The 57,671-nt window shown below is 40.6% G+C and carries 54 protein-coding genes (2 of these 54 cut by a window edge); 32 read left to right on the top strand and 22 right to left on the bottom strand.

Translation table 11 applies throughout. The features are described 5' to 3' along the window. Positions 1 to 1,578, top strand: the 3' portion of a protein-coding gene (locus SFC47_RS08205; protein ID WP_411253786.1) for a molybdopterin oxidoreductase family protein. The gene continues 462 nt to the left of window position 1, outside the view; 1,578 of the gene's 2,040 nt are visible here — the last part of the coding sequence; its start codon lies off the left edge, out of view; the stop codon is at positions 1,576 to 1,578. Between the two features lie 38 nt (positions 1,579 to 1,616). On the opposite strand, the gene SFC47_RS08200 is transcribed toward SFC47_RS08205, so the two are convergent. The 5 genes from SFC47_RS08200 to SFC47_RS08180 form a co-directional block, all read right to left on the bottom strand. After that, positions 1,617 to 2,822 carry a hypothetical protein gene (locus SFC47_RS08200; protein ID WP_411253785.1) on the bottom strand — a complete coding sequence of 402 codons (1,206 nt, stop codon included), beginning with the start codon at positions 2,820 to 2,822 and terminating at the stop codon, positions 1,617 to 1,619. Further along, positions 2,822 to 3,280 (bottom strand): RNA polymerase sigma factor, encoded by a 459-nt coding sequence (locus tag SFC47_RS08195; RefSeq protein WP_411253783.1) that lies wholly within the window; start codon positions 3,278 to 3,280, stop codon positions 2,822 to 2,824. Before SFC47_RS08195 ends, SFC47_RS08200 begins: the two co-directional genes overlap by 1 nt. A 250-nt stretch (positions 3,281 to 3,530) precedes the next feature. Beyond that, a complete protein-coding gene (locus tag SFC47_RS08190; protein WP_411253782.1) occupies positions 3,531 to 4,505 on the bottom strand; it encodes a ring-cleaving dioxygenase in 975 nt (324 codons plus the stop codon). Between the two features lie 200 nt (positions 4,506 to 4,705). After that, on the bottom strand, positions 4,706 to 5,176 hold the full coding sequence (locus SFC47_RS08185) for a hypothetical protein (protein WP_411253781.1): 471 nt from the start codon (positions 5,174 to 5,176) through the stop codon (positions 4,706 to 4,708). Positions 5,177 to 5,364: 188 nt separating this feature from the next. Then, entirely contained in the window at positions 5,365 to 5,886 is a 522-nt protein-coding gene (locus SFC47_RS08180; RefSeq protein WP_411253780.1) for a DUF6241 domain-containing protein, read from the bottom strand. 153 nt (positions 5,887 to 6,039) lie between these two features. Here SFC47_RS08180 and SFC47_RS08175 point away from each other — a divergent pair, with 153 nt between their 5' ends. After that, the gene (locus tag SFC47_RS08175) at positions 6,040 to 6,705 is read left to right on the top strand and encodes a hypothetical protein (RefSeq protein ID WP_411253779.1); all 666 of its coding nucleotides are present in this window, start codon (positions 6,040 to 6,042) and stop codon (positions 6,703 to 6,705) included. Between the two features lie 114 nt (positions 6,706 to 6,819). On the opposite strand, the gene SFC47_RS08170 is transcribed toward SFC47_RS08175, so the two are convergent. Beyond that, positions 6,820 to 7,152 carry a DUF5658 family protein gene (locus SFC47_RS08170; RefSeq protein ID WP_411253778.1) on the bottom strand — a complete coding sequence of 111 codons (333 nt, stop codon included), beginning with the start codon at positions 7,150 to 7,152 and terminating at the stop codon, positions 6,820 to 6,822. Positions 7,153 to 7,418: 266 nt separating this feature from the next. Here SFC47_RS08170 and SFC47_RS08165 point away from each other — a divergent pair, with 266 nt between their 5' ends. Then, positions 7,419 to 7,847: an ester cyclase gene (locus tag SFC47_RS08165; protein WP_411253777.1), complete on the top strand. Its 429-nt coding sequence runs from the start codon at positions 7,419 to 7,421 to the stop codon at positions 7,845 to 7,847. Between the two features lie 139 nt (positions 7,848 to 7,986). Here SFC47_RS08165 and SFC47_RS08160 read toward each other — a convergent pair whose 3' ends face one another. The 3 genes from SFC47_RS08160 to SFC47_RS08150 all read right to left on the bottom strand — a co-directional run bounded on the left by SFC47_RS08160 (position 7,987) and on the right by SFC47_RS08150 (position 12,542). Continuing rightward, positions 7,987 to 11,034, bottom strand: coding sequence for an efflux RND transporter permease subunit (locus SFC47_RS08160; RefSeq protein WP_411253776.1), 3,048 nt, complete (start codon positions 11,032 to 11,034; stop codon positions 7,987 to 7,989). Between the two features lie 143 nt (positions 11,035 to 11,177). Then, positions 11,178 to 11,588: a hypothetical protein gene (locus tag SFC47_RS08155; RefSeq protein ID WP_411253775.1), complete on the bottom strand. Its 411-nt coding sequence runs from the start codon at positions 11,586 to 11,588 to the stop codon at positions 11,178 to 11,180. Between the two features lie 60 nt (positions 11,589 to 11,648). Beyond that, positions 11,649 to 12,542, bottom strand: coding sequence for a GNAT family N-acetyltransferase (locus SFC47_RS08150; protein WP_411253774.1), 894 nt, complete (start codon positions 12,540 to 12,542; stop codon positions 11,649 to 11,651). Between the two features lie 127 nt (positions 12,543 to 12,669). Here SFC47_RS08150 and SFC47_RS08145 point away from each other — a divergent pair, with 127 nt between their 5' ends. Continuing rightward, complete coding sequence (locus SFC47_RS08145) at positions 12,670 to 13,092, top strand: VanZ family protein (RefSeq protein WP_411253773.1); 423 nt, start codon at positions 12,670 to 12,672, stop codon at positions 13,090 to 13,092. Between the two features lie 151 nt (positions 13,093 to 13,243). On the opposite strand, the gene SFC47_RS08140 is transcribed toward SFC47_RS08145, so the two are convergent. Next, positions 13,244 to 13,870: a TcaA NTF2-like domain-containing protein gene (locus tag SFC47_RS08140; RefSeq protein WP_411253772.1), complete on the bottom strand. Its 627-nt coding sequence runs from the start codon at positions 13,868 to 13,870 to the stop codon at positions 13,244 to 13,246. Between the two features lie 290 nt (positions 13,871 to 14,160). Between SFC47_RS08140 and SFC47_RS08135 the strand changes: the two genes are divergently transcribed. From SFC47_RS08135 to SFC47_RS08110, 6 genes are all read left to right on the top strand, one after another. Further along, positions 14,161 to 14,664, top strand: a complete 504-nt coding sequence (locus SFC47_RS08135) for an Lrp/AsnC family transcriptional regulator (RefSeq protein ID WP_411253771.1) — start codon at positions 14,161 to 14,163, stop codon at positions 14,662 to 14,664. After that, positions 14,664 to 15,872 (top strand): aminotransferase, encoded by a 1,209-nt coding sequence (locus SFC47_RS08130; RefSeq protein WP_411254089.1) that lies wholly within the window; start codon positions 14,664 to 14,666, stop codon positions 15,870 to 15,872. The genes SFC47_RS08135 and SFC47_RS08130 overlap by 1 nt, the downstream gene beginning before the upstream one ends. 169 nt (positions 15,873 to 16,041) lie before the next feature. Then, positions 16,042 to 16,950, top strand: coding sequence for a DMT family transporter (locus SFC47_RS08125; protein ID WP_411253770.1), 909 nt, complete (start codon positions 16,042 to 16,044; stop codon positions 16,948 to 16,950). 113 nt (positions 16,951 to 17,063) lie between these two features. Next, a complete protein-coding gene (locus SFC47_RS08120; RefSeq protein WP_411253769.1) occupies positions 17,064 to 17,855 on the top strand; it encodes an SPOR domain-containing protein in 792 nt (263 codons plus the stop codon). A 167-nt stretch (positions 17,856 to 18,022) separates the two neighbouring features. Beyond that, a complete protein-coding gene (locus SFC47_RS08115; RefSeq protein WP_411253768.1) occupies positions 18,023 to 19,252 on the top strand; it encodes an ATP-binding protein in 1,230 nt (409 codons plus the stop codon). 88 nt (positions 19,253 to 19,340) lie between these two features. Further along, on the top strand, positions 19,341 to 19,991 hold the full coding sequence (locus tag SFC47_RS08110) for an MOSC domain-containing protein (protein ID WP_411253767.1): 651 nt from the start codon (positions 19,341 to 19,343) through the stop codon (positions 19,989 to 19,991). Between the two features lie 32 nt (positions 19,992 to 20,023). On the opposite strand, the gene msrA is transcribed toward SFC47_RS08110, so the two are convergent. Further along, positions 20,024 to 20,971 carry a peptide-methionine (S)-S-oxide reductase MsrA gene (gene msrA, locus SFC47_RS08105; RefSeq protein ID WP_411253766.1) on the bottom strand — a complete coding sequence of 316 codons (948 nt, stop codon included), beginning with the start codon at positions 20,969 to 20,971 and terminating at the stop codon, positions 20,024 to 20,026. 159 nt (positions 20,972 to 21,130) lie between these two features. Between msrA and SFC47_RS08100 the strand changes: the two genes are divergently transcribed. After that, entirely contained in the window at positions 21,131 to 21,427 is a 297-nt protein-coding gene (locus tag SFC47_RS08100; RefSeq protein WP_411253765.1) for a c-type cytochrome, read from the top strand. A gap of 148 nt (positions 21,428 to 21,575) precedes the next feature. On the opposite strand, the gene SFC47_RS08095 is transcribed toward SFC47_RS08100, so the two are convergent. The 3 genes from SFC47_RS08095 to SFC47_RS08085 form a co-directional block, all read right to left on the bottom strand. Next, positions 21,576 to 22,538, bottom strand: coding sequence for a 2-hydroxyacid dehydrogenase (locus tag SFC47_RS08095; RefSeq protein WP_411253764.1), 963 nt, complete (start codon positions 22,536 to 22,538; stop codon positions 21,576 to 21,578). Positions 22,539 to 22,609: 71 nt separating this feature from the next. Beyond that, on the bottom strand, positions 22,610 to 25,597 hold the full coding sequence (locus tag SFC47_RS08090; protein WP_411253763.1) for a cell wall-binding repeat-containing protein: 2,988 nt from the start codon (positions 25,595 to 25,597) through the stop codon (positions 22,610 to 22,612). Between the two features lie 205 nt (positions 25,598 to 25,802). Beyond that, on the bottom strand, positions 25,803 to 26,636 hold the full coding sequence (locus SFC47_RS08085) for a YitT family protein (protein WP_411253762.1): 834 nt from the start codon (positions 26,634 to 26,636) through the stop codon (positions 25,803 to 25,805). A 142-nt stretch (positions 26,637 to 26,778) separates the two neighbouring features. Here SFC47_RS08085 and SFC47_RS08080 point away from each other — a divergent pair, with 142 nt between their 5' ends. From SFC47_RS08080 to SFC47_RS08065, 4 genes are all read left to right on the top strand, one after another. Further along, complete coding sequence (locus tag SFC47_RS08080; protein ID WP_411253761.1) at positions 26,779 to 27,039, top strand: CGCGG family putative rSAM-modified RiPP protein; 261 nt, start codon at positions 26,779 to 26,781, stop codon at positions 27,037 to 27,039. Next, the gene (locus tag SFC47_RS08075; protein WP_411253760.1) at positions 27,024 to 27,299 is read left to right on the top strand and encodes a hypothetical protein; all 276 of its coding nucleotides are present in this window, start codon (positions 27,024 to 27,026) and stop codon (positions 27,297 to 27,299) included. Before SFC47_RS08080 ends, SFC47_RS08075 begins: the two co-directional genes overlap by 16 nt. 63 nt (positions 27,300 to 27,362) lie before the next feature. Next, positions 27,363 to 27,590, top strand: a complete 228-nt coding sequence (locus SFC47_RS08070; protein ID WP_411253759.1) for a hypothetical protein — start codon at positions 27,363 to 27,365, stop codon at positions 27,588 to 27,590. A 73-nt stretch (positions 27,591 to 27,663) separates the two neighbouring features. Next, the gene (locus SFC47_RS08065; RefSeq protein WP_411253758.1) at positions 27,664 to 28,653 is read left to right on the top strand and encodes a glycerophosphodiester phosphodiesterase family protein; all 990 of its coding nucleotides are present in this window, start codon (positions 27,664 to 27,666) and stop codon (positions 28,651 to 28,653) included. A gap of 15 nt (positions 28,654 to 28,668) precedes the next feature. Here the strand turns inward: SFC47_RS08065 and SFC47_RS08060 are convergent, their stop codons facing one another. Further along, the gene (locus tag SFC47_RS08060) at positions 28,669 to 29,727 is read right to left on the bottom strand and encodes an NAD(P)/FAD-dependent oxidoreductase (protein ID WP_411253757.1); all 1,059 of its coding nucleotides are present in this window, start codon (positions 29,725 to 29,727) and stop codon (positions 28,669 to 28,671) included. Between the two features lie 315 nt (positions 29,728 to 30,042). On the opposite strand from SFC47_RS08060, the gene SFC47_RS08055 reads away from it, so the two are divergent. The 4 genes from SFC47_RS08055 (at position 30,043) to SFC47_RS08040 (ending at position 33,845) form a co-directional block, all read left to right on the top strand. Further along, positions 30,043 to 30,888 (top strand): ABC transporter ATP-binding protein, encoded by an 846-nt coding sequence (locus SFC47_RS08055; protein WP_411253756.1) that lies wholly within the window; start codon positions 30,043 to 30,045, stop codon positions 30,886 to 30,888. Next, a complete protein-coding gene (locus SFC47_RS08050; RefSeq protein ID WP_411253755.1) occupies positions 30,839 to 31,762 on the top strand; it encodes an iron-hydroxamate ABC transporter substrate-binding protein in 924 nt (307 codons plus the stop codon). Before SFC47_RS08055 ends, SFC47_RS08050 begins: the two co-directional genes overlap by 50 nt. Positions 31,763 to 31,830: 68 nt before the next feature. Beyond that, positions 31,831 to 32,841, top strand: coding sequence for a FecCD family ABC transporter permease (locus SFC47_RS08045; protein ID WP_411253754.1), 1,011 nt, complete (start codon positions 31,831 to 31,833; stop codon positions 32,839 to 32,841). Then, positions 32,838 to 33,845 (top strand): FecCD family ABC transporter permease, encoded by a 1,008-nt coding sequence (locus tag SFC47_RS08040; protein WP_411253753.1) that lies wholly within the window; start codon positions 32,838 to 32,840, stop codon positions 33,843 to 33,845. The genes SFC47_RS08045 and SFC47_RS08040 overlap by 4 nt, the downstream gene beginning before the upstream one ends. Positions 33,846 to 33,879: 34 nt before the next feature. On the opposite strand, the gene SFC47_RS08035 is transcribed toward SFC47_RS08040, so the two are convergent. Together SFC47_RS08035 and SFC47_RS08030 are read right to left on the bottom strand one after the other, a co-directional pair. Continuing rightward, a complete protein-coding gene (locus SFC47_RS08035; protein WP_411253752.1) occupies positions 33,880 to 34,320 on the bottom strand; it encodes a cell wall hydrolase in 441 nt (146 codons plus the stop codon). A gap of 367 nt (positions 34,321 to 34,687) precedes the next feature. After that, positions 34,688 to 35,056 carry a winged helix-turn-helix transcriptional regulator gene (locus SFC47_RS08030; RefSeq protein WP_411253751.1) on the bottom strand — a complete coding sequence of 123 codons (369 nt, stop codon included), beginning with the start codon at positions 35,054 to 35,056 and terminating at the stop codon, positions 34,688 to 34,690. A 175-nt stretch (positions 35,057 to 35,231) separates the two neighbouring features. On the opposite strand from SFC47_RS08030, the gene SFC47_RS08025 reads away from it, so the two are divergent. After that, on the top strand, positions 35,232 to 36,470 hold the full coding sequence (locus SFC47_RS08025; protein WP_411253750.1) for an MFS transporter: 1,239 nt from the start codon (positions 35,232 to 35,234) through the stop codon (positions 36,468 to 36,470). Next, positions 36,467 to 37,309 carry an aldo/keto reductase gene (locus SFC47_RS08020; protein ID WP_411253749.1) on the top strand — a complete coding sequence of 281 codons (843 nt, stop codon included), beginning with the start codon at positions 36,467 to 36,469 and terminating at the stop codon, positions 37,307 to 37,309. The genes SFC47_RS08025 and SFC47_RS08020 overlap by 4 nt, the downstream gene beginning before the upstream one ends. 38 nt (positions 37,310 to 37,347) lie before the next feature. Here the strand turns inward: SFC47_RS08020 and SFC47_RS08015 are convergent, their stop codons facing one another. Then, positions 37,348 to 37,683: a zinc ribbon domain-containing protein YjdM gene (locus SFC47_RS08015; protein WP_411253748.1), complete on the bottom strand. Its 336-nt coding sequence runs from the start codon at positions 37,681 to 37,683 to the stop codon at positions 37,348 to 37,350. Positions 37,684 to 37,837: 154 nt separating this feature from the next. Here SFC47_RS08015 and SFC47_RS08010 point away from each other — a divergent pair, with 154 nt between their 5' ends. The 4 genes from SFC47_RS08010 to SFC47_RS07995 all read left to right on the top strand — a co-directional run bounded on the left by SFC47_RS08010 (position 37,838) and on the right by SFC47_RS07995 (position 44,848). Continuing rightward, positions 37,838 to 38,596 carry a hypothetical protein gene (locus tag SFC47_RS08010; RefSeq protein WP_411253747.1) on the top strand — a complete coding sequence of 253 codons (759 nt, stop codon included), beginning with the start codon at positions 37,838 to 37,840 and terminating at the stop codon, positions 38,594 to 38,596. A 14-nt stretch (positions 38,597 to 38,610) separates the two neighbouring features. Further along, positions 38,611 to 39,060 (top strand): hypothetical protein, encoded by a 450-nt coding sequence (locus SFC47_RS08005; protein ID WP_411253746.1) that lies wholly within the window; start codon positions 38,611 to 38,613, stop codon positions 39,058 to 39,060. Positions 39,061 to 39,304: 244 nt separating this feature from the next. Continuing rightward, positions 39,305 to 43,495, top strand: a complete 4,191-nt coding sequence (locus SFC47_RS08000) for a S8 family serine peptidase (RefSeq protein WP_411253745.1) — start codon at positions 39,305 to 39,307, stop codon at positions 43,493 to 43,495. Positions 43,496 to 43,600: 105 nt separating this feature from the next. Then, positions 43,601 to 44,848: a helix-turn-helix domain-containing protein gene (locus tag SFC47_RS07995; protein ID WP_411253744.1), complete on the top strand. Its 1,248-nt coding sequence runs from the start codon at positions 43,601 to 43,603 to the stop codon at positions 44,846 to 44,848. A gap of 45 nt (positions 44,849 to 44,893) precedes the next feature. On the opposite strand, the gene SFC47_RS07990 is transcribed toward SFC47_RS07995, so the two are convergent. The 3 genes from SFC47_RS07990 to SFC47_RS07980 all read right to left on the bottom strand — a co-directional run bounded on the left by SFC47_RS07990 (position 44,894) and on the right by SFC47_RS07980 (position 46,656). After that, entirely contained in the window at positions 44,894 to 45,502 is a 609-nt protein-coding gene (locus SFC47_RS07990; RefSeq protein ID WP_411253743.1) for a TasA family protein, read from the bottom strand. A gap of 73 nt (positions 45,503 to 45,575) precedes the next feature. Continuing rightward, the gene (sipW, locus tag SFC47_RS07985) at positions 45,576 to 46,124 is read right to left on the bottom strand and encodes a signal peptidase I SipW (protein WP_411253742.1); all 549 of its coding nucleotides are present in this window, start codon (positions 46,122 to 46,124) and stop codon (positions 45,576 to 45,578) included. A 19-nt stretch (positions 46,125 to 46,143) separates the two neighbouring features. Beyond that, on the bottom strand, positions 46,144 to 46,656 hold the full coding sequence (locus tag SFC47_RS07980) for a hypothetical protein (RefSeq protein WP_411253741.1): 513 nt from the start codon (positions 46,654 to 46,656) through the stop codon (positions 46,144 to 46,146). A gap of 261 nt (positions 46,657 to 46,917) precedes the next feature. On the opposite strand from SFC47_RS07980, the gene SFC47_RS07975 reads away from it, so the two are divergent. Further along, positions 46,918 to 48,594 (top strand): M4 family metallopeptidase, encoded by a 1,677-nt coding sequence (locus SFC47_RS07975; protein ID WP_411254088.1) that lies wholly within the window; start codon positions 46,918 to 46,920, stop codon positions 48,592 to 48,594. Positions 48,595 to 48,676: 82 nt separating this feature from the next. Here SFC47_RS07975 and SFC47_RS07970 read toward each other — a convergent pair whose 3' ends face one another. After that, positions 48,677 to 49,933 (bottom strand): helix-turn-helix domain-containing protein, encoded by a 1,257-nt coding sequence (locus SFC47_RS07970; RefSeq protein WP_411253740.1) that lies wholly within the window; start codon positions 49,931 to 49,933, stop codon positions 48,677 to 48,679. Between the two features lie 290 nt (positions 49,934 to 50,223). On the opposite strand from SFC47_RS07970, the gene SFC47_RS07965 reads away from it, so the two are divergent. From SFC47_RS07965 to SFC47_RS07940, 6 genes are all read left to right on the top strand, one after another. After that, entirely contained in the window at positions 50,224 to 50,826 is a 603-nt protein-coding gene (locus SFC47_RS07965) for an NADPH-dependent FMN reductase (RefSeq protein WP_411253739.1), read from the top strand. 261 nt (positions 50,827 to 51,087) lie between these two features. Beyond that, positions 51,088 to 52,158: a glycosyltransferase gene (locus SFC47_RS07960; RefSeq protein WP_411253738.1), complete on the top strand. Its 1,071-nt coding sequence runs from the start codon at positions 51,088 to 51,090 to the stop codon at positions 52,156 to 52,158. Further along, complete coding sequence (locus SFC47_RS07955; protein ID WP_411253737.1) at positions 52,158 to 53,651, top strand: hypothetical protein; 1,494 nt, start codon at positions 52,158 to 52,160, stop codon at positions 53,649 to 53,651. The genes SFC47_RS07960 and SFC47_RS07955 overlap by 1 nt, the downstream gene beginning before the upstream one ends. Further along, positions 53,648 to 54,643: an NAD-dependent epimerase gene (locus SFC47_RS07950; protein WP_411253736.1), complete on the top strand. Its 996-nt coding sequence runs from the start codon at positions 53,648 to 53,650 to the stop codon at positions 54,641 to 54,643. The genes SFC47_RS07955 and SFC47_RS07950 overlap by 4 nt, the downstream gene beginning before the upstream one ends. Positions 54,644 to 54,792: 149 nt before the next feature. Continuing rightward, a complete protein-coding gene (locus SFC47_RS07945; RefSeq protein WP_411253735.1) occupies positions 54,793 to 56,079 on the top strand; it encodes a helix-turn-helix domain-containing protein in 1,287 nt (428 codons plus the stop codon). A 255-nt stretch (positions 56,080 to 56,334) separates the two neighbouring features. Continuing rightward, on the top strand, positions 56,335 to 57,671 hold the 5' end (the start) of the coding sequence (locus SFC47_RS07940) for a S8 family serine peptidase (RefSeq protein ID WP_411253734.1). It continues 2,398 nt past the right edge of the window; only the first 1,337 of its 3,735 coding nucleotides appear in the window; the start codon lies at positions 56,335 to 56,337; the stop codon falls past the right edge of the window.

Raw genomic sequence — 57,671 nt, 5'->3', positions numbered from 1 at the left:
GGCAGTTTCGGGATTGATCCCGAGGATAGTATTCATTCCAAACTTATCATTTTTTGGGGAATAAACGCAGTTAGTACCAACATGCATCAGGTTGCATTAGCACAAAAAGCCCGTAAACAAAATGGCGCAAAGATTGTTGTCATTGACGTTCATAAAAATCAAACTGGCAGATTAGCAGATTGGTTTATTCCGATTTTACCAGGGACTGACAGCGCGCTTGCCCTTGGAATTATGCATATTTTATTTGCTGAAAATTTAGTCGACTCCTCCTTTTTACAGCAATATACCGTTGGGTATGAGGAGCTGCAAGAGCATGTGATTCAATATGATCCTTTGACAGTTTCAGAGATTACCGGGGTTCCTGTTGAGGATATTTACAAGCTTGCTAGAATGTATGGGCATACCTCACCTTCCTTTATACGAATTGGAAACGGACCACAGCATCATGATAATGGCGGGATGTTTGTCCGTACGGTTTCCTGTCTGCCGGCTTTGACAGGTCAATGGCTCAAGAAAGGCGGCGGTGCGATCAAGGGGAACTCAGGTTATCTAGCACTCAATACCATGAAACTGCAGCGTCCTCGTCTATTGAGTAATAAACAGACAAGGGTCATTAACATGAATCAGCTTGGTGATGCTTTGCTCAAGTTAGACCCTCCTGTAAAATCACTCTATGTTTATAGTTGTAACCCTGCTGTAGTGGCACCAGAAGGGGTTAAGGTTCGAAAGGGTCTTTGTCGTGAGGATTTATTCCTTGTGGTCCATGATTTATTTTTAACCGAAACCGCCAAATATGCTGATATTGTTCTGCCTGCAACATCTTCCTTTGAGAATACAGATGTTTACACCTCTTACTGGCATCATTTTATTCAAATACAGCAGCCAGTTATTGAGGCCTATGAAGAGTCAAAATCCAACGTCGAGCTCTTCCGTCTGCTGGCGAAAGGGATGGGGTTTGAGGATTCAGCCTTTGAGGAAAGTGAAGAAGAAATGATAGCAGAAGCACTAGATTTTAAGACTAATCCTTATTTGGAAGGTCTGGATTATGCAACTTTGGCCGAGAAGCAGTTTGTAAAAGCGAAAGTAAAACCATTGTTCCCGGGCAAATTACGGACACCGAGCGGGAAAATTGAGTTGTATTCAAAGCGGATGAAAGCAAATGGATATCCACCGCTGCCTACATATATCCCAATTGTAGTAGACGGGGATCATCCCTATCACTTTATTCCAGCACCTAATCATAATTTCTTAAACTCTACTTTTTCAAATAATCAAAAACATATCACTCTGGAAAAGGTGCCGCGCTTGCATATGAACTTGAAGGATGCTGCCGCTTCAGGCATTAAGGATGGAGATCAGGTGCGCGTCTGGAACCAGCGCGGGGAATGTCTCTTAAAGGCAAGTGTAGGCGAAAACGTCCTGCCAGGCGTAGTCGCCACCCTAGGACTCTGGTCAGATCTAGAAGGAACTATGCAACTCGTCAATACCCTGACACCCGACAGAATCGCCGACATGGGCGGCGGAGCAACCTTCTTCTCCGGGAGAGTCAGTGTTGAGAAAATATACAGTGATGTATAAATGGTGACAGGCACCGCCCAAGGGCGGTGCCTGTTGTATTAAAGTGAAAGTTCGCCGATGTTTTGTAGGGTGGCTTCTGCTTCTTCTTTGCCTTTTTCCTCTTCTACTGTTCCTGTATTCAGCCGGATGATGTTATGAAGGGTGCCTTTTAGTTTCTTTTCGCGGACGACTACATCACCTAGGACATCTAATGTTGCTATTTTTGAACGCAGCACTTCTTCGCTAACATCCTGATCAAGAGTGAGCTTGCCTTTGACAATAATGGAAACTGGCTGATCTAGAGCAAGGAATTGATCATTCGACCAAACCTCTTCTCCCTCAATGACAATAAAACCATTTTCATAAGGTAATACCTCTGTTTCCATAAGACTTAATCGCTCATAGACAAGATCTTCTACTTCCTCATGACAAATAATCACGGATGTAGAGTGAATTTTTTTGATTGCTTTCGTTAGCATATCCCTTGTAACGTCGTTCTCGATCATAACTGGTTTATTTGTAAACCAGTTTTTCTCCTGGAATCTCCGAATGGAACGGCCATTTAAGCGAAGCGGCTTTGTCAAAACTTCATAGCCATCAGGAATCACTTCAACGACACATGAAGTTAATGAAGCTGCTTTTTTATATAAAGACGATTCTTGATTCTCAAATAATGAGATTTTCCCATTCACTTCTAACTTGCTGATTTTCTCGTTAAACAGATCAGTATTAAGGTCCTGAGCAAATGAAAGAAGGCCATTCACCACTAAATATAAAGAGTTATCTATCGATTGTAAGAACGAATTCGTCAGCGTGAATTTACCATTTTCTAACCGAGGTGGTTCACCTTCATAAGTTTCCACCGCACCATTGCCTTTTGAAAGCATTCTGCCTGCAATACCCGTAAGATGGGACGGACAATATACCTTTCCATTCACCAGCATCGTTAATTGCCCCGCTTGAACTTGGTCTGCCTGAACATTTTTATCAATAATAACAATGCCGTTTACTAAGAGAAACACTGGCTCCATGATTCCTGACAGGTAGTTTTGATCCAGATGAAGAACTCCATTAAACAGGCGGGATCCAGTTGGTATTTCTAAACTCGCTCCGATATTTCCGATATTTAATTTTGTTAACAGATGCGCATTTTCCTTTCCATAAATCGCAAGCCCTACATTTTCAATTCGCTCAATTTCTTTGATACTTTCTTCTGTTGCATTCACCAAATTTAATAATCCTACATTTCCAATTCGTTGACTCATCACTTTTCCTCCTCCAATATCGTTCTTAATCGCTTGATAGCGAGATGAAGCTTGTAGCGTACTGTCGACGCGGGTATTTTTAGCTGCTCGCCAATTTCCTGACTTGAAAGACCTAACCAATATTTTTTAAAAATAAGATCACTTAATTCTTGCGGCAGGCGGGCAAGTAACTCCGTGACTTCCAAATGACTGACACCAGCCTCTTGAATAGAAAAATCAAAGTCTTCCTCCCACTGAGTTAAGCGCTGCTCTTTTCTCCTGTCATCAATCAGCCTGTTTTTCATTACCCGGAAAAACCATGCACGCTGCTTATATACTGGTAAACTAAGCAAATTTGGTTCGTTAAGCGACTTAACCATTGCATCCTGAATCAGGTCAAGGGCCTCCTGCTCATGCCTGGCAATGGATTTTGCAAAGCGTAACAAATCATCCTTTAACTTTTCATATAAATCACTCACTCCCGCATTCACATGGATCACTCACTTTTTTTCATTTTGTTTTTTGGGAAAAAATAAATTGCTCGCTTTGAGAATTCCCGTTACTTTTTGCCGCTTTCAGTAAGATAACGATTGAGGAAAGAAAAGTGTTGGAGAAATTTTAAAAAGTTTTAAAAAATTTTTTATAAGTGGATTTTTCTATAGATTAATATAGAAGAAGTGATTGTGCCAAGAGAAAAAGACAAGTCCCAAATTGGTCCTTGTCTCAATGTTATATTTGTTCTAAATCTAATGGCCGTAATTTTGCTTCAATATCTGTCCGGCGGGGTTCCAAGAATGGCGGAAGCGCAAGCTTTTCTCCTAATGTATCAATTGGCTCATCCACATCAAAGCCCGGGGTATCGGTTGATAATTCAAAGAGGATATGATTCGGTTCCCTAAAATAAAGGGCTTTAAAGTAATAACGTTCGACTTTACCTGAATTCATCAGTCCAGAATGTGCGATTTTCTTTGCCCAATATTCATATTCTTCTTCGTTCGGGACTCGAAAGGCGACATGATGGACACTGCCCCGCCCAGCTCGTGCCCTAGGCAAATCTGGTCTCGTTTCAAGGTGCACCTCAGCACCAGAGCCGCCCTCACCTGTTGAAAAAACTTGAATATCAGGGAAATTCCCTGCGAGCGATGGATAACTTCCACTTTGGTTAAAGCCCATCACATCGGTTAACACTTGGACCGTTTTCTCTGGATTGGCCACCGTCAAGGTTACAGGACCCAAACCAATTATGGCATGCTCAACAGGGACATCACTTTTATCCCAAGGAACACCAGGGCGAACCCCAGCTTCCCCATTATCCGCAACCAGAATTAACTTCGTTCCCTCAAAATCCTGAAAAGCCAATGAATCGCGATGGTTCCTTTTCTCAATTTGTCCATGCTGGATTCCAAACATTTTGAAACGCTCTTCCCAATAATGAAGTGCCGCAGTATCCTCGACTCGAAGTGAGGTTGAAGAAATGCTCCCAACCCCTGGATAGGTATGCCCCAGCCCTGGGATATCAAAGAAGGTAATTTCTGTGCCGGGACTTCCTTTCGCATCCCCATAAAATAAATGATAAGACTCTGTATTATCCTGATTCACCGTTTTCTTAACCAATCTCAAACCTAGTATCTTTGTATAAAATTGAAAGTTCCTCTCCGCCTTGCCCGTTAAGATTGAAACATGATGTAAACCTAACAGCTTCATAAAATGGCCTCCTAAGTGAACTTCATAATGTTATTAGTAATATCTCGAATTCAAGATAATTATAATCAAGCAAAGCTTCGCCGTCAACCTCCGGCACTTTGCTCGTCACACTGTCCATCCCACGTGGACAAAAAGGGTGATTTGTCCACGGGCGGTGACAGGCACCACTAACAGGCACCACCAACAACACCACAAGCACCCTACTGGTTATAGTCCCAGACAATTTTCCATTCATCTTTTTCTCTCACTGCGATGACTTCTTGTGCAAGGTTAAAGTTACCATATTTCCCCTTGTAGGTTTGGGTGACGAGGATTTTGTATATGTTTTTCATGGCAGGTCCAGTTTTGGACATTTTCCATTGGTCGATTTTTTCAGGTTCTCCAATGATAAAGTCAAATGTTTCAACACCAAAGTGGTTCATAAACACATGGGCACGATCCTGGATGTAGTCTCCTTTATTAAACTTTTCCTTCATGCTTGAATGAAAAAGCTCCCAAGATGAGGAGAATTCCCCTTCTTGCTCAAATAGATAAAATTCCTCCACCACAGCAGCTGCCTCTTTATCTGGTGAAAACCATGCACCCTTAATAAGCAGAAAAACAGTCATGATACAGACAAGCAGCACCATTCCCATTGCAAGACCTTTTACCCGCGCGGATTTTCTAGACATATGTCTCTCCTTTAGTACAGACTCTTCTACACTACAGACTATGTCCAAATCCATTCAAATATTATCCAAGTTACCCTGCTTACCAATATAGACGTAATATCTCAATCATCACTGTCCGCCTCAGGTGGACAGTGTCCACGAGCGGTGACAGGCACCACAATTGGCAGCACAATGGACACCACACTTCATCACCTAAACTCCTCCATTATGTATTCCAGCTCTTCTTGCGGGGTGAGGAGCCTGGTGGCTTTGCCGATGTTTCCTTTTTGGTAGGACCATATTTTGTTGTGAGCGCTTACAGCGTTGCTGAAGTCTTTTCTGGTCCAGGGTTCAAGGATGTCCAGGAGCATTTTTTTGTTTTTGCTTTTTTTAAAGTCTTTGGATTGTATTACTTCATAGATCTTCTGTACTTTATCACCGGTGATCTCTGAGGCCCCCCATTTTTTGTCTGCTTTTACCTTTTGATGAGTCATGTCGTGAACCTCTTGGATGAGCTCCTCTTCGGTCATCTTTTCATATTCTTCACTTACTTTGCTTGACACTGGTGCCTCAAAACCTTTTTCGATTTTTGTTTGTGCCTCTTTCGCTGTAACAGGATCATTTTTCTTCAAGTTGAATTTCATTCCACTGTCATAACCTAAATAAAAATAGACTCCTACCATACAGGCTAGTATCCCAATGATAGAACCCGTCACAGTTAATTTCTTCATGCAGCACACTCCCTATACTAAGTTTATTAATCTATTTTTTCAAAATTCTAATTTCTATTAATTATACAAAATTATGGCAATTACTTGTAGTTTATTTTTTCTGCAAGGATATCTATTAAAAAAATAGAATTATTACTAGAAGGAGGGAAACTGATGACAATCATATCCGTAGTTTGTGTTCCAGAGGGGATTGCGATGACTGCAGATAGTAGATTAATAGGGACCTATACGCGGGAAAATGGTGTGGTTGAGCGCTTTACTTTTTCTGATCATGCCCAGAAGCTGCTTCTTATCAGGAATTCAACCGTAGGTGTGTCATTCTGCGGCGATGCCCTAATCGTGGGAAGGACTGTGGCAGATTTCCTGCACATATTTGATAAGGGCCAGGTGAAGGTGACAAATTCCATACCGGAAATCGCTGAGAAGTTGAAAGATTACCTGTTCTACGAGTACAGTTCCTATAAGGTAGCCTTTTATATAGCTGGGTTTGATCATGATGTTCCATATGTGTACCTCGTGAATAAGGACTCTATTATTCATAAGAATTTCAATGAACCCCAAAAGAAGATTACCTATTCGGCCAACTGGCTCGGAGAAACGGAGCCCATTAGCAGACTTCTCAGGGACACTACCCTGAATTTTAAGCTGATGCCTCTAAAGGATGCCATCGACTTTGCCGAATTCATTGTCGAGACCACGATTTCACACATGCGGTTTTCAGATGGGATTTCTACATGCGGTGGTCCCGTAGACAGCCTTGTGATTACAAAAGATTATGCGAAATTTCTTAAGCACAAAATCCTTCAGCCTTATGAATGAACTTGTCCCGTTGGAAAACTTGGGGCATTTTTTTTTGATAAACAAAAGATAAACTGAAATAGGTAAAAAAACATGATACGTTAGGTGCCTTCCAATTAGATAGGAAAGACACCTTTAAATGAGGACAAAGAGCCAGTAACAGTGCAGGAAAAAAATGATGGTATAAAAGCTGGAAGCAAAAACAGTAAGTCCCTTTGTAAGGGAGGTGGCAGGTACCTTTTTAAAAATAATAAACAAATAAAGGCACAGAGAAAATGCCAGCTTTGTCATTAAAAACAACGCCGGGTCTGCTTCATAGATGCGTCTCATCAGTGGGTTCATTTCTTCTATTAAGGAATTTTCCAATCCAAAGAAGGTAATAAAGGCATCAAAAATATTTAAGAGCGATAAATAATGAAATAGGAAAACCACTAAACCTTCACCTCGTTTGTTCCTAATAACGAACATATTACTAATTCCTTTTTAACGGTGTCTTCTCCTTCCTAATTAAGTGATAATCGATAGACAATTTCCCCTATAATCCCCTTCATATCAACGTGCCAACCTAAGCAACATCTTATAATCTTGATAATTTCCTTGTGTTTTAGCGTTAACGGACGAATAGAGTCGATGAGGTAAAAGAAAACTCGAATGGAGGCGTTTACTTTAATCGACTTTTAACTGTCATTTTATGTTAAATTATAGATATATATAAGTCTTGGAGGGGTACATACATGGTTGGCATTGAAAAAAAGAGAATTGCTGAAAGATGGTTTCAAGAGTACTTTACGAGTGGGAAACTCGATGTATTAGATGAACTGACAACACCTGACTTTCTATATCACTCTAGAAATGGTGACAACTCGAGAGAAAAGATGAAGGAGTTCATGACATGGTATCGTTCCGTTTTTCAGGATGATGAGTGGGTGATCGATGATTTCATTGAGCAAGGAAATAAATTAGTCGTTCGTTACACGGGCTGGATGACCTATAAAGGCGGCTGGTTCAATATCGCTTCAGAAGATCAGCGTGTAAAGGAAACCGGAATCATGATTTTTACATTTGAAAATGGAAAAGTGAAAGAGCTTTGGTGTGAAAACAGCGACGCTGCCATTCTCTATGAATTAGGAGCACTGACCAAAAATACCCATGAAATATATTAAAAGGAAGGCTCAGAGTCGAAGACTCTGAGCCTTTCTTTTAGAACTTCCGCCTGAACTCCTCCTGACTAAAAAGAAGTGTCCGCCTGAGGTGGAAAGTGTCCACGAGCGGTGACAGGCACCATTTCCCAAACTCGCCTCATTATTTCCCACGGTCTATAATGCTGTACATGACTGGGATGACGAACAAAGTTAGGAGGGTGCTGCTGACCATACCTCCTATGACGGTTATTCCCATGGGCTGGTTGATTTCGGTTCCTTCACCGATTCCAAGGGCGAGCGGGATGAGCCCAAGGATGGTGGTGAGGGAGGTCATAAAGATTGGCCTCGCCCGGTCTTTTACGGATTCTACAATGGCGTCATATGAGGCCATTCCGCCTTCTTTTTTCTGATTGATAAAATCGACGATGACGATGGCGTTGTTGACGACAATTCCAGCAAGTACAATGACGCCAATGATAACTGTCAGACTGATAGGACTCATCGTGCTAGTCAAGGCGAGTGCCACTCCTATTACCATTAATGGCACGCTGAACATGATCACAAATGGGTATTTCAGTGATTCAAATTGCGCAGCCATAACAAGATAAATAAACACTATCGCAAGAATAAGCGCGAGGATCAGCTCATCGATAGACGAATCAAGCAGCTCCTTCTCTCCGCTAAAAACAATCTCCGACTCATCTGGAATGTGCAGAGAATCAATCTCCTGCTCGACCTTCTTTGATATCGCCCCTAAATTAGTAGTTGTCTTATACTTTAAAGTAAACTGCACCGCCCCCTGCTGGTTAATCCTTTGAATATCAACGGGACCGTTTTTCACTTCAATCTTTGAAACCTCGCCCAACGACACATATCCGCCGTTTGGCTTTTTCACAAGGAGCCCTTTCAGGTGTTCAAGATTACTCGTAATCTCCCGGTCGTATTGAACAAAAATACTATGAATCTCACCCGTTTCCGAAACCATCTTTGCAGCCCTCGAACCGCGGGTCACATCGTTCACAATCATCGCAATCTGAGCAGGGACTAAGCCATGCCTTAATGCTGCATCACGATCAACACTAATCTGAATTTCATCCACTCTATCCATTAAATCTGTAGTGAGTTCATTCACTTCTTTTAAGCTTTTCAACCTATTATAAATCTTATCTACAGACTGATTTAGTCGTTCTGGATTGGTATCTCTGACACTAAAAGACAGCGTATGCGGACTCGACCCTGTTGAGGATTGCATAATAAAGGATAACTCCGCAGTCGGATTGGCCTTCACCGCTGCCTTCACTAACTTACCCTTTACATCATCCACAAATTGGAAGGTCGTACGTTCCCGATTCTTAAGTTCCTCCATTTTAATATAAAGCTCACCCTCATCGGCATTCGTTGTTCCCCTGAAGGTCCCTTCCTGTGTGGTGCCAATTAAACTTACAAAGGTGTCGATTTCTTGTTCCATTTCCAATTGTTCCTCGAGCACTGAAACAACCTTTTGTGTTTCTGTTAATGCCGCACCATTTTCCAGTTTAATCCGAACGCTAAAGAATCCCTCATCGGTGCTCGGCAAAAATTGTGTCCCCACTTTCGTCAAGCCAAACACACTCAAACCTAGACAAACGATTGTGATGATGATAACGACGCTGCGGTGCCCAAGAGACCAGCGTACCCCTTTATCAATTCTTTTTATCCAGCTGTTTTTATGCCGCCTGTTTAGATAACTCCTTTTTGGCCTTTTTAATAGCCTGCTCGCAAGCATCGGTACCACTGTCAAAGCCACCACTAGTGACGCGAATAAACTAAAGGAAATAGTCAGTGCAAATTCTGTAAACATTTCCCCAATCAATCCGGTAATAAACACCACCGGTAAAAAAACAGACACCGTGGTTAAGGTTGAAGCAGTGATCGCCGTCCCAACTTCCTTCGTTCCTTCTCTCGCTGCTTCTTTCGGTTCTTTTCCCATTGATAGGTGACGGTAAATATTCTCAATAACGACAATTGAATTATCGACGAGCATCCCAATTCCAAGCGCCAGCCCGCCGAGCGTCATGATGTTTAAGGTGAAGTCTGCAAAATACATGAGAACAAATGTAACAATAACCGAATACGGAATCGCAATCCCGATTATGAGCGGACTTTTGATATTTTTTAAAAATAAGAACAACACTGCCATCGCCAATATCCCGCCAAGGAGCAAAGAAGTCGATATATTTCCAACAGCCATCTGGATAAAATCCCCTTGGTCAAAAAGGACTTCGGTTTCAATTCCCTTATACTTCTCTCTTTCCAGGAGCTTGTCCAGCTGTTTAAGGAACTCCTTTGATACCGCAGCCGTATTGGAATCGGATTGCTGCAGCACACTGAGCAGCACGGAAGGCTTTTGGTTCATCCTGGTGATGGTCCGGTCGTCTAGTTTCTTCAGCTTTACCGTACTGATGTCCTGCATCTTTATCCTTTCACCCGTTAACGGATTGAGAGTTACGGTCAGATCTTTCAGCGTTTCAAGTGAGTGTATGGTGCTGATGATTCTAGTTGTTAACTCCTTTCCTTCTGTTAAAATCGTATCACCCGGCATCGAGATATGATTGGCTTTGATGAGGTCGACAATATCACTTTGGCTTAGTTGAAATCTCTTCAGCTTTTCCTGATCCAGTTCAACTCTTACCTCTTGGACGGAGGTGCCGGACAGGTTAACACTCGCCACTCCGACAACCTTGGCCAGCTCGACCTTCAATTGTTCCGCAAGCTCCCTTAAAGAGGTTTCATCACCTTCAGAACGCAGAGATAACTGGATAATCGGAAACATCGAGGGATCAAACTTCAGGAACCGCGGTTTGCCGACGTCATCAGATAGCGGCGTCATATCGAGGCGCTGCAGGACTTCAGTTTGAATTTCATCAATATCGGTCGCCCAGGAAAATTGCATTAAAATGAAATTCGCCCCTTCTTGAGATGTAGAGGTCATGGTTTTAATCCCAGGCAGTGTGGCAAGATTCTCTTCTAAAGGCTTGGTTACCTTCTCGACTACCTCCAAAGGACTGGCACCAGGATACATCGTAACGACCACTCCTACTGGGGGATTAATCTCCGGAATCAGCTTCATCGGTATATTAAAAAGGGAAACTCCACCCATAATCAAAACAAAAAACATCGTAACAAGAGTAAAAATCGGCCGCTTAATCGAAAAGTTACTAATCCACATCAAAACGCCCCTTCCACCAAGAAAAAAATTATCTATACCTATCATTATTTTCCAACCTTATTAAAATAAACATGATTTCTAAAGCACAAAAAAGAGAAGTGCTGGCAGCACTTCTCTTAGGCCCCGCCTAATTAACAGGCATATTACAGTTTCCATTCTGGAAAGTCTTTTACCTTTTGTTTTTCGTACTCTGTCATTCTAGAGTAGGAGTTCGACAATTTTGAAAGGATGTATCCTTGAGGACTGGCACTTTCTTCGCGGTTATTAACCTCTTGCAGTTTAAGATTCGTATACATAAGAGCGATTTGAGTTAAATTCTCAATTGTATCCATCAATTCAGGGTTGTCATTGTAATTTTTCTTGGCAATTGCATAAACGGTATCCAGCCGGCTTCTAATATGCTTTAATGTTTCTGCGTCAAATTGGTCTTTTTTCATTACATTTTCACCCCTTATAATTAAAGCATATGGAACTTCGGCGGATATGGAACGTTTTGAAATAAATAAATCTGGATGGTAATAATCTGGAGTCTTTGAAAAATTGGCTTTCAGCACAAAAAAGGTATTTCTCCTAACTATACAGCAGGAAAAATACCTTTTTTGCAGAGCAGTATTCTATAAAAAATATTGATAACAAGCAACAGCTTCTACCTGTTTGAAGCCTTCCTGAATGTATAGAGCCTTTGCCCGCTCATTCTCTCCGTTCACACTAAGGATACTTCGTTTATAACCTTTTTCTTTCGCAAACTGCAGCGCCGCCCTCAGTAGAATTCTTCCTAGTCCCTTCCCCTGGTACTCAGGAAGGACGGCCACCGGTCCGATATTCATAATAGGGGCATTCTCATATTTATCATCTGCTCCTCTTATCACTCCTACAGGTTTCCCCTCATGGAAAAGAAGCATCATGCCGCCTTCAATGTAATCATCATCGTTTAACAGCTTTGTTACACCATCTGTTGTAATCGGTGTTTCACTGCCTTTAAGCGTAGCAAAAGCTGCATTTCGTACCTTAGACCAAGATTCTTCATCCTTCCCTTGCTGAAACGGTCTAAGTTCATAACCATCTGGAAGCTTGGCTGAAGGTACATCAAGGTTTTCCCTCACGAGGAGAAATGCGTATCTTTCCAAAGAAAAGTTCAAGTTCTCAATCATTTCGGCCAATACTTTATTCATAACTGGAACAAATAGAAAAACCTTGTCAAGGTCTGCTGTATGTTTTAAAACCGCCTGCAGCAGCTGCTGATAACAATGTACATCCTCAATTTCTGAATGAAAAATTCGAAAACGCGCTCTTTTTCCGCGTTTATGATAATCATCCAAAACCAGCGATACAGCTCCTAGAATCTCCCCCTGCTGATTTGTAAGTATATACGTAGGAGCATCCTCACCAACCCGAAAATCCCGCAGCTCAAAATCATACAAATAAGAATCATCCACCTCACCCCGATGCTTCTTACAATACTCGATAAAGTCCTGAACTCTCTCTTGACCTAACGCTTCAACCTTCATTTTGCTCCCCCCAGTGGTGTGGTGCCTGTCACCGTTTATGCAAATTATACCATTTATACAATGACTTATGTATGAATCCTTCTGTTACCGCCAAAACTGTGGTTGAAGAAAAGGGGGATTGGACCAATTGCGAAGTTTGGCTATTTTTGTTTGGTGTGTGACCATTTTGATATTTACTTGTACTGCGAGCTTTGATGATTTCATCCAATTTGGTGTGCTGCGTTTTCATTGGGAACATCAGCCTGTGTTTTCTGAATTCCTTTCCCTATTCCCATCTAGTATTAGCAAAAGCTTGGTAATTCAGAAACTAGGGCATATCGCAGCTTTTCATATTCTAACTTTACTAGTATTGACGAAATATAAATCTATACCTATCATCATGATAATAACTGCCGCTTTCGCCGCTCTAACTGAATTTCTTCAATTATATTTTAGCCGAGGCGGCAGATTGTTTGATGTAGGAATTGATCTTATTGGTATCTTAGCGGCTTTAGCATTGGCATCTCTCATCAGATCTAAACAATCCAAACCACTGAATTTTGATCATTAACAATACAGGTCGAAAGAAGGATTTCGGATGTGCTAAGCATATGCCTCCCCCTAACCGTCCATCCCACACGGACAAAATCTGTGATTTGTCCACGCGTGGTGACAGGCACCATTTTTGCACCTTCTCCCGACCACCTCTTCGCCGGAATCCTCTACTCTACAACATTAACAATTAAATCCTGAATCAGCCAAATAGACTCATCAAATCGTACCAGAGTGTAAGTGTTCTCAAAGTTTTTGATTTCTTCTCTTCCTTCGCTTCCATAATGAATGGAATAGGTTTCGCGGACGATGACATCGTAGGTATCTTCTCCTGATTTAATGAGGGTTCCAATTTGGTATTGAAGGAGTTTCTCTGTAATTTGTCTTTCGTACATGTCTAATACATAATCGATTTGCTCCTCGTACAACTGGCTTTCAGGATCAAGCAAATGTGAAATATAGACAAACACCCCCTCATTTACTGCTTTCTCAAAATTAACAAGATACTCCTCCATTAAGAAAATAACTGCGTTCTGATCTCTTGCCTCATCTAAACCGCTTGTTGAGTCACCTTGAGGAAAAGGTCTCCCTGGTGAGGTCCCTCCTCCCCTAGGTACTTCAATAACAGGAATCTTGGCAGGGTCTTCTACCTTTGGCGGATTATTCGAATGGTTCACAGCAGGCGGTGTCACTCCACTCCCTGCCCCCGGTCCAAGTTCCTCCTCATCATCACTGCATCCAGCTATAAAAAGCACAAGTAAAATAATAAGAAAAGAAGATATGGAGTAATTTTTCATATAATCCACCCCAATTTTATCAATATATAACTCCCCCTGATGTGAACACTTCTCGCCTCTCCATCACCTATTCTATTCAGTAGACAAAACGAACTATTCTGCATTTAGGTAAAAAAACACAACTAACTGTCCACCTCAGGTGGACAGTGTCCACGAGCGGTGACAGGCACCGAAGAGGGCACCGAGAGGCACCAAGAGGGCACCAAGAGGTACCAAGAAAATATTTTATTTATTCTAACTATGATGTATTATAGTAATATTAAATTTTGAACGTTATGAGGGGGATTAGGATGAGGTTGTCTGGTGAGGAGTTGGAGGTTCTTTCGATTCTTGAAGAGAATCATAGGATACCTGTTGAAGATATTGCGTTGATGTTGAATGCGAGTGTGGACGATGTTACGGCGGTTATTAAGAAGTTAGAGGATGAGAAGATTATTGTTAGTTATCCGGCTTTGATTGATTGGAGTAAGGTTGCCGGCAAGGAAAATATTGTGGCAATGATTGATGTCAAGGTAACACCGAAACGCGGGGTTGGTTTTGATGAGGTTGCGGAACGGATTTACCGCTTTCCTGAGGTAACTTCTCTTTATCTAATGTCTGGAGCGTATGACTTATCGATTACCATTGAGGGAAAAACCATGAGTGAAATTGCCAGCTTTGTTTCGGAGAAGCTGTCGACGATTGATAATGTCATTTCGACAACCACACATTTCATGTTAAAAAAGTACAAGCATGATGGCGTCATCTTTGGCGAAAGCAATGACAAAGACCACCGGATGGTGGTTTCACCATGATGAAAGAATCTCAGCACTATTTATCGGATATGGTGAAAGAACTCAAACCATCTGGAATACGAAGGTTCTTTGACCTAGCCGCTTCTATTAAAGGAGTAATTTCTTTGGGTGTCGGCGAGCCGGACTTTATCACTCCGTGGAGCATTCGGGAAGCAGCCATCCTCTCTTTAGAAGAAGGCTATACTTCCTATACTGCCAATCCCGGGCTGCTAGAGTTAAGACAGGAAATCTCATCCTACTTATATCGGCGGTTTGGCGTACAGTATAATCCGGTTGACCAAGTCATCGTGACCGTCGGTGCGAGCCAGGCGATTGATCTGACCTTCCGTGCAATATTAAACCCGGGAGATGAAGTACTAATAATTGAACCTGCCTTCGTATCGTATGCACCATTAGTCACCTTGGCAGGCGGGAAACCAATCCCAGTTTCAACACACCCGTGTAACGGCTTTAAGCTGACACCGGAACAAATCGAAAATGCGATCACCAGCAGAACGAAAGCCATTTTGTTATGTTCCCCCAATAATCCGACAGGGACATTTTTAAACAATGAAGAACTTTCAAACATCGCTGCTGTGGTCGAAAAACATGACCTGCTAGTTGTATCCGATGAGATCTATGCCGAATTAACCTATGATGAAGAATATACAAGCTTTTCTTCCATTGAAGGAATGTATGAAAGAACCATTTTAATAAACGGCTTCTCCAAAGGATTTGCGATGACAGGCTGGCGGCTCGGTTTCTTAGCAGCTCCAACAGCCTTTACAGAACAAATGGTGAAAATCTTACAATATACAACGATGTGCGCACCGCATATGCTTCAGCATGGTGCCATCGAGGCGCTCAAGAATACGTATCACGAAGTGGAAAGTATGAGAAGAAGTTATCGCCGAAGACGGAATTACATTGTTCAGTCGCTAAACAGAATTGGATTGGACTGTCACACACCAGGCGGTGCATTCTATGTCTTCCCTTCTATTAAAAGTACCGGCATGACCTCAGAACAATTTGCCGAAGAACTTTTACTAGCAGAAAAAGTTGCCGTCGTGCCGGGCAGTGCTTTTGGCGAGAGCGGTGAAGGCTATGTAAGATGCTCTTATGCCACTTCTTTGGAACAGCTTCAAGAAGCGGTTAAGCGAATTGAACGATTCATGAACTCATTGGAATTGAAGAAAAATCGTGCCGAGGAGCTATATTCGAACAACTAAACATGTGCAAAAAACGTCAACCCTTCTTCACCAGTATGGGCTTGACGTTTTTTGTATGAATCTGGAGAGTTTTGTTAGTGTTTAGGGCACCACATTTATGATAAGATTCATGTAGATTATTTTACTAAAAATAGAGCAGCACCCATATACGGTAGAAAAGAGGAAAGAAATGAACCAGCATGATCATTCACGCAATATTGTCTTACCGCTCACCATTTCAATTATTGCGATATCATTTTCAGCAATCTTCGTAAAATGGTCAGATGCACCTGCTTCAGTTTTAAGCATGTACCGCATGATGTTTGCAAGCTTACTAATGCTTCCGATTGTTTGGAAAAACCGTGAAGAATTTAAAAAAATTACAAACAAAGATTGGGTGTTTTTATTTTTTTCAGGCCTCTTTTTAGCACTGCATTTTGTCCTTTGGTTTGGATCGTTAAAATTAACGACCGTTGCAAGTTCAACCATTATCCTTGCGCTTCAGCCAATCGTCTCCCTAGTCGGCGGGTACTTCCTTTTTAAGGAACGAACCACTCCTTCCGCACTGATGACAATGGGAATTGCGATTATAGGAGCGATGATGATTGGCTGGGGTGATTTAGCCTTAAGTCAGGATGCAATCCTCGGAGATATCCTCTCCTTCTTAAGTGTGATTGCGGTGGTTGGCTACTTAATGATTGGCCAAAGCATTGTAAAAAAAGTATCTCACTGGATTTATAGCTTTTGTGTGTTTTTCATTGCAACCATCGTTCTATCAATCTACAACCTTAGTACAGGTGTGGATTTTGGCGGTTATCCAGCCAAGGAATGGGGAATTTTCCTTCTCCTTGCGACCGTTCCGACCATCAGCCATATCATTAATAACTGGCTATTAAACTATGTAAATGCGACTACCATATCAATGAGTATTTTAGGTGAACCCGTAGGTGCAACCATCTTAGCTGTCATAATGCTTGGTGAACACCTTGCCAGCTGGCAGATTGCCGGCGGAATGCTTGTTCTTCTTGGTGTTTTCTTCTTTTTAATGCAGCAGCAAAAAAAGTTTCATATAAAGGGTGCCGTAAAGAGCGGTACATAACGGAAACCTCCCTTCATCAGGGGGTTTTTGTGTTTATATACAGGCTGGTGTCCGTCGACATCCCCCTTTTGTACTCATAATATAGGGAGAAACATACTAATGGAGGAGATGAAATGTATAAAGTATTTGCCGGATCTTTCAAATTAAGAGAAAATGCTGGGGAACGTGTTGCCTTCCTGCGTTCAAAAGGTATTCAATCCTTTATTGTGCCAACAACAATCTCTGGTGAAAAGTGGTACCGAGTACAGGCAGGTGCCTTTTCTAACATGACAAATGCTGAAAATCGAGTAAATGAAATCAAGAAAATGACTGGTATTAACGCCTTCATAGAAGCAGATAACCAAAGTACAAGTCCAAATTCAGATGTCAGATCAACGCCGAGTCCAACAACCTCGATTCCGAGCCCCTCCCCTATTCAGCAAAACCCATCTTCTATACTAGGTCCAACCTTGCTCACTGCAGAACAAATGAATCAATTTGTAAGAAAGATTAATCCCAATGCCCCGCTGCTCGGAAGTTTTTACAAAATTTTCGGCGAGTATTATGGAATTAGAGGAGACGTTGCTTTTGCACAAGCTATGCTGGAAACAGATTATTTTCGGTTTACAGGGGATGTAAGGAAAGGGCAAAATAACTTCGCTGGAATTGGAGCAACCGGCGGAGGTGTTCGGGGCGCATCATTTCAAACACCACAAGACGGAGTTCTCGCACAACTCCAGCATTTATATGCGTATGCAACAAAAGCACCCTTACCAAACCGATACCCATTGGTGGATCCCCGCTTTAATCTTGTAAATAGAGGGTCTGCCGCCACATGGACCGCTTTAAACGGAAAATGGGCTGTACCAGGTACCAACTATGGACAATCAATCTTAAATTTGTATCAAAAAATGGCACAAGCATAGGGCTCGTATATTAGTAAATACAGCACCATAGATTAACAAAAGCCAGCACTCTGCTTGGCTTTTTCCTATTTCAGACTTGTAATCTATTCTAGTAAAAAACTCCTATTTCTATTCTATCAATTCATGATATGATAAAAGCAAATTCAGATAAAAATAGAGGATAAAGTATGAATAAATCAGGTCAAATAACGCTAGTGTTAATATCTGTACTTTTTTCGGGCTTTCAAACTCTCCTGGAGCATGAACGTTTCTTTACCCTAGACTTTGTTATTTTTACACTGATTGCCTGGCTTGTGGGGTGGCAATACGACCGGGCACGTTACCTGGGGAAAAAAGCTCGAAGTAGTGAAGAAAGCTATAAGCAATTAATAGATTCTTTGCCAAGGGCCGTTATCATCCACCAGAATAATAAGGTTATCTATGTTAATAAGGAAGCCGTAACAATGATCGGGGCTAAGACGAAGGAAGAAATCATCGGAACCTCTATTCTAAATTACCTATTTCCAGAATACACAGAACGCCTGAAAGAACGAATCAAACAAGTAAAAAAGGAAACCCATCCTCTGAACAATATAGAATACAAGTTTAAAAAATTAGACGGCTCTGTATTTGTCTTTGAAGGTGCCTCCATGCACATAATATTTGAAGGAAAGGAAGCTGTCCTGTCTATCGGCAGAGATATAACAGAGAGAAAGCAGCAAACCGAACAGCTCCTCCAGAAATCTGAAAAGTTAGCTCTTCTAGGTCAAATGGCTGCAGGCATTGCCCATGAAATCCGCAACCCGCTTACCTCTATTAAAGGATTCATTCAGCTATTTAAAACTGAGCAGCATCGATTAGAATACTATGATATTGTGTTATCAGAGCTTGATCGAATCAATGACATCGTGGGAGAATTCCTCGTGCTCGCGAAGCCTACGGCTGCTGTTTTTGCGGAAAAAGATGTCAAAGAACTTATTAAAGATGTTGTAACCCTCATTAATACTCAATCTATTTTAAACAACGTTCAAATTTTCGTAGAATTCGAATCCGATTTGCCTAAAATCAGCTGCGAGGAGAACCAATTAAAGCAGGTATTGTTAAATCTCCTAAAAAATTCGATAGAAGCCATGCCTAACGGCGGAAATATTGATGTAAAGGTAAAAGTGCGTGATGAAGGAAAAATTTCCATCCAGATCATTGATCAAGGTATCGGCATACCGAAAGAGCGGATTCCAACACTCGGTGAACCGTTTTATACGACAAAGGAAAAAGGTACGGGCCTTGGCCTGATGACTTGTTATAAAATTATTGAAAGCCATAACGGAGAATTAACAATCGATAGTGAAGTCAATAAAGGTACCACCATTGAAATAAGTCTGCCAACTATCACACAGCGAGTCTTTAGCCTTTCTTAAAATAGAAGAAACCCTTTTGCCTAGGGTTTCTTCTATTTTTTTGTTCAAAACTTGTAGTACAATAAAAACCAAGGAGGCGAAGAGAGCATTGCATACTAGAGAAATTATCTATTTAAGCAAGGGTTTGCCTAAAGATAGTGTATATAAGAATGAGCCTTATGTGTCCGGAATCTGGAAAGAACAAACTGATGAACTGGATGTCGGCTTAGAGCAGATAAATGGTGATCAGGTGGCAAACCCTGAGTACCATGGCGGTTCAGATCGAGTTGTCTGTGTTTATCCCTTCGAACATTACGCCTATTGGGAGAGTGTGTTTGTCGGCAAATTAACCCCTTCAGCTTTTGGAGAAAATCTAACACCAAAAGGGATGAAAGAAGACGAGGTTTGTATTGGCGATATTTTTCAGATTGGAGAAGCTGTCCTCCAGGTATCTCAAGGACGTTATCCCTGTTCGACCATCAATAAACGCAATAACAACAACCTTCTTTTAAAAGGAATCATTAAAACAGGGTATACAGGTTATTTTTTCAGAGTGCTGGAGGAAGGGAAAATCACACCGGATTCTCAAATAAAAAAACTGTTTTCTCATCCAGCGCAAATAACTGTTTCCTCCATTCATCACCTCTACTTTCATGACAGTTCTCCGTCAATTGAAGTGATAGACAAGATATTGGCTGTGAAGGAGCTTGCTGGGCAATGGCGAACCTATCTTCTTGATTTAAAAGAAAAGATTCGTTAAGGAGTAAACTCCCAGTGATATCTGGGAGTTTTTCAATTAAACAGCTTTAAAAATTGCCCATATCCTTCTTCTTCTAGCCTGTCCTTTGGTATAAATCGAAGTGCAGCAGAGTTAATACAATACCTTGCACGGTCAGGGCCAGGGCCGTCATCAAACACGTGACCGAGATGAGAATCCGAAGTTTTGCCTCGGACCTCAATCCGCCGCATTCCGTGGGAAGTATCAAACCTTTCCTCCAGTTCCTGACGAATGAGCGGCTTCGTAAAACTCGGCCATCCACAACCGGCGTCGTACTTATCAAGTGAACTAAACAGCGGCTCACCTGAGATGATGTCAACATAAATTCCCTCTTCGGTATGATTCCAATATTCATTTTTGAATGGAGGCTCTGTTGCATTCTTTCTCGTTACTTCATATTGAAGATGTGTCAATTCTTTTTGGAGCTCTTCATCACTTTTACGCTTTTTCCAGTTTTCACGAATAAAACGTGCCCTTCCCGATCCCTCTCGATAGTGGTTATAGTGGAAAGGCATTTTTTTATAATAATCCTGGTGTTTTTCCTCCGCAGGGTAAAAGGGACCAGCAGGCAGGATTTGTGTCACAATCGGCTTTTGAAAACGACCACTCGCTGCCAGCTTTTCCTTTGAATCCTCTGCCAGCGCCCTTTGTTCTTTCGTATGATAGAATATCGCTGCCCGATACGATAGACCCCGGTCATTAAATTGTCCGCCTTCATCAGTCGGGTCAATTTGCTGCCAGAATATCTCCAGCAATTTCTTGTATGGAAAAACAGCGGGGTCAAAGGCAATTTGAACGGCTTCATAATGCCCCGTTGTATCCGAGCACACTTCCTCATACGTCGGATTTTCCTTATGTCCGCCGGTATAACCTGAAATCACTTCTTTAATTCCGGGCTGTTCATCAAACGGTGACACCATGCACCAGAAACACCCGCCTGCAAACGTTGCAAATTCTGTCATAAAACCCGCTCCTTTATATATTTCTCGATAACCTCAGTATTTCTTTAGTTTACCTAACCTGAACCCATTTAAGAAAACTTTAATCTTTCATTTAGAAAAATTTTAGTTTTAATAAGTATGGTTGTAGTAACAAATACACGTCCCTAAGGAGGAACCTTTGTGAAACAACGATGGATTATTTTTGCCCTCTCATTACTTTTATTAGCAGGATGTTCATCAAATACAGCTGATGCCAAGAGACCCACAGATGGAGAAGGATTATATAAAATGAGCTGTTTATCCTGCCATGGTGAAAACTTAGAAGGAGCAGCCGGGCCGCCCGTGATGAATATGATAGCCAAATATGCCGAAGAAGATTTGTTGAAATTACTGAACGATGGGGCCGGTATGATGCCCGGTGGATTATTATCTGAAGCAGAGGCTAAAAGCGTTACAAAATGGCTGATTGAAAAATAAAAGGTTAGGAATTTCCTAACCTTTTTTTCGACTCAATTCCTGCTTTTACTGTGATTACAACCCAGAAATCCTGTCAGAACAATGAAATCCCCCTTATTTTCCGGGAAATTTTTGTCGAAGCAAGGTTCTCTTTATTTTTTAAAAAACTTTAATTCACCAAATTTTTCGGTGTTTCTCCCAATAAACCTTGAATTAAGTTTTCAGCAGCGAGTAACGCCATTTTTAATCTGGTATTTTGACTGGCACTTCCAATATGCGGCAGTGCTACAACATTTGGAAGACTGAGCAATGGATGGTCTGTCGGGACAGGCTCTTGTTCAAATACATCTAAACCGGCTCCCCAAATCTGTCCTTTCTTTAATGCATGATAGAGGGCTTCTTCATTTACAATCCCGCCGCGTGCACTATTAATTAAAACAGCATTTGGTTTCATCATTGCCAATTCTGCCTCATCAATATAATTTACCGTTTCTTGTGTATAAGGTGTCAGCACACAAACGAAATCTGATTCCCGAAGCAAGTCTTCTTTACTTACGTACTGAATACCAAGCCTCTCCTCGGCATCAGGCTTTCGTGATCGATTATGATAGAGGAGATTCATATCAAAACCTGTTGCTCTTTTTGCCAATGCCTCACCAATTCTGCCTAATCCAAGGATTCCTAAGGTTGCTCCATATACATCCTGCCCGGTTAATTGCATCGGCGACCAAGTCTTCCAGTCTCCTCTTTGCAGATAGTGGGAGGCTTCTACCACTCTCCTCGCACCAGCCATTAACAGCGCGAAGGTTAGATCCGCCGTTGTTTCCGTTAATACTCCAGGGGTGTTTGTAACCATAATTCCTTTTTCTGTTGCGGCAGCTACATCGATATTGTTATAGCCGACAGCCATATTACTAATCACTTTCAATCTAGGTGCAAGATTGAGGAGGTCTCTGTCAATGGATTCGGTTAACAAGCAGTAGAGCCCTTCGGCTTCTTTTATTTCTTTTTCTAAAATTTCTCTAGGTACCGGTTCCTCTTCTTTTTCCCACATTCTCAAGTCAAATGAATTTTTCAATTTATCCACGACGCGATCTGGCAGCTTCCGTGTTATGTAAACTTTTGGTTTCATAGAGGTCTCCATTTCCATAGAATTTAGCAGCCCCTCATATTTTTAGAGGAGCTGCCTTTTTAACTATTACATTAATTAACCACTTCATTCACAGACGTTGGATTCACTCCGCCGCCAATTTGATGAACGTGTTTTGAGTTTTTCCCTGCAACCACTTGCTTTTGAGATGATACAAGTCCCCAAGATGATGATACCAAAAGAACCGGGGAACCCAATTTAGCCGCTAAAGGCCCTGCTGATAAGGCATCCACGAGACTTTCTGTTTCGGACTTTGCCATCAGGATAGACTGTAGTTGTGTCTCAGGAAAGAATTGCTTGATAACATTTGCATTTGTTTCATGTCGATTCTCCCCGCTGATCCGATTATTCTGAACGTTTTGTGCCGATAGTTTGTTAATTTCGTTTATGATAGTGCTTGAAATTACACTTGAGCCCCCAATAAAATAGGCATTATCAACTTCCTCAGTTTTCAGCCACGCCAAAGTATCTGCTGGAACAAGACTCTTATCTGTTAAGATGATCGGCTGTTTTTTCAAACCTGCTTGAGCAGCAATCGATAAGGCATCCGGCTCACCTCTGCCGTAGGCAACAAATGCGGTTTTGACATCAACAAGCTTATCCAGTTCCTTTGCAATCAATAATGAGGTCCCGTACCGGTCGCTTCCGCCAATACGCTTAATCGTATAGCCTTGTGATTTCAATACATTTTCCACCTGTACGGAAATAACCCCAGTACCGCCAATGATGGTTATTTCTTTTGCCTGTAATCGTTTTATCTCATTCAATGTTTCAGTTGGTAAATAACCACTCTGAGTTAGCAAGATTGGTGCATCTTTCGCTGCTGCCAAAGGTGTCGCAGTCAAACCGTCTACAATTGCAGCTCCATTCACAAGAAGCACACTGTTTGATTTTTTCCAGCCTGCCTCAGAAACCTTTGCAGCGGTGGCATACCTTGTGCTGCCAATTAAGCTTACCAGTTTTTTAGTAACGGTTATTTTCGCTGGGGCGCTGCTTTTTCCTGCAGCGTCGACTGAAACAACTTCAATAATCACCCCTGCTTGCTGCTTAGGAATCGTGATTGAGAAATTCCTGTCTTCCCCAGCCTTAGACCGTCCAATTTCTTTTCCAGAGACCTTTGCAATTAATGTCGATAATGGTTCTGCATTCCCTGTCACAACAGTCTCATGATCAGTTACCTCATTGACCACAGGAGGAGTCGTAGCTCCTTCTTCTGGGTTTTCATCACTGTTCAAAGTGGTATAAGTAATATCACTGCCTTTATTACTTGGAACGGTCAGTCCCTCCTCAGAGTTGAAGGCAATACTAATTGCGCCGCCGCCGCGAAGATTGGCTGAAGTACCTCTATATAATTTTTCCTCTAATGCATCAAAAAACGGATCACCTTTAAACCCATATAAGCCTGCAGGTTCTTTTAAAAGAAGAGCAATCCTAAAATTAGTCATCAACTTACCGAAGGTCATATCTGGACTAATATACTTTTTCGCGATATTTTCAACCGCCCGGAAATCATTATATGGATCCTTTAGAATTTCTTTAAAAATCGCATCTCCCCGGTTGGCTTGGATTTTTATATATTGGCCAAATAAATACGACAATGAATAATTGGAGAGTAAATCTCCGCCCCAATACAAAAGAGAATGTCCATTTTGAATCGAAGAAGAAACATTATAATAGTCCAAACGGCTGCTGAGCCCCTGGCCGGTATAAATTTGTTCTGCAGCCATCGAAAGACCCTCATTAAGCCATGTATCCATATTGGTGCTGGATCCTTCAATTAGGACAGTTTGATTAAAATTCACCATATGCTGAAATTCATGAGCCAGGGTTTCATAAGCTTGGGTCACATCTTTTGTTGTGCCGGTGCCCATCGAAGGATAGGTATCAATATATAAAATTTCTCCTTGGTTTGAATAATCAACATTAAATAGGTCTCCGCCGTAAAAATAGCCGCCAACAAAGCCGCCGCTGCCGGTGAAGCCATCTTGAATATCAAAGATTAAGAGATTGATGCTTTTATCTTGATTAATATCTGATTCCGGTCCAAAATTGCTGGTTACAGAAGAATAGATTTTACCATCAAACTCTTGTCCTAATTTTGCTGCATCTGCATCACTGATTTCATCATTGTGTACCCATACATTTGCTTTAGAACCCTTATATGCTAATCTAGCAGTAATTTGATAGTTATAATCGTTGGTTATATCTGTGACCCAAAAATAGTTATAAGCCCCCACATTAAAAGAAGGGTTGATATATTTCGTATTTTTTTGGATTAACTTGCCCTTATTTCCTGCAATATCAAAAGGTTTATCTACGTCTAATTTATATGCACCGGGCTTTAAACTTTTATCCATACTGTATTTCATGTTTTTAAGATTAAAGGTACCTGTTGACTGTGTGGATTCAGCATTGACAGATTCATTGCTGATCACGGCATAGGTATCACCGTTTCCTGGATTACTCACTGAATAAAAAGGATTTTCTGCCTTAAAGGTAACGACATCAGAGTAATAAGAATCATAAACAGAACCTCGAACCCCTACTCGCATGTAAATATACGGGCTATTTGCGAAATCTGCTTTTGGCACATGAGAATGAAGAGTCCCTGATGTACTGCCTGCTGTATTAAATTCGGTTTCACCCAAGAAGTTTAATGTATTATTTTGTTCTTGGTAAAACTCAATGTTTAGAATACTGTCTTTTCCGTAGGCATATTCGGAGCCATAGAATAATTGAACATTCATAGAATCATCGTAATCTTCTGATTCGCTGACATTAACTAAACCAACATATTGATAGCCGCCATAACTATCCCACAAATAACCGGCAAATTCCTCCTCACCGATAAGCGGATAATTCGCTGGATCCTGTATATCGGCCTCTTTTACTGTTGTCTGTCTAGGCTGTACTTCATCTGAAAGTTTAGCATTTAAGCTAATTTCTGATGTGCCCGGATTTACTCTAGTCTCTTCGGCAAACACCACAGTCTGTACGAGGAACACCTGCAATACTAGCAATATCGTAAATATTTTTCTCATAGTCCCTGCCTCATCCCATTAATTTATGTATATCAAAAAAGCTCTAACCTAACACCTCCAAAACTATGCCTATGGTAATATATTACAATAAATAATTGGAGATTTGTTAATATTAAGAGATTAAAAGAGAGAGTTTAATAGCATAGGTTACAAAAAAGGAACCCTCTCCTGCGAAGGTTCCTTTTTTGTGTGTCATGAGTACTTTTTAAGACGCCTTATATCCCTTCCCCATCATTTCATGCACATTATGCACCGTCACATAAGCATTTTGATCAATAGAGTTGATGACATTCTTTAGTTGAACGATTTCCTGCTTGTTGATAACAAGGTAAAGCACATCTTTATTCTGACCGGAAAAACCGCCGCGCCCTTCAAGGACCGTAATCCCTCTCGACATTTTACTCATGATATTTTCGAGCACCATGTCTGGCGATTGAGAGATAATCAAGACTGCAACTTTTTCATCTAATCCTTCTACCACAAAATCAATTGCCTTTGCTCCAATGAATACTACTAATAAGGTATACATGGTTTTTTCCACGCCGATGATCAAGACGGATCCAAGCACGACCACAATATCAAAAACAAGCATCCCTTTCCCAATGCTCCAGCCTAGCCACTGGTGAGTAAGCCTTGCTAAGATGGTTGAACCGCCTGACGTTCCGCCCGTGCGAAATATCAGACCCAGCCCTGCACCCACCAATAATCCAGCAAAGATAGCAGCTAAAAAGGTATCCTCTGTTAACTGCCTGCCGATGTCCTCAGTTAAATAGAGAAAACCTGAGCTCGCGGCAATCGAAATAATTGTATAAACCATGGTTCTTTTATCAAAATACTTATATCCTATTCCTAAAAGAGCTGCATTTAACACAAAGTTCACAACCCCAGGTGACCAGTGAAACAGGTAATGGGTAATGATGGTAATTCCTAAAATGCCGCCCTCAGAAAGGGTATTGGGAATCGTAAAATAATTGACACCGACCGCAAATAGAAAGGCACCAAGCAAGATGAGAGTTATATCTTTTAATGAATTTTTCATAGCAAAACCACTTTCATATTTTTCTACCATAATAATATACCATTTAACGTGTATCATGAGCTGAATTTTCTTAGCTGATTGTGATTGCTATCACCCCTTTCCCTAGTTTTTCCTATTAAAATTAAGGAAAGGGGTGATGTGTTTGGATAAGAATTGGTCTATTTCACTTGAACATGAGGAATATGTGAGCGACTTGGAGCTGGTCATTAAGGATGCCATACAGGCAGTCGAGGATACAAATCGTGGTTTCTATGTAAACATTGTGACTCCCTCTTCTTTCGGGAACCCTGATGAGTATTTAGCAGAAGCATTATTAACTTACTTTGGGGACAGAATTGGGATGAAATATTTCGACCAATGCGGTTGTGGAGGGTATGTACTGAGGGTATGGAAAAACAACTAAAGAATTTATCAGTTCTGTCAAACTATCAAAATCGCCAAGTGATCCTAAACTATTATCAGGAAGACATGATGGTCCAGCGGGATGGTTTTCATTTTCAAAGCATCCAAGTAACAGGGTCACACCTAACCTTTTCAAAAACAGATGGAAAGCTTGTTAAAATTGAACTAAAGAACTATCCACATGCCTTCATAAACACAGACTTTCAAAACTACTACACCCTAAGAAACAAAAAGAGCTCATTAGATATTTACTTTCCTTAAAAAGGTATAAACATTTCCTTTAAGTAAACTCTATTTTATAGAATGCAAAAAGGAGTTTTGATTGTGAATACATATGAAATAACCAACATGATTATTGATGATGATTTTGACAGCGAGGAATATGTGACGACAGAGTTTATCCAAAATCAAGTGAATTACAGTATTACGTTTAAAAAAGCAGATTTGGAAATCATTAATGCCTGGGTGTTTAAGGACGGCACCTCGCTGCCAGCTGATTTATCAGATACAGTGATAGAATCCATTAGAGAAGATGTTAAAAAGAGAATCTAGCTTTGTGCTGATTGGAAGCTCCCAATCAGTTTTTTTTTGTAGATTTTTTGTTTCGCTGATAGAATTGCTATCAATGGAGGTAACGAAATTGAAAAAAACACTAAAAAGAATAGTCATATTTCTACTCTTGCTGTCTTTATTTATTTTTATCAACAACAGCTCTATTTTTGCGAAGGATCGTGAGGGTGACCCCTTACTTCTCGCACACCGCGGGCTTGGCCAAACGTTTAGTATGGAAGGAATCCAGGGTGATACTTGCACAGCAGAGCGAATTTATCCGCCGGAACACCCTTATCTTGAAAACACAATTCCCTCAATGGAGGCAGCCTTTGAAAACGGCGCGGACATCGTCGAGTTAGATATTAAACCGACAAAAGATGGCCAATTTGCTGTTTTTCATGACTGGACGCTGGAATGCCGGACAAACGCAGAAGGTACGACCAAGGAATATACAATGGCAGAACTAAAACAGTTGGACATTGGCTATGGGTACACAGCGGATAATGGAAAAACCTATCCCTTCCGTGGTAAAGGGGTCGGTCTAATGCCCTCACTTGAGGAAGTATTCAACCATTTTCCAAAAGGTTCTTTCTTAATTCATATCAAGAGTGATGATCCAAAAGAAGGGAAACAACTTGCTGAAGTGCTGAAAGAACTGCCAGAAAACCGCTTAAGTTTATTGACCGTTTATGGCGGCGATCAGCCTATTGCTTCACTAAAAGAAGAACTTCCCCATATTCGTGTGATGTCAAAGGCGACGTTAAAAAGCTGCCTGCTTCCTTATATTGCTGTTGGGTGGACAGGTTATATTCCTTCTGCATGCGAGAATACTCAATTGCATCTGCCAGAAAAAATTGCTCCATGGATTTGGGGATGGTCAGATAAATTTTTAAATCGGATGGACAGTGTTGATACAAGGGTCATTGTTGTCGCGGGTGATGGAGGCTGGTCGGAAGGCTTTGATACGGAGGAAGATTTAACAAGACTGCCTGACAACTATAGCGGCGGGATTTGGACGAATCGGATCGATATCATCGCACCAAGCTACAAAAAAATAGAGTGAAGGCAGCCCTTCACTCTATTTTCCAACTAATTGCTTCACTAATTTTTTATTACGCTCTTTAAAAACTTCATTATGGGAAGACACCATCGCGACTTTGGCTGCGTTAGGCTGAATATATTGTTTCGCTTTATTTACTGCGTTTGCTGCATCCTGGAACGCACCGGCAATCAGGTTGATTTTCCCTTCAAACATCAGGATATCTCCCGCAGCATAAAGTCCTTCAATAGAAGATTCGCTTGTTGCATTACCGGCAATATAATAATTATCCACTCGCTCGATACTCAATTCACTGTTTTCCAAAAGAGCAGCATCCTGTTCATAGCCATGACTAATTACGACATCATCAACTGCTAAGCAGGTAACCTCACCTGTTTCGTGATTTGTTAATTCAACGGTGGCAATTTCATCACGTTCACCATTAGCAATTAATTTAGAGATAGAAGTTTGAAAGAAACATTCTACAGAGCTTTCGAGAAGCTTTGTTGCCTGTGCCTCTTGTCCATGTCCCCCTAACTCATCTTTTCTATAAGTTAAGTAGACTTTTTTCGCAATCGGCTCCAGCTCATTCGCCCAGTCTACCGCAGAATTTCCACCGCCGGAAATCATGATAATTTTGTCTTTGAATTGTTTAAAGGATTTTACTGTATAATGTAAATTTGTTACCTCAAATCTCTCTGCACCTTCTATATCCAACTTTTGTGGATTCAAGATCCCGCTGCCAATGGCAACAATCACCGTTTTGGAGTAATGAAGTTCTCCGGATGAGCCTTTTAAGATAAAAATTCCTTTTTCATTCCGCGTGATGGATTCCACTTTTTCATTCAAGACAACGGTTGGACTAAACGTTAAGGCCTGCTCAACCAGCTGCTCCATTAATTTAGCCCCTGTGATCGGCGTTAAACCGCCGACATCCCAAATCATTTTTTCCGGATAAACATGGATTTTTCCGCCTAGCTCTGGCTGATACTCGATCACCTTTGTTTTCATTTCTCTGAGTCCGCTATAAAAGGTAGAGTAAAGCCCCGCTGGTCCGCCGCCAATAACCGTTACATCAAATAACTCGTGTTGTTCCATCTCCGTCCACTCCCTAACCAACTGTAATTGATTATCATTATCATTAAGATTAATGGATTTTCACTCATTTTACAATAGAAATTTTTTTGAAAATTCTGTGGTCCCCTTATTTGTCGATTTTTTGTCAGAAAAAAAATGTATGACAAACCTCTAGAAATAAATTGTTGAGCCTAATGTAAAAAAACACCATCGAATATTTAAAAACTTTTCACAAAATTGTAATTGACAATCATTATCACTCACCTTTATAGTTAGGTCATAACGACAGTGATAATCATTATCAATTAATTCTCAATTACATAAAGGAGGGTTACCATGGTTCGCCTATCTACAGATGAAATAAGTATTGGTTACGGTGAACGTTTAATTGTCAAAAACTTAAGTATCGAAATTCCAGATAACAAGATTACTACGATAATCGGACCGAATGGCTGCGGAAAATCCACCTTACTTAAAGCAATTACACGGATCATCTCCCACCAATCAGGAAACATTCTTTTAGACGGGAAAGATATTTCAAAGGTAAATACAAAGCTTCTCGCTAAACAAATGGCAATCCTGCCGCAAACACCAGAAAGTGCAAGCGGATTAACAGTTGGCGAGCTTGTATCTTACGGCCGCTTCCCTTATCAAAAGGGCTTTGGCCGCTTAACGAAAAAAGATTATGAAGTGATTGACTGGGCTCTTGAGGTCACTGGAACGATTGATTTTAAGTTTCGTCCTGTAGACGCCCTATCAGGCGGACAGCGCCAGCGCGTTTGGATTGCGATGGCATTAGCACAAGAAACAGAAATTATTTTCCTTGATGAACCTACCACCTACCTGGATATGGCCCATCAGCTGGAAGTTTTGGAACTCCTGCAAAAATTAAATCTAGATCAGAAACGGACGATTGTCATGGTCCTTCATGATTTAAATCAAGCAGCCCGCTTCGCGGATCATATCATTGCCCTAAGAGACGGTGAAATAGTAAAAGCAGGAAATTGCGAGGAAGTCATCAACAATAAGGTGTTAAAAAAGGTATTCAATATTGACGCTGTAATCGGACACGACCCTCGTACTGGAAAACCAATGTGCGTAACTTACAATCTACTAAAAGGAGAAACAAAACATGAAAAAACTACTACTGCCATTTATACTGCTCGCAGCGTTAATTATTAGCGCCTGCGGTACCGATACTTCTAAAGAAAAGGACACTGCAGCTAAAGATGATAAGAAATCAGAAACCATTACCTATCAATCGGAAAACGGACCAATTGAAGTTCCAGCTGATCCACAACGAGTGATTCTTCTATCTGGCTTTACTGGTAATGTCATTGACTTAGGCGTAAATGTAGTCGGAGCTGATGTGTGGTCAAAGACCAACCCGACATTTGAAAAAGAAATGAAGGACGTTGCAGAGGTTTCCGATGAAGACCTTGAAAAAATTATAGAGTTAGAACCAGACTTAATCATTGGTCTTTCTAATATTAAAAACGTAGATAAGTTAAGTGAGATTGCACCGACTGTAACTTACACATGGGGTAAAGTAGACTACCTAACACAGCACATCGAAATTGGGAAACTCTTAAATAAAGAAAAAGAAGCTAGAGGATGGGTAGATGAGTTCAAAAAAGAAGCAGAAGCTGCAGGCGAAGAAATTCGTGCGAAAATCGGTGAAGATGCGACCGTTTCTGTTATTGAAAGTTACGGAAAAGACTTATATGTATTTGGCGACAACTTTGCACGCGGAACAGAAATTCTCTATCAAGCAATGAAATTGGAAATGCCAGAAAAGGTAAAAGAAGTTGCGAAAGAATCAGGCTACTTTGCTTTATCCACTGAAGTGATCCCTGAGTATGCAGGAGATTATGTAGTCCTAAGCAAATACTCAGATGCGGATACTTCTTTCCAAGAAACTGAAACGTACAAAAACATTCCTGCGGTAAAAAACAACCGCGTATTTGAAATGAATGGTCAAGGTGCTTCCTTCAGTGATCCAGTTACGCTCGAAAAGCAGCTGGAATTTATTAAGAAATCATTTTTAGGTAACTAATATGAAGAGAGGGATTCTTCCTAGAATTCCTCTTTCCCCTATTCTAAGAAAGAAAAGATGAGAGACTTATGACGAATAAAAAACGACGATCTATCCCTTTTCTCTATAAACTAATCATCGGAATGGTTGTATTTGCTGCGATGTTTGTATTTTCCATGGTGATGGGAGCAGCAGATATCTCACTGAAGGATGTATGGCAGGCCCTTTTTTCTAATGCAAAGGGTGAAAAGATTTCGATTATCCGTGAAATACGTTTGCCTCGTGAGGTTGCCGCTATCGTGGTCGGGGCTGCTCTTTCTGTTTCCGGAGCAATTATGCAAGGAATCACCAGGAATCCCCTTGCTGATCCCGGTTTATTAGGGCTGACTGCGGGGGCTAATGCTGCACTTGCCATCGCCATCGCCTTCGTCCCTTCCGCCAACTATTTTGGCATTACCATTGCCTGCTTTATTGGAGCAGCTGCTGGAACACTGATGGTATTCGGGATTGGGGCAATGAAAAAAGGGGGCTTTTCTCCACTGCGGATTGTATTAGCAGGGGCAGCTGTTTCGGCTTTTCTGTATGCGATTGCAGAAGGAATTGGGATTACCTTTAAAATTTCAAAAAATGTCTCAATGTGGACGGCTGGAGGAATGGTTGGAACCAGCTGGGGCCAGCTCCAAATCATTGTTCCCTTTATAATTATTGGTTTACTAGTCTCTCAATTTCTTTCAAGGCAGCTCACGATTCTTAGCCTAAACGAAGAGGTCGCCGTTGGATTAGGGCAAAAAACGAACCAAATAAAGGCAATCCTTTTTATAGCCATCATTTTATTAGCAGGAGCTTCCGTTGCTTTAATCGGGAATATGGCTTTTATCGGTTTAATGGTTCCCCATGTTGTTCGGGCAATTGTGGGTACGGATTACCGTTATATTATTCCCATGTCTGCCTTAAGCGGGGCCACATTTATGCTCTTTGCCGATACACTTGGCCGAACCATTAACGCACCATTTGAAACACCTGTCGCAGCCATTGTCGCAACACTAGGATTACCGTTCTTCCTTGTAATTGTTCGTAAAGGAGGAAAAGCATTCTCATGATCCAGCCTTCCTTAATTAAGAAGCAAAGAATTATTTTATTTATTTTACTGGCACTTATTGTTGTTACGATGATAATTGGGCTGTGTCTCGGTTATGCTGCTCTTTCCTTTGACAGGCTGCTGCCAACCCTTATTGGCCAAGGGACGTTCAAAGAGGAATTCGTTTTATTTTCCGTTCGAATGCCGCGGCTCATCATTACTTTACTAGCTGGCATGGCCTTGGCTCTATCGGGGGCTATACTACAAGGAATTACCCGTAATGATTTAGCTGACCCTGGGATTATTGGGATTAATTCCGGCGCAGGTGTCGCTGTAACAATATTCTTCTTATTTTTTCCGATTGATTCAGGTTCGTTTACTTATATGATTCCTGTGGTCGCTTTTATCGGCGCCATGGTGACTGCTGTCCTTCTCTATCTATTCGCCTATAGCAAAAAAGAGGGATTGCAGCCGGTGCGGTTAGTCCTCATTGGGGTCGGGTTTTCAATGGCATTTTCCGGTGCAATGATTGTCCTTATCTCTTCTGCAGAGCGGGCAAAAGTTGATTTTATTGCCAAATGGATTGCCGGAAATATTTGGGGGACAGATTGGCCGTTTATCTGGGCACTCCTTCCTTGGCTGGTTGTACTGATCCCTTTTACCCTATATAAGGCCAATCGGTTAAACCTGCTTGGTTTAAGTGAACCCGTTGCAATCGGCGTCGGTGTTTCGATTGAAAAGGAACGAATTGTATTACTAATTACAGCCGTTGCCCTTGCCGCCTCAGCGGTTAGTGTGACAGGCGGAATTTCCTTTATCGGATTAATGGCGCCGCATATGGCTAAAGCGCTCGTGGGACCTAGAAATCAATTGTTTATCCCTGTTGCGATTTTAATTGGCGGCTGGCTGCTAATGTTTGCTGACACCATCGGACGGAATCTCTTGGACTCTGCAGGAATTCCAGCAGGGATTATGGTGGCATTAATTGGTGCTCCATATTTCATGTATCTTTTATTGAAAAAATAGTAAAACGCTCAAGAATCTGAGCGTTTTTTCTATGTTATCCTCTATAAACACTATCGCAGGTTCCAGGTTTGGGTTCATAAAAACAATGTTCTTTAAATTGACCCGTAAAAGGCTGGTCGTACCATGTCGGCGGGCAAGGGCCATATGGGTTAAAGTACCAAAGGGAATATTTCGCTGGGTGCTCCCTCCACCTATCTAAATTCTGCCGCGCCAATCTTCTTTCAGCTTCTCTTGCTCTTTGATAAAAAACATTCCCTTTTTGAACAGCCTCAAAAGAAAAGTTTCCTCCTTGTACATGAAAAATGACTTGTTCAACATTTGTCAATGTTTTAAAGTCCGTACAATCTGCTACAACACGGTTAACAATTACATTTCCAACATACAGCATGCCTTGTTGTCCTTCACCTTCCGCTTCTGCTCGCATCATCCTTGCCATCAAGTCAACGTCTGAACTTCGGTAAGATATTCTTGGCATATTTTCACCTCCATAATATAGTATGAAAAATAGCCTGCAATCATGTTCTTAGTTTTTAAATAAAATCCTCAGAAAGGTTCCGTTTTGAAATGCTTTTCTTGGAACACGCGCTTTGACGAATTGACATTCCGATTGGCTTTTCCCTCTTAGTATCAGAAAGGAAAATAAGCGGAAGTTTTCCGGCTAATTGAAAAATAGAGCTCGTATCGGGGGATATAGGCGGAGGTTTTCCGTTTATTCATTGCAAACTTAATCTTTTTCACGTTTTTTGAGGCAATAGACGGAATCTCTCCGTCTATTTGAGCTAATTTCAATGCTATTTACTAAATAAGCGGAATTCATCCGTCTATATTGTTCCCGCCTTTTATTATTTCAGATGTTCATTAAGGACGTTCTCTTCTAATACATCCAAACTTCCATACACTTTGGAAATATGTTTTTCACCCCATGCGCATAGGGAATCTAAGATCCCTTTTAAGCTCTCACCATACTCGCTTAACTCATACTCTACTTTCGGCGGAACTTGATTATAAACGATTCGGTTAATGACTCCATCTTCCTCTAACTCACGCAATTGCTGTGTTAACATCTTCTGCGTTATGTCTGGCATTAAACGTTTTAATTCACTTGTCCGCTTTTTTCCATGCGTCAAATGGCAGAGGATCACACACTTCCACTTTCCTCCGATTACTTCCAGTGTCGCTTCTACAGATATATTGTATTTCTTTGGCTTCATACCGTCATTTCCTCCTTATTGATAGGAACTAAAAAGTACCTATATTACTTTTAAGTATCTATATCACTTTAAAGTGCGTACTTCACTTATTTCACACCATATCTCATAATAACATTTATCGATTGAGCTGTAACAAGCAAATCGTTCAAAAAATTTCATAAGGAGGAGACAACATATGTCTTTCAATCATAAACAAAGTATGTTTGCACTGCTGGCATTAGCGATTAGTGCCTTTGCAATTGGAACCACTGAATTTATCAGTGTCGGACTTTTACCGCTGATTGCAAATGATTTAGAAATACCCGTTACAACTGCTGGTTTAACGGTTTCCTTATATGCACTTGGAGTTACCTTCGGGGCACCAATTCTGACATCTCTTACTTCTAGTATGTCACGTAAATCATTATTGCTTTGGATCATGGTCATTTTTATTATCGGGAATGGTCTTGCGGCAAGCGCATCGAGTATCGGCGTTCTTTTGGCGGCGCGCGTTATCTCTGCTCTCTCACATGGGATATTCATGTCAATCGGCTCTACCATCGCAGCTGATTTAGTACCGGAAAATAAGAGAGCCAGCGCAATCTCCATTATGTTTACAGGACTAACTGTTGCAACCGTTACGGGAGTCCCGCTTGGCACCTTTATTGGTCAGCAATTTGGCTGGAGGATGGCATTTATCCTGATCATTATAGTTGGTGTCATTGCTATGATTGCTAACAGTATCCTAATACCCGCTGCGTTACGAAAAGGGACAAAAACATCTTTCAATGAACAAATAAAATTAGTGACAAATGGCCGGCTTTTACTCGTTTTTATCATTACTGCCTTAGGGTATGGCGGCACGTTTGTTGTCTTTACTTATCTAGCTCCAATCCTGCAGGATATCACAGGCTTTAAAGAAGGTACGGTAGCTGCCATCCTGCTAGGCTATGGGATTGCAATTGCAATTGGAAATATGATTGGAGGAAAGGTATCCAATCAAAATCCGATTAAGGCACTATTTTATATGTTTATCATTCAAGCAGTTGTGTTATTTATTTTAATGTTTACAGCACCTTTTAAAATAGCTGGATTAATTACTATTTTCTTAATGGGACTGCTGGCTTTTATGAACGTACCTGGTTTACAAGTGTATGTGGTCATGCTGGCAGAGCGGTATGTGCCAAGCGCTAAAGACGTGGCTTCTGCTCTTAATATCGCCGCGTTTAATGCAGGAATTGCTATTGGTTCTTACTTAGGTGGTGTCATAACTGATTCAATTGGACTGATCCACACCACTTGGATTGGAGCCCTGATGGTTCTTGGCGCTGTCTTCCTTACGGGCTTGAGTCGAAAGCTTGAAGAAAAAGACAAAACCGTAACAAATAACATGTGTTCATTTTCAAATCAAAAATTGGAGGTTCAGGTAAAATGACAAACAACTTACAAGCAGCAACTACTTTATCTAATGGTGTAAAAAAGCCTTGGTTTGGGCTTGGAGTATTTAAGGTTGAGGAAGGTCCAGAATTAGTGAATGCTGTAAAATTTGCGATTAAACAAGGGTATCGCAGTATTGATACTGCTGCTATTTATGGAAATGAAGAAGGCGTTGGACAAGCCATTCGGGAAGCAATGACAGAATACGGAATTAAAAGAGAAGAATTATTTATTACATCAAAGGTTTGGAATGCTGACTTAGGTTATGAATCGACGATAGCAGCCTATGAAACCAGCTTAGCAAAGCTTGGTCTGGACTATTTAGATTTATTCCTTATTCATTGGCCAGTAGAAGGGAAATATAAGGATGCTTGGCGGGCGCTGGAAACTCTTTATACAGCGGGAAGAGTAAGAGCAATTGGAGTAAGTAACTTCCAAGTTCATCATCTTGAGGATGTAATGAAGGATTCTGTAATAAAACCAATGGTTAATCAAGTTGAATACCATCCTAGGTTAACACAGCAAGAAGTCAAAGCCTTCTGTGATAAAAATGGAATTCAATTTGAAGCTTGGTCACCCTTAATGCAGGGTCAATTATTTGATAACCCGCTGCTACATGATATGGCCGCGAAATATAACAAAACGACAGCTCAAATTATTTTACGCTGGGATCTGCAAAACGGAGTTGTCACCATCCCTAAATCAACGAAAGAACATAGAATAATTGAGAATGCTGATCTTTTTGATTTTGAATTAACGAAAGCAGACATGGAGCAAATTAACAGCTTAAATCAAAATCATCGTGTCGGTCCTGACCCTGATAACTTTGATTTTTAAAAAATTTAAGGGCGCACCCGACCAAGGTGCGCCTCTTTTTATATTTTCTTAACATACTCTGACTTTAAACTCATGGCGCCAAAACCATCAATTTTGCAGTCGATATTATGGTCGCCATCAACCAAACGAATATTTTTCACCTTCGTACCCTGTTTTAATGTCGATGAACTTCCCTTTACTTTAAGATCCTTGATAACTGTTACTGTGTCACCATCATTTAAAACATTCCCATTTGCATCTTTAATAACTCTCACTTCTTCTTCAGTTGCAGCTTCTAAACTCCACTCATGACCACACTCTGGGCAGATCAACAAGCTTCCATCTTCATATGTATATTCAGAATTACATTTTGGGCAATTTGGCAAATTAGACAACTATAATTTCCTCCATTCTTAGTCTGTTGAATTGCTTATATTTTGGCATAGTCCTTTCAAAGAGACAAGCCTCCCTCTAAACCTTTTTACAGATGAATGAAATGTACTAGATTTTCACAATCTAAAATAATCTTGAAAAAAGCAGGTGCAGGAAATGATGGAACAAAACCATCCACCTCTTTACAAACTTAGTTTATTTGGTATAACCCATCTACAGGAGCATAACCCAATCATGGTCGCATGGTGGTCAGCTGTGTTTCCAGGTTTTGGCCACTACTTACTCAATCAATACATAAGAGCAACATTATTAACGCTTTCCGAGGTAACGATTAATACGCTTGCACATATTAATGAAGCAATGGTCCATTCCTTTTGCGGACATTTTGACCTGGCAAAGTCTGTGATTGAACCGAGATGGGCATTCGGATACTTAGTTATATATTTGGTTGCCATATGGGATAGCTATCGATCTGCCTTCTACCAAAACAAATTATATCAATTGACAAAGCAGAAAGCCGTTACCCAGCACCGAATGGGTATATTCTCTTCCGAAATTCAATACCTAGAGAGGAAAAGACCAATAATTGGCGTTCTTTATTCCTTTTTCTTTCCAGGATTAGGCCAATTGTACATCCACCGATTTGGACTGGCCTTTTACGCGATTTTCTGGTGGTGGGTGTATCTCACACTATCAGGATTACATGAATCTCTATTGGCACTTGTATTAGGTAACCTTCAAAAATCGACTGCTATACTACATCCTCACTGGTTATTATTTATGCCATCTGTTATGGGAGGCTCCATTTATCATGCCTATATTACAGGTGTGGAACACAATAAATTATACCGTCTTTCCCAACGCATGGAACTCACAAAAAGATACCGCAGCACAAAGCTCAGATTATTCCCTTAAGCAGGTGTTTTGAAATGAATCTTTTCGCAACCTTTAAACAATCTATTGAATTGGAGCAGGCTTTATCAGAGCTTGAAAGCAGTTATGTCAAAGCCGATCAAATCCTCGTCATCTATATGGATAACGAGCCACAACAAGTGCCGCTTGTCGGAAGGACGAAAGATATTCATTCAAATTCTTTTGAGGCTGGAATGGCAAGCGCCACCGGAAGTGCTGTAATTGGGGCAAGTATCGGATTTGTTTTAGCGTGGGGACCGATTATTTGGGGTTTGATTTTCGTTATCATTGGCTTTACGATTGGCTATTGTATATATTACTTTCTAAAAAAAGATAAATTCCATACCCTTAATCCTAAAAAGGAAGCTGAAATTTTGGTGATCATTCAATGTACGGAAACCCTGGCCCACCCGATTAAAGAGATTCTCTGGAAATATCAGGCTCTCACAGTTGGACAATCCTCGTAGGCTCTCCTTGGTCCAATCAGAATTCGGGGTAATAATGAATAAACATTCTCAGACTATATTCCTATAATTTTGTTATTAACAAGTACGAGAAAAGTTTTTATGAGCAAAAAAACATGTATTGGATATAATCTAGGGATAAATGACTGCTTTCATTACCCCAATTTACACGATGCTCCCCTCCCATTACGATAGACTTAGGAAATATTCCTACTATTCTATCAACTAGTTTTTTGGGGGGACAAACATGAAACCAAGCAAAAAGATTCTATCAGGTGCACTCGCCACAGGTTTACTACTTTCCGCTTCAATTCCTTTTAATGTATTTGCTGAAAAACAGACCGTAACCATGGATGAAGCAGTAAAGATTTTATCTGGACTCTCACAAGAAGAGCGGAAAGCTTTGGAACAGCTTGAAATTGGTCCAGGATTTTCTATTTCTCCTGACATTAATACAAAAACAACAGAGCTAGTAAATGTAATTGTCGAGTTTAACCAAGCTCCGGCACAAGTAGAAGTAAAAAAGGAAAGTTACAAAGGTAAAAAGCTATCACTATCCACTGCAAAAGAAAAAGTAAACGCCTCCCATAAAGATTTCAAAAACTATGTAAACACCCTTAAAGCTAGAAAAAGCGGAACGATGTATGACTCTAGCAAAATAACTATAAAACATGAATATAAATCGGCTTTTAATGGTGTATCTATGACCCTGCCTGGATTAGCCGTTGAGGAGCTCCTTCATTCTGGTGCTGTAAAAAGAATTTGGAGCGATATACAAGTTCAGTTAGAGCTGCCTTCTGAAGAAACTTTAAAAGTTCAGCCAAAAATGGCCGATAGTATTCCCCAAATCGGAGTGGACAAGCTTCATGCGGAAAACATCACGGGTAAAGGAATTAAAGTTGGAGTATTAGATACTGGTATAGATTATTCTCATCCAGATTTAGCGGGTGCCTATAAAGGCTACCGTGCCCAAACAGGAGTAGACCCGAAAAATGTTGATCCTTCCTCCGTAAAGGGCTGGGATTTTGTTAACAATGATGCGGACCCGATGGAAACAACCTATAAAGAATGGAAAGCAACAAATAACCCTGAATTCCATCCTGCTACAGGCGGAGCTTTCTACACTTCCCACGGAACCCATGTTTCAGGTACGATTGCTGCTGGGAAAAATAACCCTGTTGATTATGCCGTTAAAGGGGTTGCGCCTGATGTTGATTTATATGCCTACAGGGTATTAGGTCCGTACGGCTCGGGTACGACCGAGGGTGTATTGGCAGGAATTGATAAGGCTGTTCAAGACGGCATGGATGTCATTAATCTATCATTAGGTGCTTCTATTAACGATCCTCTATACCCTACTTCCGTCGCGATTAACAACGCGATGTTGTCAGGAGTAGTTTCTGTTGTGGCTGCCGGAAATGCAGGGCCGAATGAAAAAACCTTGGGTGCCCCGGGAGCAAGTGCCTTTGGTATCACGGTAGGAGCGAGTGATTCTGCCATTTCAATCCCAACGTTCTCTGCTTCAGCAGGTGAAAAAACGATTGGATCTATGAAACTATTAGGAAAGAATTTCTCTGACGACTTAACCAGCTTCAAAGGCCAAACCTATCCCCTTGTCGATGCAGGGCTTGGTAAGCCAGAAGAATTAACGAACGTAAGCGGTAAAATTGCTCTCATTGAGCGCGGAGAATTAACCTTTGATGTAAAAATCCAAAATGCGAAAAATGCCGGAGCTGTTGGTGTCATTATTTTCAACAATGTTGAAGGTGAGATTCCAGTTTATCTCGGAGAGAGTATAAAATTCATCCCATCCTTCCAGCTCTCAAATAGTGATGGAGAATACTTAAAAGGCCAAACAGCATTAACCTTTAATCAATTAACCTCCGTAAAAACAGAAGGAGATTCATTAGCTGATTTCAGTTCACGCGGACCGGTTAACTCAAATTACGACATAAAGCCTGACCTAACAGCACCAGGGGTTTCCATTTTTTCAACCTATCCGGAATTCGTTAACAATCCAGCTGATGATGTAGATTATAGCGCAGCCTATGCTCGTATTTCTGGAACATCTATGGCTACTCCGCATATCGCAGGTGTAGCAGCACTCATGCTTCAAAAAAATCCAGACATGGACCCATTTGCAGTAAAAACAGCACTGATGAATACCTCAGATGATTTGAAACATGATTACTCTGTTTTTGAAGTTGGTGCCGGACGTGTCGATGCTTATCAAGCCGTTCATTCAAAGGTATCACTTCAAGTTTTAGACAAAACAACCCATGTTGAAAATGGAGAATATGTTGAAATCGACGAAATCACAGGATCAATCAGCTTTGGTAACCACTACCTTGACAATGCTGACATCAAAGATAGCAGAAATATCAAGGTTACGAACAAGGGAGACAATGAACAAACCTACAAAGTAGAGGTAGAATATCATACTGCTAGAAAAGGCGTTCAGGATGGTGTAAAAAATAACATTCAACTAACTGTTCCTAACACCGTAACCGTCGGTGCTGGAAGTTCAACTGAATTCAATGCAGGGATCGTTGTACCGCAAAGTGCTGAAATAGGTCGTTATGAAGGCTATATTCATATAACCAATGAAGCAAATTCAACTGAAACATACCAAATTCCGTTTGCTATACGAGTGACTGATAAAGGGATTGACTTTGCTGCACCATTAAGTCCTTCGGTAACGAACGATACACCGATGCATCAATATCTGGCACCAGGTACGCACATCACCTTTAAATTCAAGAGCCCGATGGAATACTTTGATTTAATCGTGAAAGACGCTAAAACAGGGAAGGCTGTCGGAATCATCGGCACGTATGACGGAACCAATGCACAGCCGGATAAAGAATATGCTATCTTTGCTGGATTTAGAGGAACTGTTTATCCATTCACAAACAAAAAAGACCAGCCAGTTGCTGATTATTCTGTAAAACTTCCTGAAGGCGAATACGTGCTTGAAATGATTAGCACAGACGCTGACGGAAAGAAATATCATTATGAAAGTCTAGGAATTGTCGATAATACGCCGCCTGAAGTAAATCTAAATATTAAACCAGGCGTCATTGAAATCAATGACAGCATGTTAACAGAAGAAGATGGACAGCGGGCGTTTTGGGTACACGGTCAAATAACCGATAAAACCATTGATTTGCTGCAATCAAAAGGATTCCCTTATACCCAAACAACAAATACGGCTGGTTACTACGAACATGGTTCACCATTTTTTAGCGGCACTTTGCGACTGGACGATCAGGGTACTACAAAATTTGGTGTTTTACCTGAAGAATATTCACCAAATCCATATCAATTGAGAATCTTCCCTTGGGACCTGGGTACTGCCGCCTACAGTTCTGTTTCTTCCCCTAGGTATGTTTTCATGAAAGAAGGGACAGAGCATGCAACGCTTCGCTACGATAAGGACAGCGTTAAATTAGGTGATGAGATCACTGTTACTCTGGATTTAAATAACGTGAAGAATTTCATTGGCGGTACATTTGAGCTCCAACAACTTGTGCAGGGATTTTTTGAATTCCAAGGGGTAAAAGTGAACGAGAAATTCGCCTCACTGGCAGAAGATAACGGAGTGGCAATCACTTTAGATGAGCCAATAACTACTAAGGCATCGGCAAAGGTTGGCGCTGCCTTATCAGGAGAAAACTTTGAAGGTTTAGACGGTGATATGCCATTCCTAGATGTTACTTATAAAGTGGTGGATGATAAGTCTTATTCAAAAGGAATGTTTTTTGGCTTAACATCATTATCCTATAAAAAGGCTAATGAGACAGCTGTTACGACGATCCCGGGATATAGTCTTAACACATTTAATGTAATACCAAAGCATTCAGTTGTAACCGGCTCTATTAAGCCGGAGGCCTTTTTAGTACCTGGTCAATCGTATATTCAGAATATCTATGATATGACAAAATTAAAAGCAAAGGTTTACGCAAAGGATGCAGATGGCAGCATCTATCCAGGAAGCATTCTGTCGAAAACCGGTAAATTTGAGATTGTAGTTCCTGTCTCAAGCAAAGCTCATAGTATCTACGTGGAGCTTCCAGGACATACGATTGAATATAAAAATCAGATGCTTAGCATGCCTGCTGCAGGCGAGTATTTTGGTACTTACCAGTCAATCAATCCTTCCATCAGCTTTGCCGGTGATGTGACTGGTGATCAAGTCATTGATATACGCGACGTCAAAGATGCGGTCGAGAACTACGGTAAACAAAATCCTGAAAATGAAAACCTTGATATCAATCAGGACGGCGTTGTCAATGAAACCGATGTAAGATGGATTGAGAAAAACTTTTTAACGGTGGGTCCTAAAGCAGGAAACGGCAACAAACCAAAAGAAACCATCGGGAAAAAAGGTTTGGCGGACTTCTTAAAAATGATTGGTTTAGAACCAAAAGGAAAGTAATAGGATACCTCTCGAAAGTGGAAGATTTTTTCTTCCGCTTTCGTATTTTACATAGAAGAAAATCTTGTATAATAGTAAGAAAATAGAGCAGCGTAGAGGTGTAAGATGATCGAGGGGAAAATTATTAAATTTTATCGAGAAAAAGCTGGATTAACACAAGGACAGCTTGTAAAAGGTATCTGTTCTGTGACGCACTTAAGTAAAATTGAACGCGGTATCACGGAGTACTCAGAAGAAATTACTCAGTTGCTGGCTAGAAAGTTGAACATTGACCCTCAGGTAGAAATGGCCCGTTACCATAACCTTTCTAAGAAGCTCGAACAATGGCATGATGCAATCGTTATGCAGAATTTCCGGGAATCTAAGGCTCTTAAGAACGAACTTGAAAAAGATGAGCTGATTCAACTGCAGGAATTTAATGTATATTTTTTGTTACTATCTGCTAGATATCACTTATCACTTATCCAATTAGCCGGGGCCAAACAAATTATTGACTTTTTACAAAGAGGTGAAGCCGCGTATACGCCGCATGATCGTAATATGTTAAAGCACGTACGGGGAATCTACTATTTTCTATCCGGTCAATACCAGGAATGTGTAGATGTGTTAACTACTATTGATCCATTACAATATAATCGCTTGGAGTATTATTACCATTTGGCGATTGCCTACCACTCCATTAATTCACCAGTAAGGGCCTATTATTATGCTGAAAAAGCACTCCGCTATTTCCGTAATACGTTGAACATGCTTCGAATTATTGATACGGAGATGGTGATGCTTATTCAATTGAATTCCAACGAACCGCATGATTTTAAGGAAACATGTGAAATCTATGAAAAACTATTGAAAATGTGTGACACCTGTAATGCGGTTGAACGAAAAGCAAAGCTCTATCATAACCTCGGATTTGAATATTCACGGCGAAGACAATACGAAAAGGCAGTTGAGTGCTATACCGAGGCATTTAAACTCATTGATGAACATTCTCCGCATTATTTAACAACCTTAGACCGGTATATATTTAGCTGCCACGCAGGAAATCTAGTTTCAAAAGAAGTATTAAAGGAAAAAGCGCAAAAAGGATTGAAATTAGCTCAAAGTTCAAAGTCTAATGAATGGATTAATTTCCAGCTTCATCTCTATTTATTAAATGATGAGGAAGAAAACTATTATCAATGCATTGAGACCACCGCCCTTCCCTACTTTAAAAAAATGGGCTATAGAATCTTAATTGATTACTTTGAGAAAAAGCTTTTTCAATACCTGTATAAAAAAGGCGAGGTAGAAAGAGCATTGGAATTGGCAAATTCCCTTATTCAAGGCAAACATAACCACTATGAACAGAACTAATCAACAAAGGACTGGCGAAAAACCGCCAGTCCTTCTTCTTACTATTTAATTATTATTCTCATCTGTATCATCGTAATAGGTGCCGGCTGTCTGCTCTGCATTAAAGGTCCAATCTACCTTTAATTTATCACCTTGGAATTGATTTTGATCTTGTCCATTATCTACAAACTCAAATAACACGAAGATTTTTTCCTTTTCACCAGCAGGGATTCCGTCAGGTCTTGTACTATTCAGGAGGTCAATTGCTGTTAAATCTGGATTCTGAGATGTTAGATCAAATAGTGTTGTTTCGACAATTGGATTGGTAGCACTGCTTGTATTGTACATAATCGTTACTTTAATATGCTTCGCTAGATCATCACTGTTATCCGATTTTGCATCTTCCACACTGTAATTGGTCGATAATAACACCTTGTTAATATCCAGCGTACCGTTATTCTCTAGTGTAAATTCACGATAGATTTCATCTCCTGGCTTGATATTGTCAATATTGACAACGGTGCTTGGATTTAAGTTTAGGTCTAATACCCCGGCTGCAAATGTGTTCTGTGTTTCAACACTGTCGCTAAAATATGCAAATGTTCCTCCACCCATTAGCGATAACCCCAGCGCAGCACTCATAACCCCTTGACTTACCTTCTTTGTAAAACTCATCTTCCATTCCTCCTCATGAAAAATAGTAAAATATATTAAACTCTTATGTACTTTTTGTAGATACATAGGAGAGCTAACCAACCTTTCCTGCTTCCAGCTCTTGTTTTGCCCCATTAATCGACCGAATGGCAGAAATCAGTAATAATAGGCCAGGGACAAACAACAGTAATGCTGATCCTAGTTTTGAACTTGAATAGTTTAGCGCATATCCCACGTAAGGAATATGGAAGCCCTTATACATCCCAATTACATTTTGTGGTGTAACGCTCCACCTATCTGCACCATCATTGTTATCGCCTTTTGTTTTATAGACTGCTTGTCCATTTTGTTTTTTCACATCAATGATTCGATGCGTAATCAATTTTCCATCCATTTGAAATGTAATCACATCTCCTTTTTTATAAGAGGAGTGTTGATCTTTTATTTGAATGGCAATGATGGAACCCGTTTGAAAGGCTGGCTCCATTGATCCTGATAATACTGCCTTCACTTGATGCCCTAATATCGTGGGAGTTCCTCCTGATATCCTAGAAGAAAGAACGACAAGTGCTAACAAACAAACTATTATGATGAACATACTACTAAGAATCCTGCTCACTGCCTTCTGGAGTTTTTTTGCCATTTTAAACACCTGCTTATTATTATTTTTGAGTCTCTATTATTTTTAGGTGAAACATAGACCGTATAGCTTCTAATTTTGAAAAATCAATGGAAGCTTGCACTTCATTCCACAGACCATCCACTGTACGAAACCCCGGATCGACATATTCAAATTGACCATGATCTTGGATGTTATTTTGATAGACTGACATTTCCTCATGAATTCGATGCAGCTTGTCCATTTGGATGTATAGCTCCTCAATACCAGCTGTGATTTGAGAGAGTTGGACCTGTAATTCTTCTAATGTTCCGCCAGGTTCAGCGGTTAGGGTACTATGATAGGTTTCCTTCATCCTCATAACAATCTCCTCTGCAGAACCCTCTAATTGCTTGATCGTCGATGGGAAAACCATTGCAGCAGATATCTCGATGGGCTCAATTCTAACTTGACTAGAAAATTTAGCCTCTGTTTCTCCTACTAGTAGATTCCCTGTATAAAAGAAAAGGCAGCATAAGCTTGGAAAGATAATAGTTTGATGAAAAGTTTTTCTCACTCTTTGACTCACCTCGTGAACAACTCTATTTGCCCTTATTATCACAGAGTTATCAGAATATTGTTATCGGGTTAATTCATTGGAGAATTCTTAAGGAATTTTGTCGAATGAACAAACCAATAGGGATAAGTACAGAAAAAATGGCAAAAAAATAACCCAATTGATTCTATTTCGAATATTCATAATAATTTGGATTGTACCAACACACTACATGTCTTTTAGAAAGGGTGGATTTTATTGAAGAAGAAAATCAGGAAAAATATGAGGAAAAAGGCAGCTGCTCTATTGGCACTATCCATTGCATTAGGAGGAATATTTCCAGTCAGCACCTTTGCTAGTGAAACAACCACTTCAGCTCCCATACTATTTAATGCAGAAGGCTTAAGTAAACAGGATGTGGTAAAAGCATTTCTTCAATCAAAGGTACAAGCAACAATGACGAAATTAGCAGATCCAGGTGAACAATTCAAAATTGTCTCAGACGAAAGTGATAGCACAACAGGTACATACCATGTACGTACTATCGAGCAATATAAAGGAATTCCAATATACGGTTCAGGTCAGACGGTTGCACTCGATGCCAACAACAACGTATATGCATTGATTGGAAAGGTTACACAAAACCTGGCTCGTACCCTTATTCCAACAGAAGCTTCACTTTCCCCAGAGGATGCCATTGGTATTGCTAAGCAGGGAGTTGAAGCACAAATCGGGGAAGTTAAAAACTATGACGGCATCGACTCAAAATTAATGATTTATCCATTTAAAGGAAAGTATCACTTAACTTACCTAGTAAAAGCATCTACTTCTCATCCTGCTCCTGGATACTTCCATTACTTTATCGATGCGAACAGCGGGGAAGTTGTGAATAGCTTTAACAAAATCCATGGAATTGATGAAACAGCATTAACTCCCGTGACTGGCAGAGGCTTAGACTTGCATGGAACGATGCAATCCTTCCCAGTCGGAAAAGATTTAGCAACGGGGACAAGTTACCTGCACGGCGCTTCTATCTTAGGAAGTAAAAGTGTTCCGATTTCCACTTTTTCGGCGCAGCGGATGGAAGAGTTTGTCTACATGCTAGGTGCCATTTTTGGATTTACTGGTTATGAGGTATCAACAAAAAATTCTACTAACTTTTTCTATGACCCAGCTGCGATTTCTGCACATTTTAACTCTGATAAAGTAAATAGGTACTATCAAGTGATCCACAAGCGTAACAGCTTAGACAATAATGGTATGAAATTAATCAATACAGTCCATATTGGGGTTAAATGGAATAATGCCGGATGGAATGGAAAGCAAATGATGTATGGAGATGGGGATGGAATTAAATATAACTCCCTTGCAGGCGGTTTAGATGTTGCCGGCCACGAAATGACGCATGGGGTCATTGAACACTCTGCAGACTTAATTTATGAGAACGAGTCCGGTGCCCTCAATGAATCACTAGCTGACATCTTAGGAAACTTTGCCGAAATGTATGCAACATCAGAAGTAGAATGGGAACTGGGTGAAGATATTACCACACCTAACATTCCTGGTGATGGCGGGCTCCGTTCAATGAGCAACCCTGCATCGAAAAAAACATCCCTAACAGAATCCGGCTACTATCCGGATCATTATGAAGATCGTTACTTAGGAACCGAAGACAATGGCGGTGTACACATTAACAGTGGAATCAACAATAAAGCGGCCTACTTAATCTCTCAAGGCGGTACCAATAATGACATTACCGTTACAGGAATTGGCAAGTCGAAAACAGAAAAAATCTATTACCGTGCGCTGACTCTTTACTTAACACCTTCTTCTGGTTTCCATGACATGCGAGAAGCAGCTATTCATGCAGCACGTGACTTGCATCCGGATAAAAATGGTGCACCATCTCCTGAAACCCAAGCAGTTATGGATGCCTATTCTTCTGTAGGTGTGAACTAAAACTAAAACCTAATCCTAAAATTCCAAAAGCCATGAACGATGGACTAAACCTCGGTCATGGCTTTTTTCTTTTTATATAAGATTATTCCGCCTGAATGGAACCAATAAGCAGATTGGCAACTTCTATTACTTTTTCGTACTGCCCAGTTTCTACGTAATAATGGTATAGTTCTTTCCCGTACCTATTCTTCAGCATTTCACTCTTACTGGAAATAAAGTACGGAAGTGCCTCTCTTTCTATGTATTGATAATAGTGTTCATCACTTTCCTCTATTCGATGAATTAGAAGCTTGAATACAATTTTATACACTTTGGTGTCTAGCTTCTTGGCCATCGACAGTCCTTCTTTTGCATGTTTAAGCAGCTCACCCTTACGCATAAGCCTGCCTTCTAAGCAGCATTTTAAATAATTAAACCAGCGCTGAAGGTATAAAACAGAAGGCTTCTCCACAAGACGAAGTGACTCCTTAAAAAACCTTTTGGCATTCTGATAATCTTTTCTTCTGTAGTACTCATAGCCCAGATTGTTTAACAGCATTGTTTTCTTGTCAGGAATATTTAGTAACTCACAATTATGAATCAACTTTTGATACGCTGCCTCCACCTCTGGGAAATCTGTTTCAGTATTGCTGCCAACTGAAATAAGCATGATGGATTCTGCCATTATGGCTCCCATGAAGTTATCGATTTCTTTATAGTATCTCAATGCTTTTTCTGCATAGGCATAGGCCAATACATAGGAATTCATCCATTGATAAGCCGCCGCCAAATGGTAATAGTATTCATGATTACCATATTCATCTCGATCAATTTCCTTTAAGATGGTAATCGCCTTTTGGTAACTTTCACTTTTGGAATTCCTGTTATCAATCAAGTAATAAATTCCCCATACATGCCGGTACAAATTCCTTTCGTACGCAGGAAGGTCAGGATAGTCGCTTTGAACATGAACTAAAAATGCATAGGCCATTTTGAAATCCTGCTTCAGCAGATAATACCTTGCGAGCAGCAAGTAATACAAGGCAGCATAAGAGGAAGACCCAATAATCGGGTTGGATTCCAGTTCCCTTTTGATTTCCTCTACTTCCTTCATCCTCCGCATGATGATCATCTTATGCCAGTAGTGGAGCTGATTTCCAAGGTTTTCAAAACGCTGGACCTCTGAATTAATATCGATCTGTAAACGTTCTGAAAATAGTGAGATGATCTCTTCTGCATAGGGAGTTTGTCCTCGTTCAATTTTACTCACATGCGTAACGGAACATATTCCCCTGCCTAAATCCTCTTGAGTAAGGCCATCTTTTTGACGATAAAATTTAATAATTTCCCCAACTGACATGTAGATCTCCCCTTACAACCTTAGTACGCTATCCCTAGTTTATCGGCTTATTCATTGCCTTGCCAAAAGTATATTGACTTAATTTTTAGAATCTTAGCACATATTAAATAGGACAAAAGAATTATCTCTAATGTAATAAAAAAAAGTAAAGGTTTAATATCTTGACTTTGAGATAAATCTGTATTATATTTATCTCGAATTAAAAATATTTTATTTGAGTATATTTTAATTCAAAACAAATGAAACCGAAAATCCTAAATAGATAAAAATCACATCAAGGGGTGAACAGCATGAGTTTTTTTAGCAAATTATTCGGTACAACAACGAAGGAGGAAGAAACAACAATGACAAATCCAAAATTAAAAATAGGTATTATCTTAGGAAGCACACGTCAAGGACGTGTCAGCCCGCAAGTAGGAGAATGGGTAAAAGGTATCGCGGATCAGCGCGGAGATGCAGATTACGAAATCGTAGACATCTCAGATTACAACCTTCCGTTCTTAGGAACAACTGATGGAACTGAACCAGGAATCGCTCTTTGGAATGAAAAACTTGCTAGTTTAGATGGTTTCGTATTTGTTGTTCAAGAATACAACCACAGCATTACTGGCGCATTAAAGAATGCCATTGATTTCGCACGTGAAGCTTGGTACAACAAAGCTGCTGGTATCGTAAGCTACGGTTCAACTGGCGGAGCTCGTGCAGCTGAACATTTACGCGGAATTCTTGGAGAAGTAAAAGTGGCTGACGTTCGCACACATCCAACATTATCTTTATTCACAGACTTTGAAAATGGATCTGTATTCAAGCCGCAAGACCTGCACCAAACAAACATGACAGCAATGCTTGACGAAGTTATCGCATGGAGCGGAGCTTTAAAGACATTGCGTTAAAAAACGAAAAGCGGAAGTGCCTTGCACAGGGACGACGGGCATAAGACGAGCGGGCGAGAAGGTTGTTCTTTACCTTCTTGACGGCTTGGCTTATGACCCCGATCCCCTAGGCACTGGAGCTGGACAATCCCATGCAGAATAAAAGCGTCACAGTCGTTATTGACTGTGGCGCTTTTTGTGTTTTTTCCAATTTGTCCAAGCCTCCATCAATCCTTTGCATACCTTATTTTTAGAGAGTTGTTAGTTACTTTTGAAAGGAGAATGAACAAATTGCCAAAAGTTATCCACCTGAATCTCAGAGTCGACCCAACCCAATATATTCCCCAGATTCGGGAAGTTCCTGGATATGATTATATCCACTTGGTCAGGCAGCCAAAGTATATGATCAATCTGCCGCTGCTTAATGACAAGGTTCACTACCTAAGTGAGATTTTTTCACCACAAGAATATGTTGAAAAAAATAAGGTATCACTTATACACGCACACCATGCCCAGTTAGGGCTGTTACTTCTTCCATTTAAGGAAGAAACCTCCCTCCCGCTCGTAACGAGTATCCGGGGCAGAGATGCTACCCTTGCCAACCAGCCTGTTGGTTATTTAGATGGCATGAAAATGCTTTTTGAACAAGGAGAGCGCTTTCTGCCGGTATGTCAGCATTTAGCCCAACGAATCAATCTCTGGGGATGTCCTGCTGATAAAATCAGAGTTCTTTATGGAGGCGTCGACCTAGACCTGTTCCCATATAAGGGTCCTAATCTTCAAGGATCTCAGAACATTGTTTCGATTGGAAGATTAGTAGAAAAGAAAGGCCATCACATCCTGATGCAGGCCTTTAAAAAGATTAAATCAAAATTTCCAAAAGCTACCCTTACGATTATCGGCGGCGGTGAGCTGGAAGGATATATTAAATCGCTTGCCACACAGTTAAATTTAGGTCCCTACTTCCGTCTCTTAAATCGTGTACCAAAAAGTCAAGTACCAGAGTTAATGGGACAAGCCGACCTATTCTGTGCCCCAAGCTTAACGGCTTCAAATGGGGACGTAGAAGGAATTCCAAATACGATAAAAGAAGCAATGGCAACCGGCATTCCTGTTCTGGCAACGACTCACGCTGGCATTCCAGAGATTATCACCAATAACAAAGATGGAGTATTAGTCCGAGAAAACGATGTCGATCATCTTGCCCAAGCATTAGAATTTATGCTTTTAAATAGACACCTGTGGAAAAATTATTCTCTTCATGCGCGTCAAAATGTAGAACAAAACTTCGACCAGAATAAGCAGCTTCTCTTACAAGCCAAATACTATGATGAACTGTTAGGGGGATCCTGATGGAAGATTTCAGATTAATAAAAGTAACAAAAGGTCCAAAAACGCTGCTAATCGACAACCCCACTAACTACCCGTTAATTGGAATGGGCGCTCAAGGAGCGGTCTTTAAATTATCGGAAGATCGCTGTGTAAAAATTTACAGTAATACTCTTCAAGCCCAAATGGAATTAGAAGCACTACAAGCTGGACAGCACTTATCATTTTTTCCGCGTTTATACGGCCATGGTGAAAACTATATCGTCATGGAATACTTTAACGCGCCAACATTAAAGGAATATCTAAGGAATTGCACCTATATTCCGGAATCAATCACGAGAAAACTTCTTTATATTTTAAATGAAATGAAAAAGGCACAGTTCACGATGGTAGATGCTCCGCTTAGACACATCTTTGTCCTTAAAAATGAAGAACTAAAAGTAATTGACCACGTAAATGCCTTCAAACGAATTCATCCTGTACCACTAAAATTATTGAGAGATTTAAATATGATGCTGCTAAAAGAATCCTTTCTATCCTTGGTTAGAAAGATGGAACCAGAAACATATGAACTATGGCAGCAGTATTTTAATGAAAACAAACTAGATTATCGGAATATCCCCGTTTACTCGGGAGGAGATGGTGAAGGAGTAAAAGTCGACAGCGCCATTTCGCAGACATTAATTGGAGCAGGCCATCAAGGTGCAGTCTATCGTATAGCTGAAGACAAATGTGTGAAAATCTATGGAAAGCCAGAACATTGCGAAATGGAAAAGACCATTCTCCTAGCCAATCAAGACCTGTCCTTTATCCCACAAGTTTATGAATCAGGGGATAATTACGTTGTCATGGAGTATTTAGTGGGACCAGATTTAAACACCTTTCTAAAAAAACAATTAACGCTTCCATTGGTCGTTACAAAACTTTTACTAGACATCCTAACATCCCAAAAACAGGCTGGATTTAAACAAATTGACGCTCCATTACGACATGTTTTCGTCACCAATTCCGGCTTCAAAATGGTCGACCATGTGTATTCATTCTCTCGTCTGCAAGAACGGCCGCTAGAGCTTTTCCAAAACATGCACGAAAGAGGTTTCCTTGACGCTTTCCTTGAACAGGTTAAGATCCTTGATCCTGCCACACATGCTGAGTGGACAAAAACACCAATCCCTCTCACAGAAGAGGAAGTACAAATGGAAATAAAGGACATCCCTACAGTGCTCCCAGGGAAAAAATACAAAGGCGGTAAAAAAGACCGCGATCACAAGAAAGGGCATGACCGTAAAAATGACCATGGCGGTAAAAAGGGCAAAGACCGTGACAAAGACCGTGATCATAAAAAGGGCAAAGACCATGACCATAAAAAGGGCAAGGACCAAGATAAGGAACGTGACCATAAAAAAGGGCATGACCGGGATAAGGACAGCAATAAGCAGCGAGAGCATGGCGGAAAAAGAGATAACAAGGATAAAAAGAAGGAGAATGATCGTAAAAAAGGATCGGGTAAAAAATGAAGATCGTCGTAACAGGTGCAGCTGGCTTTATTGGGTTCCATCTCTCTCAACGTTTATTGCTTGAAAATTATCATGTTATCGGTGTGGACAACCTTAATGATTATTATGATGTCACTTTAAAAAAAGAGCGGCTGAAGCAATTAGAGAATCATGACCATTTTACATTTTATCAAGTAGACTTAGCAGACCAACCCTCTCTAAATCAAATATTTGAGGATCATTCCATCCCTATTGTCATCAATTTAGCTGCTCAGGCAGGTGTCCGTTACAGTATCTCCCATCCTCATTCCTATGTTCATTCTAATTTAGTGGGATTCGTCAATATATTAGAGGCATGCAGAAATTATCAAGTGAAGCACTTGCTTTACGCATCGTCTAGTTCGGTCTATGGCGCCAATACCAAAACGCCCTTCTCTACCCAAGACTCTGTCGATCACCCTGTTAGTATCTACGCCGCAACAAAAAAAGCAAATGAATTAATGGCTCACACCTACAGTCATTTATTTAATATCCCGACTACTGGTCTTCGTTTTTTTACCGTGTATGGACCTTGGGGCCGACCGGACATGGCCTATTACTCTTTTACGAAGGACATTATTGAAGAGAATCCTATTCAGGTATATAATAATGGCGACATGCTTAGAGACTTCACGTATATCGATGATATTGTCGAAGGAATTGTCAAATTACTTGATCATCCGCCTATACCCGATTCAAACCGAAACCTCGACCCCAGCACAAGTCATGCTCCCTACAAAATCTATAATATTGGCAATAACCGTCCAGTCAGGTTAATGGATTTTATCAACAAATTAGAGAAGTTAATCGGCAAAAAGGCCATCATCGAATTTCTCCCGATGCAGCCTGGAGATGTGAAAGAAACCTATGCAGATATTAGCGACCTGCAAGAAGCAGCCGGATTCTCCCCTGCTACTCCATTAGAAATAGGACTAGGATATTTCGTAGATTGGTATAAGAAATATCATTCATAACAATCCTCCCCCCTCTGCCTAAATTTGAGGGGGGATTTTTCATGAAAAATCATACTATATAACTAGTAAAACAGCGAGAACTGCTGCTTTCCATCCAGTATACTATCATTAGGAATACATTCATTTTTACATGAGAGCAGGTTGGTAGTATGTCTATTGGAAAAGTGATTTATTATCATCGAAGAAGGCAAAACAAGACACAAGAGCAGCTTTGCCAGGGCATTTGTTCAGTGACCCACTTAAGTAAAATTGAAAATAATGTAAAAGATGCGAATCCAAAAACACTCCAGCTGCTGTGCGAAAGATTAAATATTTCCATCGAGGAAGAAAACAAAAAAAGCGTGTTAGTAAAACAGAAGCTGGATGTATTTTATGAGACTATGGAGCGGCTCCACCAGGAAAAAGCAGCTCATCTATTTAAAGAGCTGCAGGAGAGCAAGGAATATATCCATTGTACTGACATGATTTATCTCTATGAATTATATATGCTGCGCTATTATCTGCTCCGGGAAGACTTTTCAGCATTTGAAAAATCCTCTCAAGGGATTCATAAATATCTCTCAAAATTTTCTCCTTTTGAGGCCTATGTGTGGGATTTGCTGCAGGCTATTTATTATGGAAAAAAGGAACAATTTTCCCAGGCACTCCTTTTCCTGACTAAGATCGAAGAACAAGCAGAGCAGTTTCAGTCTAGGGTATCTGAGTATTACTTTTTTCGGTCAGCACTGCACGGACACTTATGTCATTATTCTTTATCAATCCATTATGCGTATAAAGCCTTGCATATTTTTCAGCAAAATAACAATTTATTAAGAATGGTCCATGTCAAAATGATTCTTGCCGTTAATTTCATCTATATTGGAGAATTTGATAAAGGGAAAGAGCTTCTTGGACATACTTTAAGTGATGCAGAAATGTTGCAGGATACCGATACAAAGGCCCTTTCATTACATAACCTTGGATTTTTATATTACCGACAAGGAGATTTTGAAAAATCGCTGGATTATTATTCACAGGCTCTTCAATACAAAGAGAAGAATTCAGCATCCTATTATATTACGATATCCTATCTAGCCGAGGCACTTATTTCTTTTTCACAGCATGAAAAGGCTGCTGAGCTGTTATCTAAGGTGTTAGCTTCCTTTCAAGAACAAAAATCGCCGCGCTATATTGAATTAAAAATCCTATATCTTGAAGCAGCTAATGCCAAGAAAATACTGATTCAATATATCATTAAACATGGACTTCCCATTATCGAACATCATATGAATATCGATAGAGGAATGAAATATCTACAGATGGTTGCATCTTATTATGAAGATAAACAGGACTATGCTTCTGCCAACCACTATCTTCATATCTGCAATCAGTATCTAAAGAACCTTCTAACGAATATTGGCTCACCTGTTGACCTAAAAAAAACAGCAGTTCGATAGAAAACGAGAATAGTAGATATACAGGGACAATCGTGTGCAGCGATTGTCCCTTTTTGTCGAATTTATCAAATTGTCCCAAATAAAAAACGAAGGAAAACCAGTATATTCTCACCTATATGCCTCCCTTCTCCTTAAAAAGAAACCAAATCTGAAGCTCTATCCAGCTTAATTGTCCCAATTAACAGACTATTCAAACCCTACTATAGTAAAAGGTAGTTTCATAATTATTTTTACTAGAAAAGGAGAATGTGAATAATGGGCAAGCAAAAGTATAAAAAGTATTATGCCATGATGATGACAACAGCTCTTTTAGCGGTCCCTTCTTTGGAAGCGCTTGCAAACAATTCAAGCAGCTTAAATGGCAGTAAAGCAGCCGTTACGAATCTGCAGGGAATCAATGCAAAAGCAAGTACAGGAAAGCATGTGATTACACTCATCACTGGTGATGTTGTTACAGTGACAGAGCTCAGCGGCGGACAAAGTGTAATTAACGTGGAACCATCCACAGCTGGCGGCGGTGCACGAATTCTTACTGTGGATAAAAATACATATGTCATCCCTGATCAAGCCATGCCTTATTTAGCTTCTGGCTTTTTGGATCAGGATTTATTTAATGTTACGGCACTCATTGAAGATGGATATGATGACGCAGCACAAAAGACTTTACCTGTTATCGTACAATATTCAGAATCGAAAGCTCGTTCAGGTGTGCTGCCAACACCCAAAGGCGCTAAAAAGACCCATGTGCTGGAGAGTATAAATGGGGTTGCCCTAACTGCCAATAAGAAGGAAGCGAGTAATTTTTGGAAAGACATTACGAAAAATCAGCAGACCTCCAAAAATTCAAGATCAACCTTAGCACCAGGAATTGAAAAAATCTGGCTGGATGGCCGTGTAGAAGCGACACTTGAACAAAGTGTCCCTCAGATTGGGGCACCAGCAGCTTGGGATTCCGATTACGATGGCAGCGGCGTAAAGGTAGCTGTGCTTGATACAGGAATTGATCCAGAACATCCAGATATCGCTAGTCAATTGGTTGATTCAAAAAGCTTTGTTCCAAACGAAGATGTGCGTGACGTTCATGCTCATGGTACCCATGTCGCTTCGACAGTGCTTGGAACAGGCACAGCTTCTGAAGGAAAAAATAAAGGGGTTGCTCCGGGTGCAGACCTGCTGGTTGGAAAAGTCCTCGGTAATGATGGATTTGGCCATGATTCTTGGATTATTGATGGCATGGAATGGGCTGCAGAAAATGCCAAAATCGTAAATATGAGTATCGGCAGCAATGAACCTAGCGATGGAACAGATCCAATGGCTCAAGCTGTTAATAACTTAACCGAAGAGACAGGTGCTCTGTTTGTCATTGCTGCAGGAAATACGGGGATGGAAGGAATTAATTCACCGGGGTCAGCAACTTCAGCACTAACAGTTGGTGCGGTTGACAAAACTGATCAGCTTGCTTGGTTCTCCTCCAAGGGACCACAAAATGGAACTTCGGGACTAAAACCTGACCTAACCGCACCTGGTGTAGGAATTCTAGCTGCCCGCTCTCAATATAGCGATGGCAGCGGTCCTTATATGACAATGGATGG

It is taken from the genome of Neobacillus niacini (assembly GCF_046591715.1).
Lineage (GTDB): Bacteria > Bacillota > Bacilli > Bacillales > Cytobacillaceae > Neobacillus > Neobacillus niacini_L.
This window is presented reverse-complemented; position numbering and strand designations above follow the sequence as displayed.

What these genes read in the sequence shown, in the direction of transcription:
- SFC47_RS08090 (WP_411253763.1), bottom strand. Translation starts at nt 25,597, where the DNA reads ATGAGAAAAATATTTACGATATTGCTAGTATTGCAGGTGTTCCTCGTA.
- SFC47_RS08000 (WP_411253745.1), top strand. Translation starts at nt 39,305, where the DNA reads ATGAAACCAAGCAAAAAGATTCTATCAGGTGCACTCGCCACAGGTTTA.
- SFC47_RS08010 (WP_411253747.1), top strand. Translation starts at nt 37,838, where the DNA reads ATGATGGAACAAAACCATCCACCTCTTTACAAACTTAGTTTATTTGGT.
- SFC47_RS08055 (WP_411253756.1), top strand. Translation starts at nt 30,043, where the DNA reads ATGGTTCGCCTATCTACAGATGAAATAAGTATTGGTTACGGTGAACGT.
- SFC47_RS08150 (WP_411253774.1), bottom strand. Translation starts at nt 12,542, where the DNA reads ATGAAGGTTGAAGCGTTAGGTCAAGAGAGAGTTCAGGACTTTATCGAG.
- SFC47_RS08075 (WP_411253760.1), top strand. Translation starts at nt 27,024, where the DNA reads ATGGAAAAACAACTAAAGAATTTATCAGTTCTGTCAAACTATCAAAAT.
- SFC47_RS08040 (WP_411253753.1), top strand. Translation starts at nt 32,838, where the DNA reads ATGATCCAGCCTTCCTTAATTAAGAAGCAAAGAATTATTTTATTTATT.
- SFC47_RS08160 (WP_411253776.1), bottom strand. Translation starts at nt 11,034, where the DNA reads ATGTGGATTAGTAACTTTTCGATTAAGCGGCCGATTTTTACTCTTGTT.
- SFC47_RS08125 (WP_411253770.1), top strand. Translation starts at nt 16,042, where the DNA reads ATGAACCAGCATGATCATTCACGCAATATTGTCTTACCGCTCACCATT.
- SFC47_RS08130 (WP_411254089.1), top strand. Translation starts at nt 14,664, where the DNA reads ATGAAAGAATCTCAGCACTATTTATCGGATATGGTGAAAGAACTCAAA.
- SFC47_RS08030 (WP_411253751.1), bottom strand. Translation starts at nt 35,056, where the DNA reads ATGAAGCCAAAGAAATACAATATATCTGTAGAAGCGACACTGGAAGTA.
- SFC47_RS07950 (WP_411253736.1), top strand. Translation starts at nt 53,648, where the DNA reads ATGAAGATCGTCGTAACAGGTGCAGCTGGCTTTATTGGGTTCCATCTC.
- SFC47_RS07970 (WP_411253740.1), bottom strand. Translation starts at nt 49,933, where the DNA reads ATGTCAGTTGGGGAAATTATTAAATTTTATCGTCAAAAAGATGGCCTT.
- SFC47_RS08175 (WP_411253779.1), top strand. Translation starts at nt 6,040, where the DNA reads ATGACAATCATATCCGTAGTTTGTGTTCCAGAGGGGATTGCGATGACT.
- SFC47_RS08170 (WP_411253778.1), bottom strand. Translation starts at nt 7,152, where the DNA reads ATGTTCGTTATTAGGAACAAACGAGGTGAAGGTTTAGTGGTTTTCCTA.
- sipW (WP_411253742.1), bottom strand. Translation starts at nt 46,124, where the DNA reads ATGGCAAAAAAACTCCAGAAGGCAGTGAGCAGGATTCTTAGTAGTATG.
- SFC47_RS08185 (WP_411253781.1), bottom strand. Translation starts at nt 5,176, where the DNA reads ATGTCTAGAAAATCCGCGCGGGTAAAAGGTCTTGCAATGGGAATGGTG.
- SFC47_RS07975 (WP_411254088.1), top strand. Translation starts at nt 46,918, where the DNA reads ATGAGGAAAAAGGCAGCTGCTCTATTGGCACTATCCATTGCATTAGGA.
- msrA (WP_411253766.1), bottom strand. Translation starts at nt 20,971, where the DNA reads ATGACAGAATTTGCAACGTTTGCAGGCGGGTGTTTCTGGTGCATGGTG.
- SFC47_RS08045 (WP_411253754.1), top strand. Translation starts at nt 31,831, where the DNA reads ATGACGAATAAAAAACGACGATCTATCCCTTTTCTCTATAAACTAATC.
- SFC47_RS08190 (WP_411253782.1), bottom strand. Translation starts at nt 4,505, where the DNA reads ATGAAGCTGTTAGGTTTACATCATGTTTCAATCTTAACGGGCAAGGCG.
- SFC47_RS08120 (WP_411253769.1), top strand. Translation starts at nt 17,064, where the DNA reads ATGTATAAAGTATTTGCCGGATCTTTCAAATTAAGAGAAAATGCTGGG.
- SFC47_RS07990 (WP_411253743.1), bottom strand. Translation starts at nt 45,502, where the DNA reads ATGAGTTTTACAAAGAAGGTAAGTCAAGGGGTTATGAGTGCTGCGCTG.
- SFC47_RS07995 (WP_411253744.1), top strand. Translation starts at nt 43,601, where the DNA reads ATGATCGAGGGGAAAATTATTAAATTTTATCGAGAAAAAGCTGGATTA.
- SFC47_RS08180 (WP_411253780.1), bottom strand. Translation starts at nt 5,886, where the DNA reads ATGAAGAAATTAACTGTGACGGGTTCTATCATTGGGATACTAGCCTGT.
- SFC47_RS08065 (WP_411253758.1), top strand. Translation starts at nt 27,664, where the DNA reads ATGGAGGTAACGAAATTGAAAAAAACACTAAAAAGAATAGTCATATTT.
- SFC47_RS08050 (WP_411253755.1), top strand. Translation starts at nt 30,839, where the DNA reads ATGAAAAAACTACTACTGCCATTTATACTGCTCGCAGCGTTAATTATT.
- SFC47_RS08085 (WP_411253762.1), bottom strand. Translation starts at nt 26,636, where the DNA reads ATGAAAAATTCATTAAAAGATATAACTCTCATCTTGCTTGGTGCCTTT.
- SFC47_RS07960 (WP_411253738.1), top strand. Translation starts at nt 51,088, where the DNA reads ATGAACAAATTGCCAAAAGTTATCCACCTGAATCTCAGAGTCGACCCA.
- SFC47_RS08115 (WP_411253768.1), top strand. Translation starts at nt 18,023, where the DNA reads ATGAATAAATCAGGTCAAATAACGCTAGTGTTAATATCTGTACTTTTT.
- SFC47_RS08005 (WP_411253746.1), top strand. Translation starts at nt 38,611, where the DNA reads ATGAATCTTTTCGCAACCTTTAAACAATCTATTGAATTGGAGCAGGCT.
- SFC47_RS08200 (WP_411253785.1), bottom strand. Translation starts at nt 2,822, where the DNA reads ATGAGTCAACGAATTGGAAATGTAGGATTATTAAATTTGGTGAATGCA.
- SFC47_RS08060 (WP_411253757.1), bottom strand. Translation starts at nt 29,727, where the DNA reads ATGGAACAACACGAGTTATTTGATGTAACGGTTATTGGCGGCGGACCA.
- SFC47_RS08165 (WP_411253777.1), top strand. Translation starts at nt 7,419, where the DNA reads ATGGTTGGCATTGAAAAAAAGAGAATTGCTGAAAGATGGTTTCAAGAG.
- SFC47_RS08020 (WP_411253749.1), top strand. Translation starts at nt 36,467, where the DNA reads ATGACAAACAACTTACAAGCAGCAACTACTTTATCTAATGGTGTAAAA.
- SFC47_RS08025 (WP_411253750.1), top strand. Translation starts at nt 35,232, where the DNA reads ATGTCTTTCAATCATAAACAAAGTATGTTTGCACTGCTGGCATTAGCG.
- SFC47_RS08095 (WP_411253764.1), bottom strand. Translation starts at nt 22,538, where the DNA reads ATGAAACCAAAAGTTTACATAACACGGAAGCTGCCAGATCGCGTCGTG.
- SFC47_RS08140 (WP_411253772.1), bottom strand. Translation starts at nt 13,870, where the DNA reads ATGAAAAATTACTCCATATCTTCTTTTCTTATTATTTTACTTGTGCTT.
- SFC47_RS07965 (WP_411253739.1), top strand. Translation starts at nt 50,224, where the DNA reads ATGAGTTTTTTTAGCAAATTATTCGGTACAACAACGAAGGAGGAAGAA.
- SFC47_RS08035 (WP_411253752.1), bottom strand. Translation starts at nt 34,320, where the DNA reads ATGCCAAGAATATCTTACCGAAGTTCAGACGTTGACTTGATGGCAAGG.
- SFC47_RS07945 (WP_411253735.1), top strand. Translation starts at nt 54,793, where the DNA reads ATGTCTATTGGAAAAGTGATTTATTATCATCGAAGAAGGCAAAACAAG.
- SFC47_RS07955 (WP_411253737.1), top strand. Translation starts at nt 52,158, where the DNA reads ATGGAAGATTTCAGATTAATAAAAGTAACAAAAGGTCCAAAAACGCTG.
- SFC47_RS08135 (WP_411253771.1), top strand. Translation starts at nt 14,161, where the DNA reads ATGAGGTTGTCTGGTGAGGAGTTGGAGGTTCTTTCGATTCTTGAAGAG.